The sequence below is a fragment of the Nonomuraea sp. NPDC023979 genome (assembly GCF_040639085.1).
Classification (GTDB): Bacteria; Actinomycetota; Actinomycetes; order Streptosporangiales; family Streptosporangiaceae; genus Nonomuraea; species Nonomuraea ceibae.
Window position 1 is genome coordinate 54,185 of sequence record NZ_JBEZZG010000003.1, and the last position, 54,420, is coordinate 108,604.

The 54,420-nt window shown below is 68.2% G+C and carries 61 protein-coding genes, 1 tRNA gene and 3 pseudogenes (2 of these 65 only partly in view); 37 read left to right on the plus strand and 28 right to left on the minus strand.

The window, feature by feature from the left end:
• The 4 genes from AB0G11_RS06580 to AB0G11_RS06595 all read right to left on the minus strand — a co-directional run.
• Positions 1-1,302, minus strand: the 5' portion of a protein-coding gene (locus AB0G11_RS06580; RefSeq protein WP_357584391.1) for a carboxylesterase family protein. It extends 174 nt beyond the left edge of the window; the window shows 1,302 of its 1,476 coding nt (coding positions 1-1,302); its start codon is at positions 1,300-1,302; the stop codon falls past the left edge of the window.
• Between the two features lie 46 nt (positions 1,303-1,348).
• Positions 1,349-2,305: an ATP-dependent DNA ligase gene (locus AB0G11_RS06585; RefSeq protein WP_357584393.1), complete on the minus strand. Its 957-nt coding sequence runs from the start codon at positions 2,303-2,305 to the stop codon at positions 1,349-1,351.
• Positions 2,306-2,359: 54 nt separating this feature from the next.
• Entirely contained in the window at positions 2,360-2,929 is a 570-nt protein-coding gene (locus AB0G11_RS06590) for a hypothetical protein (protein WP_219512528.1), read from the minus strand.
• A 114-nt stretch (positions 2,930-3,043) separates the two neighbouring features.
• Positions 3,044-3,379, minus strand: a complete 336-nt coding sequence (locus AB0G11_RS06595; RefSeq protein WP_357584395.1) for a hypothetical protein — start codon at positions 3,377-3,379, stop codon at positions 3,044-3,046.
• 17 nt (positions 3,380-3,396) lie between these two features.
• On the opposite strand from AB0G11_RS06595, the gene AB0G11_RS06600 reads away from it, so the two are divergent.
• Positions 3,397-3,828 carry a GNAT family N-acetyltransferase gene (locus AB0G11_RS06600; protein ID WP_357584397.1) on the plus strand — a complete coding sequence of 144 codons (432 nt, stop codon included), beginning with the start codon at positions 3,397-3,399 and terminating at the stop codon, positions 3,826-3,828.
• Positions 3,825-4,895, plus strand: a complete 1,071-nt coding sequence (locus AB0G11_RS06605) for a serine hydrolase domain-containing protein (RefSeq protein WP_357584399.1) — start codon at positions 3,825-3,827, stop codon at positions 4,893-4,895. Before AB0G11_RS06600 ends, AB0G11_RS06605 begins: the two co-directional genes overlap by 4 nt.
• A gap of 8 nt (positions 4,896-4,903) precedes the next feature.
• On the opposite strand, the gene AB0G11_RS06610 is transcribed toward AB0G11_RS06605, so the two are convergent.
• Positions 4,904-5,728, minus strand: coding sequence for a class I SAM-dependent methyltransferase (locus AB0G11_RS06610; protein ID WP_357584401.1), 825 nt, complete (start codon positions 5,726-5,728; stop codon positions 4,904-4,906).
• Between AB0G11_RS06610 and AB0G11_RS06615 the strand changes: the two genes are divergently transcribed.
• Positions 5,727-6,200 (plus strand): hypothetical protein, encoded by a 474-nt coding sequence (locus tag AB0G11_RS06615; RefSeq protein ID WP_357584403.1) that lies wholly within the window; start codon positions 5,727-5,729, stop codon positions 6,198-6,200. The genes AB0G11_RS06610 and AB0G11_RS06615 overlap by 2 nt on opposite strands.
• Before the next feature lie 2 nt (positions 6,201-6,202).
• On the opposite strand, the gene AB0G11_RS06620 is transcribed toward AB0G11_RS06615, so the two are convergent.
• Positions 6,203-6,913 (minus strand): hypothetical protein, encoded by a 711-nt coding sequence (locus AB0G11_RS06620; RefSeq protein WP_219512544.1) that lies wholly within the window; start codon positions 6,911-6,913, stop codon positions 6,203-6,205.
• A 272-nt stretch (positions 6,914-7,185) separates the two neighbouring features.
• Between AB0G11_RS06620 and AB0G11_RS06625 the strand changes: the two genes are divergently transcribed.
• Both AB0G11_RS06625 and AB0G11_RS06630 read left to right on the plus strand, forming a co-directional pair.
• Positions 7,186-7,698: a GNAT family protein gene (locus AB0G11_RS06625; RefSeq protein WP_219512546.1), complete on the plus strand. Its 513-nt coding sequence runs from the start codon at positions 7,186-7,188 to the stop codon at positions 7,696-7,698.
• 93 nt (positions 7,699-7,791) lie between these two features.
• A complete protein-coding gene (locus AB0G11_RS06630) occupies positions 7,792-8,175 on the plus strand; it encodes a Cpe/LpqF family protein (protein WP_357584405.1) in 384 nt (127 codons plus the stop codon).
• Positions 8,176-8,185: 10 nt separating this feature from the next.
• Here AB0G11_RS06630 and AB0G11_RS06635 read toward each other — a convergent pair whose 3' ends face one another.
• The 5 genes from AB0G11_RS06635 to AB0G11_RS06655 form a co-directional block, all read right to left on the minus strand.
• A complete protein-coding gene (locus AB0G11_RS06635) occupies positions 8,186-9,526 on the minus strand; it encodes a family 43 glycosylhydrolase (RefSeq protein WP_357584407.1) in 1,341 nt (446 codons plus the stop codon).
• 231 nt (positions 9,527-9,757) lie between these two features.
• A complete protein-coding gene (locus AB0G11_RS06640) occupies positions 9,758-10,771 on the minus strand; it encodes an NAD(P)-dependent alcohol dehydrogenase (protein WP_357584409.1) in 1,014 nt (337 codons plus the stop codon).
• Entirely contained in the window at positions 10,768-11,208 is a 441-nt protein-coding gene (locus tag AB0G11_RS06645; protein WP_357584411.1) for a hypothetical protein, read from the minus strand. The genes AB0G11_RS06640 and AB0G11_RS06645 overlap by 4 nt, the downstream gene beginning before the upstream one ends.
• A gap of 41 nt (positions 11,209-11,249) precedes the next feature.
• Positions 11,250-11,789 (minus strand): 2'-5' RNA ligase family protein, encoded by a 540-nt coding sequence (locus AB0G11_RS06650; RefSeq protein ID WP_357584413.1) that lies wholly within the window; start codon positions 11,787-11,789, stop codon positions 11,250-11,252.
• A 180-nt stretch (positions 11,790-11,969) separates the two neighbouring features.
• A complete protein-coding gene (locus AB0G11_RS06655) occupies positions 11,970-12,434 on the minus strand; it encodes a GNAT family N-acetyltransferase (protein WP_357584415.1) in 465 nt (154 codons plus the stop codon).
• A gap of 34 nt (positions 12,435-12,468) precedes the next feature.
• Here AB0G11_RS06655 and AB0G11_RS06660 point away from each other — a divergent pair, with 34 nt between their 5' ends.
• Both AB0G11_RS06660 and AB0G11_RS06665 read left to right on the plus strand, forming a co-directional pair.
• On the plus strand, positions 12,469-13,125 hold the full coding sequence (locus tag AB0G11_RS06660; protein WP_357584417.1) for a class I SAM-dependent methyltransferase: 657 nt from the start codon (positions 12,469-12,471) through the stop codon (positions 13,123-13,125).
• Positions 13,122-13,310: pseudogene (locus tag AB0G11_RS06665) on the plus strand (HIT family protein); the annotation flags it as partial. The gene AB0G11_RS06660 and the pseudogene AB0G11_RS06665, both read left to right, overlap by 4 nt.
• Before the next feature lie 10 nt (positions 13,311-13,320).
• On the opposite strand, the gene AB0G11_RS06670 reads toward AB0G11_RS06665, so the two are convergent.
• The gene (locus tag AB0G11_RS06670; protein ID WP_357584419.1) at positions 13,321-14,058 is read right to left on the minus strand and encodes a phosphotransferase; all 738 of its coding nucleotides are present in this window, start codon (positions 14,056-14,058) and stop codon (positions 13,321-13,323) included.
• A 69-nt stretch (positions 14,059-14,127) separates the two neighbouring features.
• On the opposite strand from AB0G11_RS06670, the gene AB0G11_RS06675 reads away from it, so the two are divergent.
• Both AB0G11_RS06675 and AB0G11_RS06680 read left to right on the plus strand, forming a co-directional pair.
• Entirely contained in the window at positions 14,128-15,006 is an 879-nt protein-coding gene (locus AB0G11_RS06675) for a hypothetical protein (RefSeq protein WP_357584421.1), read from the plus strand.
• Between the two features lie 4 nt (positions 15,007-15,010).
• Positions 15,011-15,403 carry a DUF6578 domain-containing protein gene (locus AB0G11_RS06680; protein WP_357584423.1) on the plus strand — a complete coding sequence of 131 codons (393 nt, stop codon included), beginning with the start codon at positions 15,011-15,013 and terminating at the stop codon, positions 15,401-15,403.
• A gap of 9 nt (positions 15,404-15,412) precedes the next feature.
• Here AB0G11_RS06680 and AB0G11_RS06685 read toward each other — a convergent pair whose 3' ends face one another.
• Positions 15,413-16,543, minus strand: coding sequence for a helix-turn-helix domain-containing protein (locus tag AB0G11_RS06685; RefSeq protein ID WP_357584425.1), 1,131 nt, complete (start codon positions 16,541-16,543; stop codon positions 15,413-15,415).
• Positions 16,544-16,728: 185 nt separating this feature from the next.
• Between AB0G11_RS06685 and AB0G11_RS06690 the strand changes: the two are divergent.
• From AB0G11_RS06690 to AB0G11_RS06710, 5 genes and pseudogenes are all read left to right on the plus strand, one after another.
• Positions 16,729-17,958 (plus strand): annotated as a pseudogene (locus AB0G11_RS06690) (SufS family cysteine desulfurase); the annotation flags it as partial.
• 12 nt (positions 17,959-17,970) lie between these two features.
• Entirely contained in the window at positions 17,971-18,765 is a 795-nt protein-coding gene (locus AB0G11_RS06695; RefSeq protein WP_357584946.1) for a methyltransferase domain-containing protein, read from the plus strand.
• 160 nt (positions 18,766-18,925) lie between these two features.
• The gene (locus AB0G11_RS06700; protein WP_357584427.1) at positions 18,926-19,345 is read left to right on the plus strand and encodes a hypothetical protein; all 420 of its coding nucleotides are present in this window, start codon (positions 18,926-18,928) and stop codon (positions 19,343-19,345) included.
• A gap of 86 nt (positions 19,346-19,431) precedes the next feature.
• Positions 19,432-19,971 (plus strand): hypothetical protein, encoded by a 540-nt coding sequence (locus AB0G11_RS06705; protein WP_357584429.1) that lies wholly within the window; start codon positions 19,432-19,434, stop codon positions 19,969-19,971.
• Positions 19,968-20,588: an SMI1/KNR4 family protein gene (locus tag AB0G11_RS06710; protein ID WP_219512611.1), complete on the plus strand. Its 621-nt coding sequence runs from the start codon at positions 19,968-19,970 to the stop codon at positions 20,586-20,588. The genes AB0G11_RS06705 and AB0G11_RS06710 overlap by 4 nt, the downstream gene beginning before the upstream one ends.
• A gap of 173 nt (positions 20,589-20,761) precedes the next feature.
• On the opposite strand, the gene AB0G11_RS06715 is transcribed toward AB0G11_RS06710, so the two are convergent.
• The 3 genes from AB0G11_RS06715 to AB0G11_RS06725 all read right to left on the minus strand — a co-directional run bounded on the left by AB0G11_RS06715 (position 20,762) and on the right by AB0G11_RS06725 (position 22,895).
• The gene (locus tag AB0G11_RS06715; RefSeq protein WP_219512612.1) at positions 20,762-21,160 is read right to left on the minus strand and encodes a hypothetical protein; all 399 of its coding nucleotides are present in this window, start codon (positions 21,158-21,160) and stop codon (positions 20,762-20,764) included.
• 284 nt (positions 21,161-21,444) lie between these two features.
• Positions 21,445-22,035: a hypothetical protein gene (locus tag AB0G11_RS06720; protein ID WP_219512614.1), complete on the minus strand. Its 591-nt coding sequence runs from the start codon at positions 22,033-22,035 to the stop codon at positions 21,445-21,447.
• Between the two features lie 572 nt (positions 22,036-22,607).
• Complete coding sequence (locus AB0G11_RS06725) at positions 22,608-22,895, minus strand: hypothetical protein (RefSeq protein ID WP_357584431.1); 288 nt, start codon at positions 22,893-22,895, stop codon at positions 22,608-22,610.
• Between the two features lie 155 nt (positions 22,896-23,050).
• Between AB0G11_RS06725 and AB0G11_RS06730 the strand changes: the two genes are divergently transcribed.
• Positions 23,051-23,350 (plus strand): transposase, encoded by a 300-nt coding sequence (locus AB0G11_RS06730; RefSeq protein WP_219520095.1) that lies wholly within the window; start codon positions 23,051-23,053, stop codon positions 23,348-23,350.
• Positions 23,347-24,219 (plus strand): IS3 family transposase, encoded by an 873-nt coding sequence (locus AB0G11_RS06735; RefSeq protein WP_357584433.1) that lies wholly within the window; start codon positions 23,347-23,349, stop codon positions 24,217-24,219. Before AB0G11_RS06730 ends, AB0G11_RS06735 begins: the two co-directional genes overlap by 4 nt.
• Before the next feature lie 758 nt (positions 24,220-24,977).
• On the opposite strand, the gene AB0G11_RS06740 is transcribed toward AB0G11_RS06735, so the two are convergent.
• Positions 24,978-25,343 carry a DUF5713 family protein gene (locus AB0G11_RS06740; RefSeq protein WP_357584435.1) on the minus strand — a complete coding sequence of 122 codons (366 nt, stop codon included), beginning with the start codon at positions 25,341-25,343 and terminating at the stop codon, positions 24,978-24,980.
• A 733-nt stretch (positions 25,344-26,076) separates the two neighbouring features.
• Here AB0G11_RS06740 and AB0G11_RS06745 point away from each other — a divergent pair.
• From AB0G11_RS06745 to AB0G11_RS06755, 3 genes are all read left to right on the plus strand, one after another.
• Positions 26,077-26,352 (plus strand): hypothetical protein, encoded by a 276-nt coding sequence (locus AB0G11_RS06745; protein WP_219512632.1) that lies wholly within the window; start codon positions 26,077-26,079, stop codon positions 26,350-26,352.
• 44 nt (positions 26,353-26,396) lie between these two features.
• Complete coding sequence (locus tag AB0G11_RS06750; RefSeq protein WP_357584437.1) at positions 26,397-26,705, plus strand: tyrosine-type recombinase/integrase; 309 nt, start codon at positions 26,397-26,399, stop codon at positions 26,703-26,705.
• A gap of 391 nt (positions 26,706-27,096) precedes the next feature.
• The gene (locus tag AB0G11_RS06755) at positions 27,097-27,801 is read left to right on the plus strand and encodes a hypothetical protein (protein WP_357584439.1); all 705 of its coding nucleotides are present in this window, start codon (positions 27,097-27,099) and stop codon (positions 27,799-27,801) included.
• A 320-nt stretch (positions 27,802-28,121) separates the two neighbouring features.
• Here the strand turns inward: AB0G11_RS06755 and AB0G11_RS06760 are convergent, their stop codons facing one another.
• Both AB0G11_RS06760 and AB0G11_RS06765 read right to left on the minus strand, forming a co-directional pair.
• Positions 28,122-28,892: an inositol monophosphatase family protein gene (locus tag AB0G11_RS06760; protein WP_219516805.1), complete on the minus strand. Its 771-nt coding sequence runs from the start codon at positions 28,890-28,892 to the stop codon at positions 28,122-28,124.
• A 59-nt stretch (positions 28,893-28,951) separates the two neighbouring features.
• Positions 28,952-29,359, minus strand: a pseudogene (locus tag AB0G11_RS06765) (DUF5919 domain-containing protein).
• A gap of 50 nt (positions 29,360-29,409) precedes the next feature.
• Between AB0G11_RS06765 and AB0G11_RS06770 the strand changes: the two are divergent.
• Positions 29,410-29,562 carry a hypothetical protein gene (locus AB0G11_RS06770; protein WP_219516807.1) on the plus strand — a complete coding sequence of 51 codons (153 nt, stop codon included), beginning with the start codon at positions 29,410-29,412 and terminating at the stop codon, positions 29,560-29,562.
• Between the two features lie 321 nt (positions 29,563-29,883).
• A complete protein-coding gene (locus AB0G11_RS06775) occupies positions 29,884-30,273 on the plus strand; it encodes a hypothetical protein (RefSeq protein ID WP_357584440.1) in 390 nt (129 codons plus the stop codon).
• Positions 30,274-30,494: 221 nt separating this feature from the next.
• On the opposite strand, the gene AB0G11_RS06780 is transcribed toward AB0G11_RS06775, so the two are convergent.
• The 3 genes from AB0G11_RS06780 to AB0G11_RS06790 all read right to left on the minus strand — a co-directional run bounded on the left by AB0G11_RS06780 (position 30,495) and on the right by AB0G11_RS06790 (position 32,405).
• Positions 30,495-30,863: a DUF5615 family PIN-like protein gene (locus tag AB0G11_RS06780; protein WP_188195486.1), complete on the minus strand. Its 369-nt coding sequence runs from the start codon at positions 30,861-30,863 to the stop codon at positions 30,495-30,497.
• A complete protein-coding gene (locus AB0G11_RS06785) occupies positions 30,860-31,090 on the minus strand; it encodes a DUF433 domain-containing protein (protein WP_103961631.1) in 231 nt (76 codons plus the stop codon). The genes AB0G11_RS06780 and AB0G11_RS06785 overlap by 4 nt, the downstream gene beginning before the upstream one ends.
• Before the next feature lie 730 nt (positions 31,091-31,820).
• Positions 31,821-32,405 carry a hypothetical protein gene (locus tag AB0G11_RS06790; protein WP_219516810.1) on the minus strand — a complete coding sequence of 195 codons (585 nt, stop codon included), beginning with the start codon at positions 32,403-32,405 and terminating at the stop codon, positions 31,821-31,823.
• 476 nt (positions 32,406-32,881) lie between these two features.
• Here AB0G11_RS06790 and AB0G11_RS06795 point away from each other — a divergent pair, with 476 nt between their 5' ends.
• Both AB0G11_RS06795 and AB0G11_RS06800 read left to right on the plus strand, forming a co-directional pair.
• Positions 32,882-33,070, plus strand: coding sequence for an excisionase family DNA-binding protein (locus tag AB0G11_RS06795; RefSeq protein ID WP_246646644.1), 189 nt, complete (start codon positions 32,882-32,884; stop codon positions 33,068-33,070).
• Positions 33,067-34,215 carry a tyrosine-type recombinase/integrase gene (locus AB0G11_RS06800; protein WP_357584442.1) on the plus strand — a complete coding sequence of 383 codons (1,149 nt, stop codon included), beginning with the start codon at positions 33,067-33,069 and terminating at the stop codon, positions 34,213-34,215. The genes AB0G11_RS06795 and AB0G11_RS06800 overlap by 4 nt, the downstream gene beginning before the upstream one ends.
• Before the next feature lie 1,035 nt (positions 34,216-35,250).
• Here the strand turns inward: AB0G11_RS06800 and AB0G11_RS06805 are convergent.
• Both AB0G11_RS06805 and AB0G11_RS06810 read right to left on the minus strand, forming a co-directional pair.
• Positions 35,251-36,075, minus strand: a complete 825-nt coding sequence (locus AB0G11_RS06805) for an inositol monophosphatase family protein (RefSeq protein WP_219516826.1) — start codon at positions 36,073-36,075, stop codon at positions 35,251-35,253.
• Complete coding sequence (locus tag AB0G11_RS06810; RefSeq protein WP_219516828.1) at positions 36,072-36,941, minus strand: DUF5919 domain-containing protein; 870 nt, start codon at positions 36,939-36,941, stop codon at positions 36,072-36,074. The genes AB0G11_RS06805 and AB0G11_RS06810 overlap by 4 nt, the downstream gene beginning before the upstream one ends.
• A 791-nt stretch (positions 36,942-37,732) precedes the next feature.
• On the opposite strand from AB0G11_RS06810, the gene AB0G11_RS06815 reads away from it, so the two are divergent.
• The 8 genes from AB0G11_RS06815 (at position 37,733) to AB0G11_RS06850 (ending at position 44,462) form a co-directional block, all read left to right on the plus strand.
• The gene (locus tag AB0G11_RS06815; protein ID WP_246646640.1) at positions 37,733-38,464 is read left to right on the plus strand and encodes a GntR family transcriptional regulator; all 732 of its coding nucleotides are present in this window, start codon (positions 37,733-37,735) and stop codon (positions 38,462-38,464) included.
• A 256-nt stretch (positions 38,465-38,720) separates the two neighbouring features.
• Positions 38,721-39,134, plus strand: coding sequence for a plasmid replication, integration and excision activator (locus tag AB0G11_RS06820; RefSeq protein WP_357584444.1), 414 nt, complete (start codon positions 38,721-38,723; stop codon positions 39,132-39,134).
• Between the two features lie 270 nt (positions 39,135-39,404).
• Positions 39,405-39,704: a hypothetical protein gene (locus AB0G11_RS06825; protein ID WP_219516843.1), complete on the plus strand. Its 300-nt coding sequence runs from the start codon at positions 39,405-39,407 to the stop codon at positions 39,702-39,704.
• Between the two features lie 90 nt (positions 39,705-39,794).
• Positions 39,795-41,192: an FtsK/SpoIIIE domain-containing protein gene (locus tag AB0G11_RS06830; RefSeq protein WP_357584446.1), complete on the plus strand. Its 1,398-nt coding sequence runs from the start codon at positions 39,795-39,797 to the stop codon at positions 41,190-41,192.
• Complete coding sequence (locus AB0G11_RS06835; protein WP_219516852.1) at positions 41,189-41,341, plus strand: hypothetical protein; 153 nt, start codon at positions 41,189-41,191, stop codon at positions 41,339-41,341. The genes AB0G11_RS06830 and AB0G11_RS06835 overlap by 4 nt, the downstream gene beginning before the upstream one ends.
• Before the next feature lie 29 nt (positions 41,342-41,370).
• On the plus strand, positions 41,371-42,900 hold the full coding sequence (locus tag AB0G11_RS06840; RefSeq protein WP_357584948.1) for a replication initiator: 1,530 nt from the start codon (positions 41,371-41,373) through the stop codon (positions 42,898-42,900).
• 12 nt (positions 42,901-42,912) lie between these two features.
• Entirely contained in the window at positions 42,913-43,119 is a 207-nt protein-coding gene (locus AB0G11_RS06845) for a helix-turn-helix domain-containing protein (protein ID WP_225271124.1), read from the plus strand.
• Complete coding sequence (locus AB0G11_RS06850) at positions 43,119-44,462, plus strand: site-specific integrase (protein WP_357584448.1); 1,344 nt, start codon at positions 43,119-43,121, stop codon at positions 44,460-44,462. Before AB0G11_RS06845 ends, AB0G11_RS06850 begins: the two co-directional genes overlap by 1 nt.
• A gap of 105 nt (positions 44,463-44,567) precedes the next feature.
• Here the strand turns inward: AB0G11_RS06850 and AB0G11_RS06855 are convergent.
• Positions 44,568-44,638 (minus strand) — tRNA-Gly (locus AB0G11_RS06855).
• Between the two features lie 112 nt (positions 44,639-44,750).
• Here AB0G11_RS06855 and dcd point away from each other — a divergent pair.
• From dcd to AB0G11_RS06870, 3 genes are all read left to right on the plus strand, one after another.
• Positions 44,751-45,326, plus strand: coding sequence for a dCTP deaminase (dcd, locus tag AB0G11_RS06860; RefSeq protein ID WP_219516870.1), 576 nt, complete (start codon positions 44,751-44,753; stop codon positions 45,324-45,326).
• Between the two features lie 159 nt (positions 45,327-45,485).
• On the plus strand, positions 45,486-46,103 hold the full coding sequence (locus AB0G11_RS06865; protein WP_219516885.1) for a DUF47 family protein: 618 nt from the start codon (positions 45,486-45,488) through the stop codon (positions 46,101-46,103).
• A gap of 4 nt (positions 46,104-46,107) precedes the next feature.
• Positions 46,108-47,112 carry an inorganic phosphate transporter gene (locus AB0G11_RS06870; protein WP_219516887.1) on the plus strand — a complete coding sequence of 335 codons (1,005 nt, stop codon included), beginning with the start codon at positions 46,108-46,110 and terminating at the stop codon, positions 47,110-47,112.
• On the opposite strand, the gene mshD is transcribed toward AB0G11_RS06870, so the two are convergent.
• The gene (gene mshD, locus AB0G11_RS06875) at positions 47,045-48,019 is read right to left on the minus strand and encodes a mycothiol synthase (RefSeq protein ID WP_357584450.1); all 975 of its coding nucleotides are present in this window, start codon (positions 48,017-48,019) and stop codon (positions 47,045-47,047) included. The genes AB0G11_RS06870 and mshD overlap by 68 nt on opposite strands.
• A gap of 108 nt (positions 48,020-48,127) precedes the next feature.
• Between mshD and AB0G11_RS06880 the strand changes: the two genes are divergently transcribed.
• A complete protein-coding gene (locus AB0G11_RS06880; protein ID WP_357584452.1) occupies positions 48,128-49,909 on the plus strand; it encodes a bifunctional metallophosphatase/5'-nucleotidase in 1,782 nt (593 codons plus the stop codon).
• Here AB0G11_RS06880 and AB0G11_RS06885 read toward each other — a convergent pair.
• The gene (locus AB0G11_RS06885) at positions 49,893-51,260 is read right to left on the minus strand and encodes an ATP-binding protein (RefSeq protein ID WP_357584454.1); all 1,368 of its coding nucleotides are present in this window, start codon (positions 51,258-51,260) and stop codon (positions 49,893-49,895) included. The genes AB0G11_RS06880 and AB0G11_RS06885 overlap by 17 nt on opposite strands.
• Before the next feature lie 178 nt (positions 51,261-51,438).
• On the opposite strand from AB0G11_RS06885, the gene AB0G11_RS06890 reads away from it, so the two are divergent.
• Complete coding sequence (locus AB0G11_RS06890) at positions 51,439-52,407, plus strand: NAD-dependent epimerase/dehydratase family protein (RefSeq protein WP_357584456.1); 969 nt, start codon at positions 51,439-51,441, stop codon at positions 52,405-52,407.
• Positions 52,408-52,420: 13 nt separating this feature from the next.
• On the opposite strand, the gene AB0G11_RS06895 is transcribed toward AB0G11_RS06890, so the two are convergent.
• Positions 52,421-53,806 (minus strand): MFS transporter, encoded by a 1,386-nt coding sequence (locus AB0G11_RS06895; protein ID WP_357584458.1) that lies wholly within the window; start codon positions 53,804-53,806, stop codon positions 52,421-52,423.
• Between the two features lie 51 nt (positions 53,807-53,857).
• On the opposite strand from AB0G11_RS06895, the gene AB0G11_RS06900 reads away from it, so the two are divergent.
• Positions 53,858-54,420, plus strand: the 5' portion of a protein-coding gene (locus AB0G11_RS06900; protein WP_219511823.1) for a cytosine permease. Its footprint extends 844 nt past the window's final position; 563 of the gene's 1,407 nt are visible here — the first part of the coding sequence; it begins with the start codon at positions 53,858-53,860; its stop codon lies off the right edge, out of view.

Genomic DNA, 54,420 nt, shown 5'->3' on the forward strand with positions numbered 1-54,420 from the left:
GATCATGTACTCGGCCAGCCGCCGCTGCCCCTCGTCCAGCGGCTCGTTGTAGCCCACGTCGAACAGGTACGGCAGGTCGGCGGCATGATAGGCGCCCATGTCGTACGGCTTGGGGAAGGCCGCGAACCAGGGCGCGGCGGCGTCGGCGAACTCGTAGGCGTAGGCGGCGGTCCGCCGCGACAGCGCCGCCCCGGTGTCGAGCGCGTGCCGCGCGTACTGGGCGTCGGTCAGCGCCGTGGCCAGCGCCTGGCTCGGTGAGGCGTAGGCGTCCGCCGGGTACTCGGCCAGCACCGCGTCCGCGTCGCCGCCGAAGGCCGCGCGCACCTCGTCCGCGTAGTGCCCGGCGGGGATCGGCCCGCCGTGGACGGCCATCTCCAGCCCCCACACGTGCATCCGCTGCTCGTGCCGGTTGATCCCGAACAGCACCGGAACCGGGTGGAAGTCGCCGGCCCGCACCGCCGCCGCCGGATCGACCGGCAGCGCCCCGCCTCCGGCGACCGGCCCGAACCCGGGCTGCGCGGGGTCGGCGGCGGCCCGCAGCAGCTCCTCGACCGGGACCTCGCGCAGCCGGCCCAGGTCGGCCAGGCCGAGCCGCGCGACCAGCGCCTCGCCCTCCCGCTCGGCCTGCGCGCGGGGGCGCGGGTTGTTGCCCAGGGCGAGCGAGGGCGCCCACGGCGCGGTCACCGGCGCGCTCTGCAGGATCGCCCGGTGGAACAGCCCGGCCGATCCCGGCATCACCAGGTGGGCCCCGGCGGCGACGCCTCCGGACGACTCGCCGAACAGCGTCACGTTGCCCGGGTCGCCGCCGAACGCCGCCGCGTTGCGCCGCACCCAGCGCAGCGCCTCCTGCTGGTCGAGCAGCCCGCAGTCGGCCGACTCGGGGTCGAGCGCCGGATGGGCGAGGAAACCGAGCGCGCCGAGCCGGTAGTTGACGGTCACCACGACCACCCGGCCCTGGACGGCCAGCCGCCGGGCGTCGTAGAGGTGACCGGCGCCGTCCTTGAAGCTGCCGCCGTGCAGCCACACCATCACGGGCAGCCCGGCGCCCTCGCGGGGCGCGGTCACGTTGAGGTAGAGGCAGTCCTCGCTGAGGCTTCCGGCTCCCAGGTGGTCGCCGGTCTGCGCGCACATCGGCCCCGGCCGGGTGGCGTCCAGCGGCTCGGTCCAGGCCGCCGCCGGTCGCGGCGCGCGCCAGCGCAGCTCGCCCACGGGCGGGGCGGCGTACGGGATGCCGAGGTAGGCGCGGTGGTCGGCGGTGACGAGCCCGCGCACGGGGCCGCGGTCGGTGAGCACGATGTCCATGTCCGGAACCGTACCCCGAATTTGGGCGATCGCGCAAGACGAACGCCTAAGGCGAACGCTCATCCTCCCGGCGGGCCTTGGCGCGGCGCTTGCCCTCGTGCATCGCCTGCACCCGCGCCACCGGGATCGTGTGCCCCTCCTCGATCAGGTCGGCGGGCAGCCGCTGCTCGGCGGGCATCAGCTCGGCCCACGGGTCACCGTCGCCGAGCCTGTCCACAGCGGTGTGGACGGTGAAGTCACGCGGCGACACCCGGTCCAGCTCCTCCCACGCCACCGGGAACGAGACCGGCGTGCCCGGCCGGATGCGCGGGCTGTAGGCGGCCACCACCGTCGCCCCGCCCGCCCGGGTCGAGTCCAGGAACACCTTGCCGCCCCGGTCCTCCCGGATGAACGCCGTCGTGGCCAGCGACGGGTCGATCCGCTCGGCGCGCGCCGCCAGCGCCCGGGTGGCCGCCGCCAGGTCCTCCATGCCGATCCCGGCCACCACCGGCACGAACACGTGCACCCCCTTGGCCCCGCTGGTCTTGACCGCCCCGGCCAGCCCGCAGTCGGCCAGCGCCTGCCGTACCAGCATCGCGGCGGCCACCACCGCCCCGAACCCCGCCCCCTCCGGCGGGTCGAGGTCGAGCACCAGGTGGGTGAAGTGATCACCCCGCACCAGCGCCGGGTGGTACTCGACCGCCCGCTGGTTGCCGAACCACAGCAGCGTCCGCCGGTCGTCGCACAGCGCGTAGGTGACCCGCCTGCGGGACGCCTCCGCCCACATCGACGTCGTACGGATCCAGTCGGGGGCGTACTTGGGCAGGTTCTTCTGCATGAAGGGAGCCTGGCCGGGCCGCACCCGGATCACCGACAGCGCCCGCTCGCGCAGCCCCGGCAGCATCCGGTCGCGCACCGCGTCGAGGTAGTCGACCAGGTCCCGCTTGGTCGCCTCCGCGCCGTCGAACAGGGGCTGGTCGAGGTTGGTCAGCGCCACCCCGTCGCGTGTCTCATCGCTGGTCACCCGGTCTACGATGCCCACCCGAACCGGATCGACGCAAGCATGGTCAAAACGCGGTCAAAGGCGGCGGCACTGGCCTTCCTTGTCGCCGTCGACGGAGTTGCGGCCGCCGGTCGGCCGCGGGCTGTTGTCCTCGCACTGCAGGTTGCCGTCGACCTTGTTGCGGTGGACGCGGACGCCGCCGCGGTTGTCCTTCACCTGGATGTCGCCGTCCACCCGGTTGCCCTCGACGCGCTGGCGGCGGTCGTTGTCCTCAAGCTGGATGTTGCCGTCGACCCGCGACGAGGTCACCGTGGTGGCGCCCCCGTCCTCCACCTGGATGTCGCCGCCCACCACCGAACGGGAGGTCACCGACACCGAGCGGGCGCCATCGGCCTGCACGTTGCCGTCGACCTTCACCCGCTTGGCCAGCAGCGTCGCGCCCTTGCCCACCTTCACGTCACCCTCGACCCGGGTGCCGGACAGCTTGCACGTGGCGCCCTTCGGCACATACAGGCTGTCCACGCTCACCGCGCCGATCGTGCCCCGGCAGGTCCTGTCGTCGGCGAGCGCCGGACCGGCTGCCACGAACCCGCCGAACACGGTGGTCAGCGCGGCGCCTGCCAGAACCAGCTTGACGTTCCTCATGTCGTTTCCTTCCCATCGGTGCGGACATGAAGAAGCATCTCGATCAGCGGTGAGGGCCCGGTGAGGCGAACATTAGCCCTTTCTCATCCAAATGCCCCATGTCGCCCCAGAACCTCAGACCCACAGATAGTCGTAGTCGGGCGACGCCGGACGGATGTGCAGGCCGCCGTCACGTACCTGCCACTCGTCCTGGCCGTGGACCTCGTGGAAGACGAGGAACAGGCCGCACACGCGGTCGCCGTCCTCGTCGGCGGCCGGCAGCGCGGCGACCGCGCGGACCCGCTCCTCCAAGTCGGCCAGCAGAGGCGCGGGGACGGCCCGCAGGTAGGAGGCCACGTCGAACCAGCCCTCCGGGAACGACCAGCCCGAGTCGTCCCCGATGACCCGCGCGGCCTCGTCCCGCAACCCGTTGAACTCCAGCCAGCCGCGAACGTAGACGATGGCGCCCATGAGCCCATCATGGTGTCATGACCGTCCCCGACCTTCCCGCCGACGGCGGTTTCCTGCTGCGGCCGTGGCGGCTGACCGACCTGCCCGCGGTCGCCGAGGCCGCCGCCGACCCGTACATCCCGTTGATCACCTCCGTTCCGGCGGTGTACTCCGACGCCGAGGGCGCGGCCTTCGTCCGCCGCCAGTGGGCGAGAGCCGCCGACGGCGTGGGCTACTCGTTCGCGATCGCCCGTGACGGCCGCGCCGTTGGCCAGATCGGGCTGTGGCCCGGCCCCCACGGCCGCGCGAGCGTCGGCTACTGGGTGGCCGGATCGGCCAGGGGGCAGGGGGTGGCGTGCGCGGCACTGCGTACGTGTACGCCAGGGTCGCGGGCTGAGGTTTTCCGCAGGTGGGTGTGCGGTCCGCCGCATGGTCCGGCCGGTCCGGCGTCCCTAGCGTTGAGGTCATGATCCTGACGAAGACCGTGGCGCTCGCCCTCGCCCTGACCACCGTGGCACCGACGCACGAGCAGTTGAGGACCCAGCTGGACGCGCTGGTGGACGCGAAGGCCATGACGGCCGCGCTGGCGCTGGTGCGCGAGGACGGCCGCGACCGGGCGATGGCCGTCGGCGTGCGGGACGTGCGCTCGAAGGCGCCCGCCGACCCGCGCGGCTATTTCCGCGTCGGCAGCGTGACCAAGACGTTCGTGGCGACCGTGCTGCTGCAACTCGCCGACGAGGGCAAGCTGTCCCTCGACGACCTGGTGACCAAGCACCTGCCGGGCGCGCTCCCCGAGGACAGCCAGGTCACCGTCCGCCAGGCGCTCAACCACACGAGCGGCGTCTTCGACTACGCGGGCGCCGGCATCCCCGGCTGGTCGGCGCGCGACTACCGGCCGAGGGAGACGCTGTACGACCAGACGCCGCAGGAGCTGCTGGCCGTGGGCCTGTCGAAGCCGCCGTACTTCAAGCCGGGCCAGGGCTGGCGCTACTCCAACACGAACTACGTGATCGCCGCCATGCTGATTGAGAAGCTGACCGGCAACCCGTACGCGAAGGAGATCGAGAACCGCATCCTGCGCCCGCTGGGCCTGCGGCACACGCTGCTGCCGGGCCACCGCAAGGACCTGCCGAAGCCGCACGCGCGCGGCTACGCGCCGTACCAGGGCAAGATGGTCGACGCGACCCGGATGAACCCGTCCCTGGAGTACGGCGCGGGCGAGATGATCTCGACGACGGCCGATCTGGCGACGTTCCTGGACGCGCTGCTCGGCGGCAAGCTGACCAGCGGGCAGGCGCTCAAGCAGATGCGCACGATGGAGAACGCGGGCCAGGGCATGGGCTACGGGCTGGGCCTGCAGGCGTTCCCGCTGCCGTGCGGTGGCAAGGTGTACGGGCACAGCGGCGGCACGTTCGGCTATCTGACCTACGCGCTGCGCTCGGACTCGGGCCGCACGCTGGTCCTGTCCGGCAACCCGTACACGGGCGAGACCCCCGCCGACGCGCTGCCGAAGGTGCTGGCGACGGCGTTCTGCTGAGCGAAGGCTCAGTCGAGCACCGCCTCCACCAGGAACCGGTGGTTGCGCACGGAGAAGCCGCCGTCGGACGTGATCCGCTCGTGCAGCGCGCGGAGCGGGCCCGCGTGGCGTTCGTGGTCGAAGTCGCGGATCTGCCACGGGACGGCACGCAGGTGGAAGACGACGGCGCCGATGTCGTGGAAGACGTACTCGGTCATCTCCTCTCGGGCGTCGGCGATGCGCAGGCCGGCGCGGCGCAGGCGGCGGGCCGCGACGTCGAGCGTCCACCCGTCCGCCGTGGCGGCGGGCGGCGCGCAGAGGGCGGCGTTCAGCTCCAGGTCGTTGCGGCTGCCGACCTGCTGGGTGAGCAGTCGCCCGCCGGGGGCGAGCACGCGGGCGACTTCGGCCGCGTCGAGCCCGCCGTGCCGGTTGAGCACCAGGTCGAAGGCCGCGTCCCGGGCGGGCAGGCGCTCCGCGGAGCCGCCGAGCACGGCCACGCCCAGCGGCCCGAGCCGCCGGGCGGCGACGGCCAGGTTGGGCGGCCAGCCCTCCAGGGCGACCGTGCGTGGCGGCAGCGGCGCCAGGGAGGCCAGGACCTCGCCGCCGCCGGTGTCGACGTCCAGCGGGCGGCGCGCCGAGGCGAGCAGCGCCGACGCGCGGGCCGCGTAGCTCCACGACGGCGTCCCGCCGCTCGTCCTGCCCCGCAGCCAGGAGAAGTCCCATCCGCGCACGGACGCCCGGACCGCCTGGTCCACCAGATCCTCGTAGCCGGTCACCCGATCACCGTAGTGACGCCCGGCCGCGATCACCGCCTCATTTCCGGCCGGGTCACCGTCAGGGTATCTTGACGGCATGACCTTGAAGCTGAGCGACATCCCCGGCCACGAGGGGTTCGCGGCACCCGTGCTTCCCGGCGGCGAGCTCGCCCGCTCGGGCAGCGCGTTCACCAGGACCTTCATCGGCTACCAGGCCGCCTGCTCGTGCGGCTGGGCCGACCGGCGCCGCTTCCCGCCCTCGCCGCAGGGCGCGAAGGAGGCCGAGGAGCAGTGGTACAAGCACGCCGGCCCGCTGCTCGCCGCCGCCCCGCCCAACTGGCTGGTGATCAAGTCGAACCTGCTGTGCGAGCAGGTCGCGAACCTCACCGGCGACCGCCCGCTCGCCGCCCTCACCGTGCTCACCCAGGTGGAAGCCTGGCAGCGCGCCCTCCTCGACCGGGCCGTGGCCGCCGCCAGGGCCGGAGGGGCGTCGTGGTCGCAGGTCGGCGACGCGATGGGGATCTCCAAGCAGGCCGCCCACGAGCGGTTCAGGGACGCCGAGCCGGTCTGAGCTCACCAGCTCAGCGCCTTCGGCCGGCCCGCCGGCTCCGGCTCCCGCCCGCGCAGCACCGCCACCCCCAGCGGGACCAGCGCCACGCACAGCAGCACGGTGACCAGCACGTCCGGGATCGAGGCGCCCTTCAGCACCCCCACCCAGGTGCCGCCCGCCAGCAGCAGCATCAGCGCGCGGGCGGTGCCGAAAACGCCCGAGCGCCAGGCGGCCACGGCCAGCAGGAGCGTGCCCGCGTACTGGCCGACGGAGGCCATGACCGGGATGTGCCACGGCCCGTACGCGATGTCCACGTACTCCGCCATCACCCCGTCCGTCGCCCGCCCGAGCCCGGCCGACTCGGTGAGCTGGAACGCGGTCTGGTCGGCGCCCGCGAAGTACAGCCGGGCGAACAGCCCGGCGACCAGCAGCGCGCCGCCCCAGAACGCGAGCCCGCCCCCGGCCCGCTGCGCCAGCGCGACGAACGCCGGGAAGAGCAGCATCATCCCCAGCGCGAACACCCCGTACGCGAGCGTGATCAGGGCGGGCTCGGCGGTGTAGGCGAGCAGCTGCCCGTAGGCGGCGAACGGCTGCTCGTCGGCCCACGCTTGCTGCTCGGGGCTGAGCGCGGTGACCGTGGCCACGTAGCGCAGCAGGTAGCCGGCAGCCAGCACGACCGGCCCCGCCACCAGGGCCGCGCCGCCGATCCATCGTCCGGGAAAGTATGCGTTCATGCCGGGTGAGCGTGCCATCGGCAACCCCGGCCGATCATCTGCCGATCGTCACCCCACCCCCCTGTCGAAAGTAAGGCCCTTCCCCACGCGCCCGACGGCTGGAACGTCGGCCCGGTCGGGGGCCAGAGCGTCGCGCACGCGCACTGCCACCTGGTGCCGCGTTACGCCGGGGAGCCGCTCGCCGGACGCGGCATCCGCGCGTGGATCAAGGACCCCGCCAACCGGCCTCCCGGTGGCATGATGGGTAACGTCTGAATTCGGGGAGGTTTGTCGTGGGGGTGTCGTCCGTCGTGCTGCGGCCGGTGACGGAGGCGGATCTGGAGATGTTCCGCCGTTTCGCGACGGAGCCCGGCCTGATCGGGCTCGACTGGGGCGGGTTCCGCGACGCCCAGGCCCACGCGCGGCGCTTCGCCCTCGACGGCTATCTCGCCGCCGACCACAGCCGCCTCATCGTGACCGCGGACGGCCGGACCGCGGGGTTCGTCGACTGGCGGGAGAGCGGCTACGGCCTGGCGAAATACTGGGAGATCGGCATCGCCCTGCTGCCCGACTGGCGTGGCCGCGGCGTCGGCTGGCGGGCGCAGGCGGCGCTGTGCGACTACCTGTTCACGCACACGCCGGCCGAGCGGATCGAGGCGCGCACCCATCCGGAGAACATCGCCGAGCAGAAGTCCCTGGAGAAGGCCGGCTTCCGGCTGGAGGGCGTGCTGCGTTCGATCGAGTTCCGGGCGGGCGCGTGGCGCGACGGCTGGGTGTACGGCCGCCTGCGCGGCGACACGCCCTGACCCCGGCCCGCCGTGACGCGCCACCGGCGGTTCCGGTGATGTCGGCGCCGGTCGCTAGCATTCGCTGACTGGTTTTCCACACTGGGAGTCCTGATGCGACTGGTTTCCGCTTCGCTCGCCCTGTTAGCCGTCCTCGTGGCGGGGTGCGCGTACGCCGGAGGAGAAAAGGCGATCGCCATTCCCGACAGCGCGGTCGGCACGCAACTGGAGTGGTATCTGGACGCGGTCAACCGCACTCCGATTCCCGGCGACGAGCTCAAGGAGCACCTCAGCCCGGCTTTCCTGAAAGAAATCCCGGCCGCGCGGTTCAACGAGCTCGCCAAGGGCCTGGCCGGGCTGAAGCTGGACGAGTTGAGCAGCACGAAGCCGACCGAGCTGATCGGGCTGACGTCCATCCCGGCCGGGCAGAAGTACGACACGCGGATCTCCGTCGGCGACGACGGCAAGATCGACTACCTGCTGCTCGAACCCCAGTAGTCACCGCAGGTCAGTCGCGGTCCGCGTGACCCGGTCTGCGCCGCTGGACGTAGAGGCGGTTGCCCTGCGGGCCGGTCCATTCCAGCCGCACGACGCCGGGCACCGCCGTGTCGGCCAGGCGTGACGGGTCGGCCCAGTAGCCGAAGTTCGGGTTGCGGAAGAACGTCGCCCACAACTGCCCGCTGCGGTCGGCGAAAATGTTGTTGTGCCCGGCCCCGACCCCGGCGGTCCACCGTTCCGAATAGGGGCCTTCGAAACGGTCGGAGACGGCGATGACCGCGTCATATTGATATTGCGTACGCCCCGGTCCTGGCGGGTCGTAGGCATAACGGGTGCTGCCGTCGGCATTGGTCGAGGTCCGGTTCCACGCCGCGTGCAGGAGGAAATACTTGCCGCCGTGCTTGAACACGTACGCGCCTTCGAGATAAGGCTCCGGCGTGTAGAGCCGCTGCTGAAACTGCGACAGGCCGGTCGCCGGGACGATGTCCTCCATGTCGTCCCGGAATCTGGCGTACAAGTTGTTGTGCAGCACCAGCCAGGCGTCGTCGCCCTCGGTGTAGAGGCTGCCGTCGATGTGGTGGTAGGCGCCGGGCTCGATGAACTTGGGCCCGCCGATGAACGGGTCGCCGAACGGCTTGTCGTGGTTGCCTTCCACGAGCCGGTACGGGCCCTCGATCCCGCCCTCGCTGACGAGCATGAACGAGCCGACCTTGCGCGAATGGTCGCCCATGCACGCGACGATGTACCACCTGCCGCGGAAGTAATGGATCTCCGGCGCCCACGCCTGGCCGCGCTTGCCGAACTGGTCGTCGTGCCAGTATTCCTGCCACGGCGCGACGACCATGCGCCCCGGCCGGTTCTCGCCGGCGAACTCGGGCGACCACACCTTGCCCTTCTCGGCGCCGGGCCGGATGCCGGTCGTGTCGACAAGCCGCCACGGCCCGCGCAACGAGGGCGCGATCCACACGAAGATGCCGTCGTTCCACGGCCCTGCCGCTTCCAGGCCGGGCACGCGGGTGGTGCCGGTGGCGACGTAGACCGGCCGGCCGCCGACGACGAAGCAGTTGACGTACGTGTCGCGCATCCAGACCCGGCCGCGCTCGCGGTCGCGGGGGCGCAGTTCGAGCGGGAGGATGAAGGAGTTGTCCGGGCGCGGCCACAGGTCGGGCCGGGTGTCGGCGAGGCCATAGGGCTGCGGGTCGGGCCAGTTCGCCGGGTGCCGGCGCAGCGCCGAACCGGCCTGCGTGGCCTGTGCGGCGGTCGCGGGGAGCGCCGCCGCCCCCACGAGCCCGGCGACCCCGGTCAGCAGGGACCTGCGGCCGACGGACAACCGGTTGTCGGAACTCGTCATCAGTAACGTCCTCCCACGTCGGCTCCGGCTGCGCGGCCCGTTCCCGCACAGCGGCGCGTGCCGCAGAGTCTGCCCATGCCGCTCAAATTTGGTCAATAACGCGGAAAAAATCGGCCGAGGAGGCCGGGGCCGCTGACGGGAATGCGTCATCGCAGGTCAGAGCACTTCTGGACGGGGTCGCGGCGCCGCCGGCCGCGTCCCGTAACGTTCACATAACAGAGCGGGCCGTCGTCACTCCGGAAGGCTGATGACGACCTTGCCGCGAGCCGTCCCCTCCGCCAGGTAGCGGATGGCCTGCGGCACCTCGTCCAGCGCGAACGTCCTGTCGACCACCGGCGTGATCGCGCCCGACTCCAGGTGCCCGCGCAGGACGGCGAGCTGCGCCTGCTTGTCGGGGGTCGCGGCGTTCACCTTCAGCAACTGCTTCCTGAACGGCGAGAGCGCCATCAGCCGGACGAAATGCGGCAGGCTCCCCAGCCAGCGGCTGCCGACGCCGCCGAAATGGTCGTGCCCGATGAGGACGTACATCCCGTCGGGCGTCAACGCCTTACGGCAGTCCGCGAAGGAGTGATTCCCCGGGACATCGAAGATCAGGTCGTACCGCTCGCCCGTCCGGGTGAAATCCTCCCGCGTGTAGTCGATGACGTGATCGGCCCCGAGGTCCCGCACCAGATCCAGCTTCGCCCCGTGGTCGACCCCGGTAACGGACGCCCCGCCGGCCTTGGCCAGTTGCAGGGCGAGGGCCCCCACCCCACCGGCCGCGCCGTTGACCAGCACGCGCTGCCCGGCCCGCACCCGCCCCTCGGGCAGGTTCTGCAGGACGATCAGCCCGGCCGTCGGCACCGACGCCGCCTGCTCGAACGACACATTGCCCGGCTTCGACGCCAGCGCGCTCTGCGGAACCGCGACGTACTCGGCGAACGCGCCGCCGTTGCGCCACTGGTAACCCCGTACCGTCTCCCCGAAGACCTCGTCACCCGGCCGGAACCGGCTCACGTCCTTGCCCGCCGACACCACCAGGCCCGCCATGTCGGTGCCGGGAATGCGCAGCTTCGGCCTGGCCAGCCCGTTCCCCACCAGGCGCAGCACGTAAGGACGGCCGCTCACGACATGCCACACGTCCGGATGGACGGACGCCGCGCGCACCCGCACCAGCACCTCGTCGTCGCCGGCCGCCGGCCTGTCGACCTCGCGAACCTCAAGAAGGTCCGGCGACCCGTACGTCCGCTGAACGACCGCTTTCACCTGAACCTGCCCGCGGCGGTGAGATTCACGTTGAGGTGGTATTCGAACCAAGGGCCGCGCACCGGCCGGACGTCCTCCCGCTCGGCGAACGTCCAGTGCGGCCCGCCCGGCGGCGTCCACACATATCCATAAGGCTGGTTGTCCATGTCCCGGCCCTGTGCGAAGTAGACCAGGTCGTCCTCGCGGTGAATCGTCTCGAACGAGAGCTCCCCGATATTCCGCGCCCCGAGCTCGTCGCCCTCGCCGAGCGTGCGGGCGACCTCCTCCATCGCGGCGGCCGAGCGTACGAAACGCTCATTCTCCAGAGCCGCCCGTTCCCGCTTTCCCGGAGCCAGCATCAAGACCCCGGCCAGCAACGCCACCCCGGCCACGAGCACCACCGCCAGATAGGCGACCCTGCGTAACGCGGACTCCCCCACAACCGCCGTCCCATTCATGGCCCCATCTTCACACGCACGCGGTTCCGGCGATATCGAGATCAGCCGAGAAGCGGAAACTCGGCCCGCTCGTGCCACCGGTCGCCGTCACTCACGTAAAGGCTGATCGACGTGACCTGCGCCGCGAACGGCAGCCGCGCGCTCACCTCGGCCTCCACCTCACCGAGCACCCGCTCGTCCTGGCCATGAGCGACCGTGAGATGCGGTACGACCTCCGCGAACTGCCCGCCATAAGGAGGCGCCTCCGGCCACCGTTTCACCACGGCCCCGGTCAACTCCCGGAACGGCCCGCCGGGCGCCGGTTCGAGATAAAGCACCTCCGGAAAACGACCGCACCTTTCGAAACGGACAGTGAAAGGGGCGTGCGCGCCGAGAATCAACCCGAGTTCGCGCTCCGTCGCCGCGTCGATCCGGCCGGCGTCCAGAAAAGGCACGAGCACCGTGACGTGCGCCGGAACCCCCGTTTCGGTGAAAGAATCGAAACGCCGCCGCCAGTGCGCGACGAAAGGCTCGGCCTCCTTCACCACGGCCAGCAGCGCGCTCTCTCCCGCTCGGCCTTTTCCCGTACTGTCGTCCGGCATGACACCATGATGGCAGCACACGCCAGTTTGCCCGCACGGAGGAACGATGAATATCGGGGCTGTCGAAATCCTTCTCATCGCGGTGCTCTGGGTCATCCCCGCGATGCTGGTCTTCTTCGGTCTCTATTGGACGATCCGCCTGGCGATCAGGCACGAGATGCGTCGCTCGTCGCCCCCGCATCAGAGAGAGCGGTGATCCCCACCCGTCGACGGTCGGCGGACCATGAAGACGTCCACCTCGTCCTCGATCTCCACCGCGAACCCGTGCCGCTCGTACAGCCGCCGCGCCGCGCTGCCCTGCAACACGTCCAGCCAGACCACGGCGCCCTCGCGGTCACACCGTTCCAGCAGGCTGCGCAGCACGGCTCCGCCGATGCCCCTGCCCTGCGTGGCCGGGTCCAGGTAGAAATGCTCCAGCCAGTACGCGTCACCATCGGGCCGCAGCGCCACGCATCCGGACCAGGCTCCGGCGACCTCGATCACCCAGGTGTGCGCCGGGGTGAACGCCTTCCGCAGCCGCTCCCGCACGTGTACGGCGTCGTACCGCCCTAGCCGCTCCAGGTCCGGCCTCAGCACCACGGCCCGCAACTCGGCCACCGCATCCACGTCCGCGGCCGAAGCCGGACGAAGCTCCCAATCCGCCACGACGGCGATGATATCGGCGCTATCGTCCTTGACCATGACCGAGCCCGCCTACCTGAGTTCCACCCGGCAGGCGTACGACACCGTCGCCGCCGACTACGCCGAACTCCTCCGCGACGAGCTCGACACCAAGCCGCTGGACCGAGCCATGCTGGCGGCCTTCGCCGAACTCGTACGGACTCCGGAGACCGGTGAGGTGGCCGACCTCGGCTGCGGTCCCGGGCGGATCACCGCCCACCTGCGGGACCTCGGGGTGAACGCGTTCGGCATCGACCTCTCGCCGGAGATGGTGGCGATCGCCCGCCGGACGTACCCCGGGCTGCGGTTCGAAGAAGGCACGATGACCGCGTTGAACCTGGCGGACGAGGCCGTCGGCGGCGCCGTCGCCTGGTATTCGACCGTCCACACCCCACCGGCGGTGCTGCCGACCGTCTTCGCCGAGATCCACCGCGTGCTCGCCCCCGGCGGCCACTTCCTGATCGCGTTCAAGGCCGGCGACGAACACCGCCACGCCCAGCGCGGCTACGGCCACGAACTGTCCCTCGACATCTACTGGACGCCGCCGGAGCTCATCGCCGAACTCCTGACCGGCTCCGGGCTCGTCCTCGACGCGCGGCTCATCCGCGAGCCCGACGACACCGAGAAGCCCCGCTCGGGTCCGCAAGCCTTCTTCCTCGCCCACAGAACGCCATGAGCGCCGACGAACCCTGCGTCTTCTGCGCGATCATCGCAGGCCGGACCGAGGCCGGCATCGTCCACGCCGACGCAACGGTGGTGGCCATCCTCGACCACCAACCGGCCACCCCCGGTCACGTCCTGGTGATCCCCCGCAGGCACATCCCCAGCCTGGCGGAGGCCGACGACGCGACCGGCGCCGCAATCTGGCGCCTCACATCCGGGCGCGCAGCACGTCGACCTCGCAGCCGGGCAGGGTCGGGTCGAAGCCGTGCTCGGTCAGCCAGCGGATCCCCAGCAGGCTCCGCAGCGACCACCACCCGTGGATCACGTCGAGATCGACGTCCGCCTCGTAGCCGGCGACGACGTCGTCCAGGTGCTCCTCGTGTCCCAGCGTCAGCGTGGCGAGGTCGTACAGGGCGTCCCCCCGGCCGGCCTCGGACCAGTCGATCACGCCGGTGACCTCATCCCCGTCCACGAACACATGACTGACCTGCAGATCGCCATGCGTGAACACCGGCGTCCACGGCCGGAGCGCGGCCTCGGCCACCTCGCGGTTCCGCGTGACCAGGTCGGCGGGAAGCACGCCGTTCGCCACGAGCCACTCGCATTCGACGTCGAGCTGCGACGCGACCTCGTCGAGGCTCCGGCCGGGCCACGGCGGCAGCGGCGCCTCATGCAGCTTGCGCACGGCGGCGCCGGCCGCGGCCCACGCCGCCGAAGACGCGGTCGACGGCTCGCCCAGCCGGCCGAGCGCCCGCCCCGGGAGAGCGGCGAGCGCGAGCACCGGCGGCTTGCGCCACAGGACCTCCGGGGTGGGAACCGGTGCCATGCCCATCGCCTCGACCTCGACGTCGGTGCGAGCCTGATCGGCGTCGATCTTCAGGAACACGTCACCGGCACGCAACGTCGCCCGCTCACGATGGGCGACCACAACCCGGACCTCTGTCACGCCGGCCATTATCGTCGCCAGGTACCGGTAAATCCCGCAATTTCCGCTCACGTACGGGAGGACTGAACGGTGCACCAAGGGCCCACCGCCTCGAAGGCAGCCGGCGGCACCGGCAGGGCTGACCTCGGCGTACGCGCTCGCGACAAGAAGGTCGGCGTCCGGGCGGGCGTCGCAGGCGATCCCAGTACGCCCCCCGAGATCCTGCGGGCCATGACCACGGACCCCTCGCGCAGGGTCAGACAGGCCCTCGCGGCTCGGACCGATGCGCCGGCTGACGTGCTCCGTGCACTCGCCGGCGACCCGGACCTGAAGACCCGTCGAACCGTTGTCGAGAATCCGGCCTGTCCACCTGACGTTCTGGTGGCGTTGGTGGAAGACCCTCACCAGTCGGTCCGGTGGTCACTGCCGGACCATCCTGCCGCCGACGCCGAGCTGCACCGTGCCATCTGCCGGTCCGCGGACGAGGTTCTGCGCAACCTACTCGCTGGGTGTCGAGGACTGGACGAGGAAACCAATGCGGCACTGGCCGGGGATCGCTCGGCGATCGTCAGGGCGAGCCTGGCGGCGCATACCGATGCCCCGGACATCCTGGCGACCCTAGTTGCCGACGCCGATCCCCAGGTACGCGCCAGTGCGGCGCGGAACTTCCGCCTCACGGTGGATCAACTCCGCCTGCTCGCGAACGACAGGTCCGCCGTCGTGCGCGAAGCCGCTGTGCAGCCGGAATGGCTCCCTCTCGACGAGCTGCGGCGTCTCGCCCGTGATCGATCGATCTACGTGCGATGGTGCCTGGCCATGGATCCCACCACGCCGGAATCCGTCTTACGGATACTCGCCGAAGATCCGCATCCCGATGTGGAGGCCCAGGCTCGGGCGAACTTGTCGCAGAGAGCGACGTCAGCCGGCGCGTCCCCGAGCGCAATGAGGCTGGTCGACGAGGGAGACTGACCGGATGAGATGGAACGTCTGGGTCGCCGATTGGCAGATGCAGTGCTGCGGCGAGCCGTTCAGCGTCGGCGCGACGGTCTCGTGGACCCTGGTCCCGGCCGACCGGGCGTGGCTGGCCCAGGCCCTCGGCGAGGAGACCGCCGCCACGATCGAGTGGAGCGAGGAGCACCACGACGAGCCGTCCGCCGACCAGATGCGCGTCGAAGCCCAGGTCGCCGGCATCTCGGCGGTCCACGCCCGCATGCGGCTCGCCGAAGGGAAGGACCCCTACTCCTACCCGGTCGACGGAGTCCTTTCGCCGCTGGCCTCCGCCGACGGGTGGACTCCGAACCAGGGCGAGCGGGAGTTCATCGGCTACCTCGTCACCCTCACCGCCGACGAAGATCCGCTCACCTGACCGGGCGCGTCAAGCGGTGCTCCGGGTCATCTCCCGCAGTTCGCCCCGGGTGGATTCGCAGTCCATCGCCCGCAACCGGGCCAGCACCGGTCCGGCGTCCGCGTTGAACCGCAGCTCCTCCGGGCAGCCCTCGACGATCCGCCACAGCAGCGCCATGGCCGCGCCGGAGTCGCCGTCCATCGCGTGCGCGGTCGCCACGGCCAGCAGGTGCCGCGCCTGGCGGTCCTTGTCGGGGAGGCGGTCCACGTCGACGCCCGCCGCCAGGCGGATCGCCTGCGCGTACCGGCCCGTACGGACCGAGACCGCCACCCGGTGCAGCTCCACCTCCAACGCGAACTCCGGGCCCAGCCGGTCACCGATCTTGCGGGCGTGGTTCAGCAGCTCCTCGGTACGCAGCACGTCGCTCTCCTCGGCAGCGGCGAGCGCGGCCGTCAGGTAGCAGAGCCCGGTGACTTCCAGCGACTCGGGCCGGTCTCCGATCACCGCCTGGCACAGCCAGTGCGCGTCGGCGTACCGGCCGAGCGAGACGAGCACGCCCGCCACCTCGGCCTGGGTGATCGCCGAGCCTCCCGAGGAGGCCACCGCGCGGTCGGCGGCGACCAGGGCCAGCGCGTGCTGGCCGCAGCTTCGCAGCAGCGCCGCGAACAGCCGGTACACCTGGGTGAGACCGGCCGTATCGGCTTCCCGGTCCGCGCCGGTGGCGCTCCTGGCCGACAGGTCGGCCATCGACAGCAGCGGTGGCAGGCGGCGGCGCGTCTCGGTGTAGCGGCGGGGCGAGCGCTGCCAGATCTCCCACGCCGCCATCACGTGGTGCCGCACCCGCGCCACGCTCTCGGCCGCCTCACCGGTGAACCGGCCCGGCAGCAGCAGCGCGTTCCCCACGTCGTCCGATTCGCCGGGGTCGCGGGCGGGTGGGAGTTTCGTCGGGCCGCCGACGAGCTCGGAGAGGTCCTCGACGCGGAGCACTTCGGCGATCCGCATGATGGTCGACAGCCGGTCCAGGGGCTTCACCCCGTTCTCGACCAGCCGGAGCCATTCCTCACTGCAGCCGACCAGGTCGGCCAGGGTTCGCCTGGTAAGGCCGCGCGAGCGGCGTCTGGCCATGATCCGCGCGCCGTCCACCAAGAAATCGCCGACCATATCGCCACATTAGGTGACGAATTTCCAGGCCATCGATGGCCGGAAATGACGGCAACTTTTTGCCGCCCATACCCGCCTGAAATGTCGGCTATTCTGGAGGGTCGCGAAGACGCAACTCCAGTTGGATCCAGCCGGTCGGGCTCCGCCGACACTGCCGCTACACCATTCGGCAGGAGGAGACCACGATGGCGATCGACGTCGAGTCGATTCGGAAGGAATTCCCGTTCTTCGAAACCGCCCCTGACGGTTCCCGCCCACCCGTTTACCTCGACAGCGCCGCCACCACGCAGAAACCCGCCGTCGTCCTGGACGCGTTGAACGATTACTACATCCGCGCCAACGCGAACGTGCACCGCGGCGTGTACCGGCTGGCCGTACGGGCGACCGAGCTGTACGAAGGCGCCCGAAGCAAGATCGCCGCGTTCGTACGGGCCCCGCGAGCCGAGGAGATCGTGTTCACCAAGAACGCGACCGAGGCCGTCAACCTGCTGGCCAACGCGGTCATCTGGGCGGACGGGCGGCTCCGCGTCGGCCCCGGCGACGAGATCGTCCTGACCGAGATGGAGCACCACTCCAACCTGATCCCCTGGCGGCTGCTGGCCGAACGGGTGGGCGCGAAGGTCAGATACCTGGGCATCACCGACGACGGCCGGCTGGACCTTTCCGACCTGCGCGAGAAGATCAACGATCGGACCAAGGTCGTCTCGGTCGTCCACGCCTCGAACATCCTCGGCACGGTGAACCCCATCGCCACCATCGCCGCCCGCGCGCACGAGGTCGGCGCCCTCATGGTCGTCGACGCGGCCCAGTCGGTCCCCCACCTCGGCATCGACGTCACCGCGCTGGGCGCCGACTTCGTCACGTTCTCCGGCCACAAGATGTGCGGCCCCACCGGCATCGGCGCCCTGTGGGGCAGGTACGAGCTCCTGGAGGCGCTCCCGCCCTTCCTCGGCGGCGGCGAGATGATCGAGAACGTCGCGGTGGACGCCATGCACTACGCCGCTCCCCCGCTCAAGTTCGAGGCCGGCACGCCCCCGGTCGCGCAGGCCGTCGGCCTCGGCGCCGCCTGCGACTTCCTGAGCAAGATCGGCATGGACGCGATCGCCGCCCACGACCAGGCCCTCATCGAGTACGCGCTGGACCGGCTCGGCGACGTGCCCGGTGTCCGCTTCATCGGCCCGACCGACACCGTGGACCGGCTGCCGCTGCTCTCGTTCGTGGTGGACGGCATCCCGCTGCAACGTATGCGGACGAGCCTGGACGAGGCGGGCATCGCCGTCCGGTCCGGCAACCACTGCGCGCAACTCGCGTGCAGCCGGTTCGGCGTCCCCGCCGCGATCCGGGCCTCGTTCTACCTGTACAACTCCGCCGACGAGGTCGACATCCTGGCCGAGACCATGGAAGCGGCCACGAGGTCCCGGACCACCATGACCGCGGACACGTCATTCGATGTCAGCCAGGTGCGCCCGTACAAGGACATCCTGCTCCCGTCGATCTTCCAGCCGTGGGCGGAGCACCTGGTCGAGGCGCTGTCGCCGGCCCCCGGCACCAAGGCACTGGACGTCGGCACCGGCCCCGGCACCGTCGCCCGGGCGCTGGCCAAGGCGGTCGGCCCTACCGGCGCCGTGGTCGGCACCGACCTCAACCCCGCCATGCTCGCCCTCGCCGCCGAACTCCCTCCCGTCGACGGCGCCCCTATCCAGTACGCGGAATGCGGCGCCACCCTGCTGCACGTCTCCGACCAGGCGTTCGACCTGATCACCATGCAGCAGGTCCTGCAGTTCGTGCCCGACCGCGGCGCGGCGCTGGCCGAGATGCGACGGGCCGCCCGCCCCGGCGCGCGGATCGCCATCGCCACCTGGCAGCCGCTGCACCGCAACCCGCTCTTCCGCGCCCTGCACGACGCTGTGGCCTCGGTCCTCGGCCCCGACAAGGCCGACCTCTTCCAGGAGCCGTGGTCCCTGCCCGGAGCCGAGGTGGCCACGCTGGCGAGGGAGGCGGGCTTCGCCGACGTCGAGCTGCGTGAATGGACGTTGCCGGTCACCGTTGCCGGCGGGCCCGACGCGATCTGCTGCCTGTTCGACTTCTCCGCGGTGAGCCCGTACATCGGCTCGCGCCGCGCCGACCTCACGGCCGCCGTACGCGCCAATCTGGCGCACTGCACGGACGAGGCCGGCGTCCACTCGGAGACCGCGGCGACCCTGGTGACCGCCCGAGCCTGACCACCGCCTTCGGCCGTGAGGGCCACCTCCCGCCGGGAGGTGGCCTTTCCCCTCATAGGACCTGGCCGTCCGATCCGGCGAACGGTCCGCTCCCCGCCGAGGTCACACTGGCCGATCGCACGGTGATCACGGCGTGACGTGGAGATGGGACGCTTCGTCGATGGACCTTGCGGAGTTCGCCGCGGTGAAGCAGTCGGTGATGAGCGAGTCCTTCCCGAGCGCCGGGGATGACCTGGGTGGCATGGTGATGGACTTCGATGCTTACCTGTGGCAGTCGCCGTTGATCAACGAGGTGTCGGTTCGCCGTACCGGCGACAGGAGCAGCCTGATCGCTGCTACGTGCCAGGCGGTGCCGGGGTGTTCGACGGCGGAGCTCGCCGCGGAGCTCGAACGGGTCTGGCTGGGGGATCTCAGGTACTCCCACTTCGAGGCCCACGTGATCACTGCGGATGAGCGGAAAGTCCGCCTCGACGGAGTGACGCAGATCGCCCCGGACGGCTTCTATGTAACGGCCTCCATCATCGCTGAGACCGCTCAGCCCGCTGATCGGGCGCCCGAGGGCCACGTACCGTCTGGCTAGGGGGCGTGTGAACGCGCGGCTTGCGACCTTGTCCGCATCGGGGCAAAGGGAAGCGGGTCACGGCTGATTCGACGACAATCAAGCCCATGCACGAGAGGCTTCCCTTCACCTCCGAGTCGAGCCTGGGAGAGCTTTCGGAGGTCGAGCGCCGGCTGTGCGACGTGTTCTTACGTGGCGACCTTCTCGATCTGCGGACGGGGGATCAGGAGAAGGACGATCCCGAGCGCAGCGCGGAGTGGGGCAGAGAGCGGCAGGTGCGGGCCGAGCTCATCGTCGCGTTGCTGCTCGCGGCGGTGGAGCCGGATCCTGGCCGGGTAGCGATACTGCGGCTTGCGGGGGCCCGAGTGATCGGTGACCTGTCGTTGGCCTACGCGGAAGTACGAGCTCCACTGCTTTTGCGGGAGTGCAGCTTCGACGAGCCGATATGCCTGGACGAAGCGACAGTTCGGTCGGTGAACCTCACCGGCAGCACCATTCCGCTCAGTGGTACGTGCTTGACCAACCCGCATGGGAACGCTCTCAATGCCGACGGATTGGTCGTCGAGGGAGACATGTTCTGTCGGATTGGCTTTCAGTCGGAGAGTGAGGTCCGCCTCTCCTCGGAGCTCGCACGGAGCAGATCATGACCGAAGATGAGATCTTCGAAGCGGTACGGTCAGCCCCTGGGCCCGATGTACTGGCGGTGGCCTCGCCCCAGGCGGTCGCTGAGGCTGAAGAGGCCATCGGATACCCGCTTCCTTCGCTGCTACGGCGGTTGTATCTGGAGGTGGGGAACGGAGGTTTCGGTCCTCGCGGTGGCATCATCGGTGTACGAGGCTACGACTTCTGGAAAAGCGATATCTTCGCGGATATAACTGAATCGGCCTTGGCGTTTAGAACCGAGCCGTACGGACGACGCGCAGGAATGATCCAGTTGTTGGACTGGGGGTGTGCAATCGCGTCACTGCTGGATTGCCGCGATCCCGAGGGCGCGATGTGGGGATGGGATCCCAATCTGTGTTGCCTGGATCACGCACTCTTCCCTCAGAACATCACCTTCGCTTCGTGGCTCACGGAGTCGATCGGCCGCGAATTCGCCGAACCGTTCTATGACGGCTACTTCGAGGTCTTGCCGCAAGATGGTGCAGAAATAGTGGTGAGCATCACCGGAGAAGCGGAGGAGGATCCGTGCAGGTGGTCACCGCCTGTATGGGTGAAGGGCAGGAAGCCCGGCACCTGGGCGCGCCGTCACATGTCCCGATGACTCACTGGTTGGCTTGGTACGCGAGCACGGGGCCCAGCTCTGGAGACCGTCGCTTGGGCGGCGAGCTGGGTGGAGTCCTGATCCTGAGTGACCGAGGTCGACCCCGCCGCTCTCCAATTAGCCCGCTACTGGCCCGGCAATCAGCCCACGACCTGGCGTCTCTCGCGCAAGCTTCATCCCGACCGTGGCTTTCCGGAGGACAAGGCAAGGTAGGCGACGCCGGCCGAGTCCAGGACGTTGATCCACTCAGGATGATCGAGATATGCGTTGTCTGGAGCGGTAGGGCCGAGGTCATCGAGGACGCGTAAGAGGGCCTCGACCACCATTTGGACGAGGTCGGCTTCTCGCTGATCAACGAAAAGGTGAGGGATCAATGCTCGTGCGCCGTATTGGTCGATGAAGGTGTCGTCGATGAGCCAGTGCACGGCAGCAGTGAGATCCGGCCACCCCTTCTCGGATCGCCATTGCTGGTTCTGGTAGTCGCGGTCGCCTAAGGCTCGTAGTGCATCGAGCACGTCTTCACGTCGCTCTGGCCACCGAACCCGCGTTTCCTGCGGATGTTTTTCCTCCACGGGACCCCAAGCTACTTGGGACTTGTCAATGTCCCCGTCCATGATGGCGTGCTGGTCGGCGGCGAGGGGCCCGGAGATCACACTCGACTAGTGCTGTTCAAGGCATGGAAGCTACCTTTGATGGCGTCTCAGGTGGCTCCTGGTAGGCGGATGCTCAGGCGTCCACCTCAGCCGCCTACGAGCCCGGCGTGACGCGTGGCGATCATCCCGGAGCTGGAGCGTCCCCGCCGGAGGCGTGGCTTTGACGTTTACCAGTGCTGGGGTCGAACACTGCGGTTCAGACCTCATTCCCAGTTGTCGAGGACGATGACGGGCGCCTCTTCCACATCCAGCCACTCGGCTTCGATACCCATGCCGGTGGACGCCTCGATGAACGCGAATGCCGCGCTGAGCTTGCCGCGGTAATCCTCCGGGTCGAGGCGGTCGAGCATGGCGCGGAATTCGGCCAGGATACTCGGATCGCCCTCCTCGATGATGTGCTCGGCGAAGACGAAGTTGCGCATCCGCGCTCTGATCTTTCCGTCGGCCGCGTAGAGGATCGTGTATCCCCCGTTGAAGTGCCAGGTCGTCATCCACACACGTGATTTCCTACTGAGTTCGGTGAGGACGTGGTCGGGCGTGGCGAAGCCGTGGGAGAACTCGAGGAAACCCCAGGCTCCTTCACCCTCGTAGACGAAAAGCACGGGCAGGAATTCTTCGCCGGCCTCCTCTCGGGGGTATGCCATGATGCGTTCCTCGGGGTCACGACCTCCGTTCAGCCTCCACAGGAGGTCGTCCACTGTGATCTCTTCGTCGAGGGGTTGCACCACGGTCCAGCAGAGTCCGCTTTCGAACCACTGCTGCTGATTGAAGAGATTGCGGTAATGATCGATCACGTGATGATTGTCGCGGAAGCTGCCAGGGGAGAAACACCCTTTCAGCTTCTCCAGTGAGCTGCGGTGAGGAATGCTGGGTGGATCCGGGATCGGCCCCGAGTACGTGCTGCGACCGCGCCGGGTATATGGGTGCGGTGGCACCGCAACCCCGGCCGGTGCGTTCGGTTGGTACGACGGGGCTGGCGTGCGGTGCCCGGCCCAATGTCCCGCTGCCGTTCAGGACCGACCCCCAGGCTGTACGCCCGGATGGCGGGCGGGCTGAGGTGCGGGGTACGACAGCGCGCCGCGCCGCCGCCTTGATACCTACAAGAACTATTCGCCGTGTCGTGCGGGCGCAAAGTAGTTGATGCCACAAGGACATCAGCCCAGAGGATTTCCATAGACGTGTCCACAGTCCAGACCACGAACGCGACGCAACAGAGGGCGGGTGACGGGATTCGAACCCACGCTGCCAGCATGGGAATTGCACAGATCACGCCTCGTAGGGCATTGACCTAAGGCTGAGGCCGGTCGTGAGCGACCGTCGTTGACTTCTCGTTGCCGCCCTTAATGGCACGCTAATGGCACGACGATCAGGCTCTCGAACTCAGTCGTTGCCACCATGAAGGCTTGATGACTCGGGCGGTTGTGCCGCGTGGCACCTCACCTGTCATGGCGTACTTGAAGAACGCCTCAAGGTCATGCTCGCTCCCGTTGTGGATCCGCTTAGCGACCTTGTTATGCGGATAGCCCCGAAGTTCCTCAAGGCTCTCCACGGCTGCGGCGTTCTCATCCGTGCAGTACACCCATTTCCAGTCGCTATTTCGGACGATCATCTCGCCCAGATACGCCCCCGCACTCATGATCACGCTGTGGATCACCTCAGGAGGCGGCTTCGAGGCGGCGAACTCGGTGCAGTAGTTGTCGAGGTGGTGAATGAACGCCGGGTCCCAATCGAAGGAGTTGGGCTTGATCCGGTTTGACGGACATCCGAGATCAGGGGTTCGTCCCCGGAAGGATGTCCATGATGGAGAGCATGGGGAAGAAGAAGCCGCGTCCTCGCCGCTCGTTCACGCCGGAGTTCAAGGCCGAGATCGTCGAGCTGTGCCAGCGGGGCGACCGATCGATCCGTGAGGTGGCTCAGGACTTCGATCTGACCGAGACGGCGGTGCGCCAATGGGTGCGCCAGGCTGAGGTCGACGAGGGGCAGCGGGATGGGCTGACCAGCAGTGAGCGGGAGGAGCTGGCGGCGCTGCGGCGGGAGAACCGGCGGCTGCGCGAGGACATCGATGTCCTGAAGCGGGCGACGGCTTTCTTCGTGAGGGAGACCCGGTGAGCGTGCACCCGTTCATCGAGGCGGAGAAGCAGGGCGGTCACAGCGTCAAGCGGGCGTGTGAGCTGCTGGGAGTCTCCCGTGCCGCCTTCTACGCGCGCCGCACCGCCGTCCCTGGGCCGCGTGCGATGCGCGATGCCGAGCTGGCCGGGCAGATCGCCGAGTTGCACGCGCGCTCACGAGGCAGTTACGGCGCGCCGCGGGTGCACGCGCAACTGCGGCGGGACGGGCAGCGGTGCGGCCGGCGGAGGGTGGCCCGGCTGATGCGCCTCCTGGGCCTGGCCGGCCGGTATCGGCGCCGCCGGCAGGTCACCACCATCCCCGACCCGCACGCGAGCATGCGGCCGGACCTGATCGAGCGCGACTTCACGCCGGACCCGACCGGACTCGATAGGCGCTGGTGCGGCGATATCACCTACGTGCCGACCGAGGAGGGCTGGCTGTATCTGGCCACCGTGATCGACATCGCCTCGCGCCGGGTGGTCGGCTGGGCGACGGCCGATCATTTGCGCACCGGCCTGGTCGCCGAGGCTCTGCAGCAGGCCTGCGCCCGCCGCCGCCCGAGCGGGCCGGTGACTTTCCACTCCGATCGCGGCTGTCAATATACGAGCGCCGCCTACGCGCAACTGGCCGGGCGGCTCGGCGTGCGGTTGTCGGTCGGACGGACCGGTCAGTGCTGGGACAACGCGCTGGCCGAGTCGTTCTTCGCCACACTCAAGGGCGAACTTCTCGATCAGCGGTCCTGGCCTACCCGCGCCGCGGCCCGCAGCGCGATCTTCGAGTTCATCGAGGGCTGGTACAACCTGCACCGCCTGCACAGCAGCCTGGGCTACCGTAGCCCCGCCGACTACGAGGCAGTCGCAGCGGCCTGACCACCACAACGATGGTGTCCGTCGGAGCGGAGCAAGCTCAGAGTATCCGTCCTCGCGTGTGTGCTCCACGAACAGCTCAGCCAGGCTTCGCATGTACTCGGCAGTCTCAGCGTCGCTGGGTGGCGGCGCCTGCTGCGACCTCCTGCGCACTATCGACTCCTACGTCCCGGTTCGGATCATCAGCGCAGCTTCTCATGACACGGTTTGGGAACGGAAGCATCGCCCGCGCACCGCGCGCACCCGCCCCGACTGATCATCCCGTCTGCCGTTGCCCTGGTCTGCTCGGCTTCTCGAGCGGGAGCATGGCAAAGGGATCCTTTGTGAAGGCGCCCCCACCCGGCTCGGCAGAACAGAGCGCTCGGCCTGGACGGGCTGTCCCAGACCGCGTGGAAGCTGAGGAGAACTGCTCAGTTATCGACGCTGGGCCTCTGGCCTGCCCGCCCCGGTTGCGAAGCCACTCGACTTACCAAGCTTCAACATGTCGTCGAACGCCTGAGTGCCCGACACCCTTCAGCGTCAGCAAGACCGCACCAGTCCTTGGGCCGCTGCCAAGCGTGTTCAACGGCGGAGGGCGACCTGCGCTCGTTGTGAACTTGGTGCTGCCCGGCGACCTTCACGAGCTGGAGGCTCTTATCCGCTCTAGAACAGCGTCGTCCTCTACGCGGCCTTCGCGGCCGGCACTGGTCCGACGCGCTCGACCTCCACTGTGGGGCCTCGGTGTCCACTCCTGAATGCGCCCCTGGCCGGGGGCTGCTGCGTCACCAATCGCGGGTCGCGATCAACTCTTCTACGTCCGCGTCCGAAAAGCCGTAGGCCGTCGCCACAAACCAGAAGTCCTCGGCGATCACCTCGCGAGCCACGGTCTCGATCTCGCTGTCAGCCGCCTCGAATTCCGCCTCCAGTTCGTTGAACTCCTCTGTCGCCGCATGGGTAAGTGCGTACAGTGCCGCGAGATCCGATGGCCCATCGGCCTCGATGCGCTCGCACAACCGCAGCAGGATCCCTCTGCCCTTGTCAACGACGTGGTCGGGGTAGTAGCCGTCCTGGTACATGCCCTTGAGAAAGGCGTGGCCGGCTATCTGCTGGTTGGTGGGCGGCACCTTGATCTCCTGTCTCGCCGTCATTCGGTGTGCTGATACTGCACCACACCACCGACAACGAGGGCTTCCTCATCGATCCACAGCACGATGGCGACGTGGAGTGCGCAGGCCGGATGGCCATGCGGTTGCCGGACACCTATCCAACGGGCCCATACGAAATGACCCCAGGCGACCGGTCAACGGCCCGGGGAGCTCGAGGGGCGGCAGCCCCTCGACCAGGGGCGCAGCCCCATGAAACACAGCGTGAGCAGCATGAGGCGCGAAGCGCCTGACAAGCGAAGACGAAGCAGTTGAGAGCGGGTGGCGGGAATCGAACCCGCGCCGTCAGCTTGGGAACTGCACGGATCACCGCACGCGAGGGCTCTGAGCTGGGCTGAAACCGGGTCGCGAGTGACCGTGGTTGCCCCCTCGTCACCCTGTCTAACTGTACGGCGATCAGCCTGCGACCTGGCGTCTCTCACATGACGCGCGCACCATGCCCGCCTGATCACCCCGTCTGCCGTCGACCTGCCCGCAGGGGAGGCGGGCCAGGGCCAGGGGGTCAAGGCGGAGCGCCCCACTGGACGAACGACCTTGCCGCCTGGCCCTGGTCTGCTCGGCTTGTCCCGAATCGATGACGGGCGGGATGATCAGGCTTCCACCTCAGCCACCTACGGCCCCCGCCCAGTAGCGCGGCGATCATCCCGGAGCCGGAGCGCGGTTGCGCCCCCGCCGGAGGCGTATTGTCCGGCAACGCATTCTCGGAGATGATCACCTGATGCACGGAGACGAGACGCTGGTCCGAAATCTGGCCGGGCTGGTTGTGGATCTGGCGTGGTTCCTGGAATCGGCGGATGACTCGGTTGTCGATCCTGATGACGCGCTGGAGCAGTTGGAGTGGATGAGCCACAGGTTCAGTCAGCTGCCGGCCGAGGATCGACTCAGATTGATCGCGCTGATCCGCGAGAGGGCGGAGTCGGAGTCTGAGCCTGAGTTTCGCGAGTTTCTGAAGGCGTTCCCGGAGGCATCCGGGCTGCTCGATGTAGACGACTGACCTGGTCACGCGGCGGTGCGGCGTTCGGTCGGCGCGTTCGGCGCATGCGGTGTGGGGGCGCAGGGCTCCGACGCGCGAACTTCACCCGCGCATGGGCGGCGGCGCTCAAGAAGGCCGAGCTCAGCGGCTTCCACTTCCATGACCTTCGTCACACGGGCAACACCTTCGCCGCACAGTCCGGCGCGACTCTACGGGACCTGATGACCCGCATGGGACACTCGTCCACCCGGGCGGCGCTGATCTACCAGCACACCGCGGTGGAGCAAGACAGGGCCATCACGGACGCTCTCGGCAAGCTCGCTGAGGAAGCGCTGAAGCCGGAAGAGCAAGGTCCAGACCGATCGGGCACGTAACGGGCGCAGAAGATCGGAAACGGTGCTAGAAACGATCAAAGCCAGGTCGGGAACCCATCCCTGACCTGGCTTCTCGTTCGGAGAGCGGGTGAAGGGAATCGAACCCGCGCTGTCAGCTTGGGAACTGCATCGATCACGGCCCACTGGCGCGTTGAGCTGGGCGGAAGGCCGGTCGTGAGTGACCGTGGTTAACCCCTTGTCACCCCTCTTAATGGCCCGCTAATGGCCTGACGATCGGCCGACGGCCTGGTGTTTTGCGCAGTGCGCGCACTCCAGTCGCCTGATCACCTCGTCGGCGCCAACTCGGCCCGAAGCGTTGCGGGTCAAGGTGAAGCATCCTTAGCTGGAACAACGGTCCACCGTCAGTAGAGGCACGGGCCATACTACGAAGGTGGCGATCAAGTATGGGATCAGTTCCCTGTCAGATCCGCTTGCGTTGACCGAGCAGACCGATTGGGCCTCGCTCGAACACGTCTTGGGACCGGCCGAGGATACCCCGATCGCGCTGACCGACCTCCTCGATGGTGTTCCAGAGGCGCAAGCCAGAGCTGTCGATCACCTCAACGATCCAGTGCACCATCAGAACTCTCTCTACTCGGCAACTGTCCCGGCAGCCCTGTACGTCGCCGCGATCCTCAGCGATTCGCGCACCGACACCTTGATACCAGGCGGTGAGGGCGGCCAGCGGTACCCGTTGCGCCAGGCGTTGCTGGACTGGTTGGGATCAATAGCCGACGAAGTCGGTAACGATGCTGAAGCGACGTGGCTCCGCGCTGGCTTCTCTCCTGAGGAGAGCCCGGAATTCATGGCGGTCCGAGCCATCCGTCCAGCGCCTTTCCAGGCCGTGGCCGCGTTCTTTCAAGACGCCAACCTCATCGTCCGGGAGGCCGCCATCGCCGCTGCCATCCCGCTCTTGGACGCCCCGGAACTCACCGGTCATCAAGCCGATCTTGCGCCCATCGTGCGCGGCGTCCTGGCTGCCAGTTCGAACCGGGTTTATCGGCACATCGCGCTATGTGGTCTCGGTACATGGGGCGAAGAGACGGCTTCGCTCGTAGACAGGACGGAGTACTTCAGCGATGAGCCGCCTTTTTGATCAGTAACAGCACTCTCGCGAGTCCGGCGACGGTGATCAGCCACGCTTTTCGGTGAGCCAGGGTGAGGAACGAACCCTGGCTCACCGATCGCCCCCAAGCGCGTATGGCGACCGGCCACCCCGTGGCGATCGAAAGGGCTGCATCTGCGCGGCGGCGCGGCAACCTCGCCCGGTGCGTTCGGTTGGCACGGCGGGGCGGCGTGCGATGCCCGGCCCGGTGTCCTGCCGCCGTCCGGGACCGGCCCCCAGGCCGCACGCCCGGACGGCGGGCGGGCGGAGGGCCGGGGGTGCGGCGGCGCGCCGCGCCGCCGCCTTGATATCTACGGAAGGTCGGCTATCAGCTTGGGGCTGGCGGCGATGGTGGCGTGAGAGGTCATGCTGTGTGGGCTGCCGTCCAGATCGACCACCGTCGCTCCGGCTTCTCGGGCGATGATGACCCCTGCTGCGGTGTCCCAGGGTTTGTTGCTGAGCATGATGTTGGCGTCGATCCTGCCGTCCGCCACCCAGGCGAGGTCGATCGCCGCGGAGCCGAACATTCGCACGCGCTGGACACGTGCGGCCAATTCTTGGGTGAGAGCGAGGCGGGGGCGGTTTCGTTCGTGGGCGTTCTCGCCGACTGCATAGTCGCCGAGGGCCACGATGGCGGTTTCCAGCTCACGGGCTTCGCTGACCTGGATTATGGTCCCGTTGGCTTGGGCGCCGGCTCCTTCGGCTGCCGAGTAGCGGAGGTTGAGAAATGGCAGATCGATCACCCCGAGAGTGGGCACGTTCTTGTCAACGAGGCCGAGAGACGCGCCGCAGAGTGGGATGCCGTGCAGGAAGTTGGCTGTTCCGTCCACCGGGTCCAACGCCCACATCAAACCGTCGCCAGTGTGCGCAATTCCTTTTTCTTCGCCGAGGAATCCGATCTCGGGTGTTTCCTGCGTCAGAAACTCGCGGACGGCTTGCTCAACGGCGTAGCCCACCTCGGTCGCCATGTCGCGGTCGCCCTTGCTGGTGACGACGCCGGGCGCCCGGGTTCTGATGATCTCGCTGGCGATCGAGACGGCTTGTTCGGCGATAGGGAGAAGGGTTCGGGCGTCGATGGTCATATGGGTTTGCTCCGCTCGCACATATCTCTGAACACCTGGTCGAAGACGGGGAACAGCCCCTACGCCGCAGTGTTGTCCTTGATCACAAGTGTCGGTGAGTCGACTCCGCGGGCCTGCGGCAGGTACGGCTGCACCACGCAAAGCATCCGGTCCACGATGAGGATGTTGAAGCGGATCGTCTCGTCGTTGACGTGCAGTTCGAGGCGTTGGGCTGAGGCGGTGTCTAGCCGATCGCGCAGCCTCGTCAGCATGGTGATGTTGAGCGCTGTGAGGGTGGTCAGTGTGCCATCGGTGTAGCCCTCTTCTGCCTAAAGGGCGCGGATCGCCTGGCCGTTCGGGTCGAGGAAGAGGCACCGGCTTCGAGTGCCAGTGTCGAGCAGTCGCTTGAGTTGGTGATCCGGGTAGCTCTGGCACAGGACGTTGAGTGAGAGGCCTGCGGCGTTGATCTCCTCCGCGGTGTCGAACAGGGCCGAGGCGGGGTAGGCGGAGGAGAGGTCTCAAGGACCTCATGGCACGGATGGGACACGACAACGTCCGGGCCGCGATGATCTACCAGCATGCGGTCAGGGGCGCCGACGCGGCGATCACCAACGCCATCAATCGGCAACTCGAAGCACGAGACGATGACGACGAAGAAGGGCCTGCGGGGGTCCTGGTCCCGGCAGGGTGATCATGAGCTGATGGCCCGTGAAGATCGAACCAGCCCAGACATGATCAAGGCCCGGGTCGGGATTCACATCCCCACCTGTGCCTTCACCATGAGAGCGGGTGACGGGAATCGAACCCGCGCTGTCAGCTTGGGAACTCTTTCACGATCACGGCCTCTGAGCAGGGGAACGCTGGCCTGGCCGTATGCCGGTCAAGTACCCGTGAGTCCCCGGGACTTCCCTCTGGTCACCGACCGAACGGGCACGCAACGGGCACGGGATGCCCAACCTGCTGTCTGTAGTTGTCTTGGCCTCGGAGGGAGCAGTAGTGCGAAAATTGATCTATGCGGTACTTCAGCGAGACGGGCTGGACTGCGATCTTCTCCGGGACGGAAACCGAGACCGGACGCATGCGACCGGTGGAGGCATGGGATTCTGCCACTGGGGTGGCGCTGGTAGTGGATCCCCAAAGAGGTGCGCTGCGCCCCGTCACCGACTGGCCGGACTTCTCCCACTTGGAACAGGGAGAGCGCGTTGTGAGCGTCATCCCAGGAGGTGGATGGCGTGCTCACTGGAACGAGGGATACGACGGTACGCCAGTGACTGAGGAAGTTCTTGCTTGGCTGATCCATGCCGATGGCCGAGCCACGCCCATCAGCGTTGAACCTGATGGCGACGTGACCACAGCGGAGTTGGCTGATCGTATTCTCGCGCTCGGACAGGATCTGGACTGAGTCGACTGCCACGCTCGGGCCTGGGACTGTGACCCTGAACTGACCCTTTGCTTGGAGCGGGTGACGGGAATCGAACCCGCGCTGTCAGCTTGGGAATTGCAGGGATCTTGGCTCGTAGACGCGTTGACCTGGAGCTGAGGCCGGCCGTGAGTGACCGTGGTTGACCCCTCGTCACCGCGCTTAATGGCACGCTAATGGCACGGCGGTCAAATGCTCTTTGTTCAACGGAGCGGGAGCGCTCGCACTCTGATGCCTGCGGGGGCAAAGGCCACGATCGCACCCGTAGACAGGTGAGGGTCGAGGACATCAAGGTGGTTAAGGATGATATTCACCAGCTCAGGCGGTCGAAGCTCAAGGATCTCCCGCACAAGCATGACCGAGGGCTTGGTGGTACGGGCCTGAGCCAAAAGCGCGCCGAAGTCTGTATCCGCCGAGACGATGACCCGGTCGTCCGCCATGGCAAGGGCCATGATCGTGGAGTCCGGCGCACTCGTCGCTTGGAGATCGCGCACGTGCACCGCATCGTGACCGGCCTTCGCCAGCAGTTCAGCGACGCGCGGTGACAGGTTCTCATCAATCAGGAAGTTCACGCCGGCTCTCGGAGGCGGTAGAAGTGGACGTTCGTGGAGGCCGCTGCGTATTCCAGCCCCTGCTTGATGTCCTCGCGTTCGAGGTCGGGGTAGTCCGACAAGATCTCATCGAAGGTCCATCCAGCCGCGACAAGCCGTACCACCGTCTCCACGGTGATCCGCAGCCCTCGGATGGTCGGTTTGCCTTCGAGCTTGTCGGGCTCGACAGTGATCCGATCGAAGTTCATGGTGTCTCCCCTCCATCTCGATACTGCCAGCTCGCACCTGTGCTAGCGACCGCGATACCACGGCGACATGAAGAGAGATGAGGAAGATCAAGGAAACGGCCAGTGTCAGAGGCCTGGCTCAGCTTTCTGTGGGCGGGTGACGGGAATCGAACCCGCGCTGTCAGCTTGGGAACTCTTTCAAGATCATGCCCTCCGACCAGGGAAAACGCTGACCTGGGCATCCGCCCGTCGAGTGACCGTGAGCCCTCGTGACTCCCCGCTGATCGCTCTCCGAACGGGCACGCAACGGGCACGCACTTGCCACTGCCCGTGTGAGCCGCCGATACTTGTGGTGATCCGCTGGCAAGCCCGCCCTCGTACCTGCTTGGTGAGCCGTATGGCGGCGCGGCGGGGCACTGGCGAGGCGAAGGCGTCTTGGAAGTCAGCGGATATCCAACATGCGGATTAAAAGCTCGGCCGATCATGGTTCCATGCCATCTCATCTGGACCAACACCAGCGATTGACCTGCATGAAACTTCGTCGGTGAACGGATGAGAACTGCAACCGGCCATGCGTTCTGACGGATTCCGTCGGCAGTGCCGACGGCTTTACAGGGCGTCGCGCGTGCCGGTCTCACATGGCCACCTACCTGCGGCGGGGCGATATCACCTGCCACATGCCTCGTGATCATTCCGCGCATACTCCGGATCACAAGATGGAATGCGGTGAGCGTTGTCCCACACGAGAGAGTTAGTGCACGCGCCACTCGTCGGCCGGAATGCAGTCGTACATGGTGTTGGCCCAGTCGTTCGGTCGGCCAAATACCAGCCGGGTGAGCAGAACGTCGCCGGCTCGCTGCGGGCGTGGGTATACCCCAAGCTCTTCTGAGCCGATGTCCCCGTCTGGGGTGATCCTTACTTCCCTGCCGGTCTTCTCCAGGTAGGTGCTGAGCTCGGCTGAGAGCTCTGAAGGCGGCCGGCCTACCAGTCGGATCCCATCGAACGAGACCTGGGGCCCGGACAAGGCATCGACAGTTACGCAGGTCAGACCCATAGGGCCGACGTAGTAGCCCTCGATGTCCACTCGGGGGATGCCCGGCGCTTCCTCTCGGTACATGGGAGCGTCTACGGCGCGGAATTGTGTGCGCAACTGCTCAAAGGGGCCGACCTTGCCAACCTGGTAGACGGCCTCGGAGGTGTATCCCTGTGTCTCCATCGCGACGATCGCTTCCTGCAGGCTCATACCGAAGCGCAATGGGCCGACACGCTCAAGTGGCGCGTAGTCCCACTGGTCTCGATCGGATTCGTCTACCACCGTCCACAGGCCATGCCACACTTCCCGGCACTCCTTCGAACTCCGTCGGTTGGATGAAGTTCGCCACCCTATCGGCGTTGGTAGTACGCAGCCCTATCGAGCGCTACTCCTCCGGCAGTTTGGGATGCCTTCCTGCAGGGCGATCAGCCACGTGGCCCAGTGGGCCGGGGCTAAGGAACGAAGCCCCGGACCTTCGATCGCCCCCAAGCGCAAACGGCGACCGGCCATGCAGTGGCGATCGTAGCGCTGCATCTGCGCGGCGGCGTGGCAACCCCGGTCGGTGCGTTCGATTGGTACGGCGGGGCCGGCGTGCGGTGGCCGGCCCGGTTCCCGCCGCCGTCCGGGACCGGCCCCCAGGCCGCACGCCCGGACGGCGGGCGGGCGGAGGGCCGGGGGTACGGCGGCGCGCCGCGCCGCCGCTTGAACAACAAAGTCTTTCGGCAACGGAAGGGAGGGCGGCATGACCAACGCCTCCAAGCGAGCTGCTGACCGCCTTTCTGACCGTCACCGAAGTAGCGGAACGGCTCGGCACCAGTGAGCGGTTCCCCCGGCGGCTCATCGAAGAACGCCGGATCACCTTCGTCCGCCTGGGGCGCGAGGTCCGCATCCCCGAATCCGCGCTCAATGACTTCATCGCGGCGGGACTCGTCCATCCCATCACCACCCGCACATGGAGGGCGGCATGAGCAAGCGACGATTCGGACGCGTTCGGAAACTCCCCTCGGGACGATTCCAGGCGAGATATCCAGGGCCGGACGGTGTGGACCGGACCGCGCCGCACACCTTCCCGACGAAGAAGGAAGCGGAGATCTGGCTGACCAAGAAGGAGGCGGAGCTGCTGGCCGGCGACTGGCTGAACCCAGACCTCGGCAAGGTCAGCTTCAAGGAGTACGGCGCTGCCTGGATCGACGAGCGCCCAGGGCTGCGCCCCAAGACCGTCCAGCTCTACGAGGACCTTCTCCGGATTCACCTCGTTCCGACTTTCGGCAACTGCGCCATGAGCGAGATCAAGGTCGCGAACATCCGGAGGTGGCGCAAGCAGCTTCTGGACAACGGCGTCGAACCGGTCACGGTGGCCAAGGCGTACAGGCTCCTCAAGGCCATCTTCAACACCGCCGTCGAGGACGGGCTGATCAAGTCCAATCCCTGCACGATCAAGAAAGCGGGCAAGGAGGAGTCACCCGAGCGGCCCGTCCTGACCATGAAGCAGGTCTTCACCCTGGCCGGTGCCATCGAGCCGCGATTCCGGATGCTCATCCTGCTCGCCACCTTCGCCAGCCTGCGATGGGGCGAACTGGCCGCACTCCAGCGGAGGAACCTCGACCCGAAGGCGGGGACCATTCGTGTCGTCGGGACCACCACCGAACTCAAAGACGGCTCGGTGACCATCGGCCCTCCCAAGTCGGAAGCAGGCAAGCGCATCGTCAGCATTCCGGCGACACTGCTCCCGGATCTCCGCGAGCACTTGGAGACGTACGCCGAGAAAGGCGAGCACGGCCACGTCTTCGTCGGCCCCAAGGGCGCAAGGCTCCGACGCGCGGACTTCACCCGCGCATGGGCGGCGGCGCTCAAGAAGGCCAAGCTCAGCGGCTTCCACTTCCATGACCTTCGTCACACGGGCAACACCTTCGCCGCACAGTCCGGCGCGACTCTACGGGACCTGATGACCCGCATGGGACACTCGTCCACCCGGGCGGCGTTGATCTACCAGCACACCGCGATGGAGCGAGACCGAGCCATCGCCGACGCTCTCGGCAAGCTCGCCGAGGAGGCACTGAAGCCGGAAGAGCCCGAGCCGGAAGAACAAGATCCAGACGGATCGGGCACGTAACGGGCACGGAAGATCGAAAACGGTGCTAGAAACGATCAAAGCCAGGTCGGGAACTCATCCCTGACCTGGCTTTTCGTTCGGAGAGCGGGTGACGGGAATCGAACCCGCGCTGTCAGCTTGGGAATTGCAGCGATCACGGGCGCTGGACCCCGGGTTGCCTGGTCAACGGAGTTGCCGGGGTGGTCGTGAGTGACCGTGGTTGACCCCTCATTGCCGGGGTTAATGGCACGCTAATGGCACGACCTCAGCCCATGACTTGGGGATTGTTGCGCGCCGCGCGCACCCTGCCCGCCTGATCACCCCGTCTGCCGTCGTCCCGCCCGAAGGGGAAGCGGGCCAGGGCCACGGGTACCAGATGGAGCGCCCCACTGGACGAACGATCTGGTACCCGTGGCCCTGGTCTGCTCGGCTTGTCCCGGGTCGATGGCGGGCGGGGTGATCAGGCTTCCTCCTCAGCCACTCTCGGGCCTCAGGTCTGCGCGGCGATCACCCCGGAGCCAGAGCGGCCCCCGCCGGAGGCTTACGGCTTTCGGAGGAGAGCTGATCGTGTGATCATGTCGCGTTATGGGGATGTTCAACCGCCTACGACTTCCTGATCAGCTTGAGTGCCCCGCTTGTGGGGTGCGGGATCGCTGGTGGCTCCAGTTCCGGTTCGGGGCTCTCACTTTGACGGATTACGAGATCGGCGACCCCGTGGACTGGGCGAGCCGGGGACGAAAGGAAGGGCAGCCAGGGCTCGGGCGCGTTTCGATTCAGGGGACTCTTGAGGAGTGTCCGCGGTGTCGGGCGGACCTTGGACCGGAACGGGAGATCTGGACTATCGAGGTGCGTGGCGATGTCTTCGCGGATGTGGCGGAGGATACGAGCGGCCAGGGCTACTGGCTGGAGTTTTGGCGAGTTGTTGAGGGCTGAGAGCGGCCCGCGCACGTCCGCGCGCGAGAACGGCCCCCAGGCCGCACGCGCAGCGTGCGGGCGTGCGCGGGCCGCGTGGCGGCGCGCAGCGGCGCGCAGCGCCGCCCTTGATACCTACAAGAGCTATTCGGCAATATTCCGGTCGAGCGCCACGGCCTTGCGGGCCTCAGCGATGAGTTCCACGAGGTCGGCCACGAGTTTGGGACTTGCTGCGATGGTCGCGTAAGCGGTCACGCTGTGTGGGCTACCGTCGAGATCAACCACTGTCGCTCCTGCCTCTCGGGCAATGACGACTCCTGCTGCGGTGTCCCACGGGTTATTGCTGAGCATGATGTTGGCGTCGATCCTGCCGTCCGCCACCCAGGCGAGATCGATCGCGGCTGAGCCGAACATCCGGATGCGCTGGACGCGAGCGGCGAGTTCTTGAGTCAGGGCAAGCCGTGGCCGGTTCCGCTCATCGGCGTTGTCCCCTACGGCATAGTCACCGAGGGCCACGATCGCGGTCTGCAACTCGCGGGCGTCGCTCACCTTGATGGCAGATCCGTTGGCGCTAGCGCCAACATTCTCGGCTGCCGAGTAGCGAAGGTTGAGAAACGGCAGGTCGATCAATCCCAGTGCCGGCGTGTCCTTGTCGATCAGCCCGAGAGAGACACCGCAGAGCGGGATGCCGTGCAGGAAGTTGGCGGTTCCATCCACGGGGTCCAGCGCCCACATCAGGCCGTCGCCCATGTGGCTGACGCCTTCCTCCTCGCCGAGGAATCCGATCTCGGGTGTCTCGCGGGACAGGAACTCCCGTACGGCCTGTTCTACGGCGTAGTCCACCTCCGTCGCCATGTCCCGATCGCCCTTGGCCGTGACGACACCGGGAGCTTTGGTACGGATGATCTCGCTGGCGATCGACACGGCTCGTTCGGCGATGGGGAGGAGAGTCCGGGCGTCGATGGTCATACAGATTTGCTCCGCTCCCACATATCCCTGAAAACCTGGTCGAAGATTGGGAACAGCCCTTCTTCAGCGGTGTTGTCCGTGATCACAAACGTAGGTGAATCGACTCCGCGTGCCTGCGGTAGGTACGGCTGGACCACACACAGCGCCCGGTCCACGATGATCAAATTGAATCGGATCGTCTCATCGTAGACGTGGAGTTCAAGGCGCTGGGCCGACGTGGTGTCCAGTCGATCGCGCAACCTGGTGAGCATGCTGATGTTGAGCGCTGTGAGGGTCGTCAGCGTGCTGTCGGTGTAGCCCTCTTCCGCCTCGCGGGCGCGGATCGCCTGGCCCTTCGGGTCGAGGAAGAGGCAGCGGATGCGCGTGCCGGAGTCGAGCAGACGCTTGAGCTGGTGATCGGGGTAGCTCTGGCACAGGATGTTGAGCGAGAGGCCTGCCGCGTTGATCTCCTTCGCGTCGTCGAACAGCGACGAAGCCGGGTAAGCAGAGGAGAAGGCCGAGCGGCTACTGAAGACGGCAGTCACATCAGCCATCTGTGGCAGGGCACAGGCGGCTGCGGGGCCGGCGCTTCTCGCTGGCTCCGGATCTGATCTCTGCGCGGGGATCTCGACGGCGGTCGCGGCGAACAGGTCATGCGCCGACCTGCCCGGGAACATCGCCTCCAAGACACGGCAGTGGCCCGAGTACGGCAAGCCCTTGAGCTCTCCGTTAAGCCAGCGGTGGAGCTGCGCCCGGCTCGGCCAGCCGCCCTGCAACGACGGGTCCACTTTCTTGGCCGCCTTGTCGTACTCCTTACAAAACGTGCTGTACGTCTGCCAATGGCGTTGCGTCAGGAGGGTCTTCAACAGGATCGGCTGGTCAGTCATGATCCGTGCCTCGGGCCGGGGTGCCATATGAGGCCAGATTAGCGACAGAGACGGGCTCGGACGAGACAAAGAGGAGACGAGAAGAAACGAGTCGATCACAGACGGTATCCGGGAGCGATCGAGACGCGACATGTCCTCGGGCAATCCTCGTTGCATGACTGCGCCATGTAGCTCCTGCTCAGGACGGGGCTGGAAGTACGTCAGCCTTCGCCAGAGCGTTGTGGCGGCTGAGTATCCGGCCGACGCCGCCATCGACGAGCGCCACCAGGACGACTGCTGGCGGTGCAACGGGACCGGACAGGCGGGTGCGCTGCTGTGAACATCTACGTTGGCTGCCTCGCTCCTCATGTCGCCCCACCTCGGACGGACTGTATGCGCTTGGTATGGCGGGAGGCCGCACTGGAGCAGGACTCCCTTCGGGTGGTCGCGTACACCTGCGATTGCGAGGACGTGGTCTACGAGCTGTGTCGTGAGGCCGGTCTCTTCTACATCCTCCGGACCGAGCGCCGTGACCGCGTCGTGCAGCGGGTTCACGAGACCTATCGCTGGCGCTACAAGGAAGCGTGTCAAGTCTGGGTCGCCCTTCTCGACGGCGGGGCTCAATAGCCGGGCACGACGGGAGGCGAGTTCAGGGGTGCTGAACCGTCGTGTCTTGGAGCTGGTGGAGGGGCTTGCCGTAGCGCAGTCGGACAGTCCCTCCACCAGTCCGTACGCTTCCTATGGCAGAGGGGGCGACAGGCTGTCCAACTCCAACTAGGCTTTACGACAAGTCGAGTTGTTGGATGGTCGTCATGTCCTCTGAAGAGTTCGCGCCACCGAAGTACGCCCAGATCGTGCAGACGATCAGGCAGAAGATCGCGGACGGGACCTATCCGCCTGGCTCTCTGCTGCCCTCTGAGACGCAGCTTGTTCGAGACTTCAAGGTGAGCCGTCCAACGGTCGTACGCGCCCTCCAAGTTCTCCAGCTCCGTGGCGTCATCGAGCGGGAGCATGGCAAGGGCTCCTTCGTGAAGGCGGCTCCACCGGGCGCGTCCAGCCAGAACCCCCGTCCGGGACGGGCCGTCCTGGATCGCGTGGAAGCCGACGAGAACAGCACGGTCATCGACGCTGGACCCGTGGCGGCCTCCGCGGCAGTCGCCAAACTGCTGGACGTGCCGGAGGGATCCACGGTCGTACGGCGCCGTGTTCTCTTCCGCGATGACGAGCGTCCGACAGACCTGTTCACCGTGTGGTGTCCGGTGCATCAGGCTGAGGGAACGCAGCTCGGCGAGGCGGAGCCTCTTCACGCCGGCATCAGAGAACATCTCCGAGAGAGCAAGGGTCTCAAGCTGCAACACGTCGTCGAACGGCTGAGCGCTCGGCACCCCTCGACGGACGAAGCCAAGCTCATGGAGATACGCAAGAGCGCGCCGGTTCTCGGAGTGCTGGCCAGCGTGTTCAACGGCGGCGGACGGCCCGTGCTTGTCGTGGATCTAGTGCTGCCGGGCGATCTTCACGAGTTGGAAGACTCCTACTCGCTCTGATTCAGAACCTGCCCCACAGCTCCCCCATTTCGCAACACTCGGCCTAAGCCGGGACATTCTCCGCATTACTGCTTTCCTTGCTATGTCATGAATTGATCCGGTTCGCCACGTGGCTTATGTGCGCATTTCTCCTAGCACTATAAAGATCTTGAAGAAATCCCGCTAACTCGTGTTGTCAAGTCCCTGAGCTGCGGGTACCTTCATGACAACTCGACAAGACGAGTTAGCGACAAGACGACCCGCTAGGAGAAGCCTCATGGCATTGCAAGGTCCCATCCCCGTCACGTTCGACATGGTCTTCCCGCACGGCTGCTACGTCGTGGGTGAGGTCGAGCCCGTCAAGGACTTCGACGCCTCGACCAACGGGCGCTTCGTCCAGACCCGCGACAAGCAGAGCGGAGAGCTCGTCTGGCAGGTCAGCGTCATGGACGCCGACCCCACGCTCAAGGCGGCTCAGAAGACCGTGTCCGTCAAGATCCTCAGCCCGGTGCAGCCGGTTCCTCCGGCTCCGATGGCCGGGCTGCCGTTCACGCCGGTCGAGTTCGACCACATGACCGCAACGCCCTACGTCAACCAGGCCGGACGGCTGGCGTACTCGATCAAGGTTCGCGAGATGCGTGCTCCTCGTCCGGCCGGGAAGGCGCAGGCCGCTGCGAAGGACGCGGCGTGATGAGGCGGCAGAAGGCTCGTCCGGGCAGCACGATCGCGCTCAAGGTCGGCCAGGGCGCTGACGTGCGGAACCATCCGTATCCGCAGCGCTCACCGGTCCTGGGGCTCGTCTTCGGCGGTACGCAGGTGCTCGTCACCACGTCGGCCACCGATCACGTCACCCTCGACGACGTCGAGTTCGCTCGGACTCTGGCGCGAGAGGCCGCCATGTTCGCCGGAGCGGTGGAGCGCATGTTCCACGGCCTGCGAACGGGCTGGGGGTGGCGGGTCGATGACGCTCAGCCCGTACACCTACGTCACCGTCTCCATGCGTCCCGACAAGCCGTCGCGGTTCAGCATCGCCTTCTGCTCGGCGGAGCTGCGGGCGCGTGCCTGGCTCGGGGAGAACGGCAAGCCCTGCTTCGACCTCGACACCTCGGACGCCTCGGTGACCGTCTCGACCTCGGGGCCGGTGACCGACGACGACCTGACCGTTGCTCGCACGATCTTCAACGCCGCCGCCCGGTACCTGGCCGACTGCGAGCGACTTCACGGCGGTGAGTCACACGAGGCCAACGACGAGGCGGCCTGATGCTCAGCGGGGCCGCAGGAAGCGGCAACTTCCGGCGGCCCCTCGGTCTTCCGCACACACGCGACATGCATGGAAGGACTTCACCCGAGGATGCCCGGCGACGAGCCGCACCGCATCGTCTCGACCACGCCAGACACGGCGGTGGTCTTCAAACCGGCCGTGGTGCAGACCCCGGCCGTCATCACTCTGGTCATCTTCATCGCCCGGTTCGTGGCCGGCCTCTTCCGGCTGACCTGGCGGCACCCCATCGCTCTGGCGGTGATCGCGGTTCCCGCCGGTCTCTGCCTGGTGTACGGCTGGCGTGCTGCGCTGCTGCTCGTCGTTCCGGCTCTCGTCGCCTTGGGCGCCTGGGCGGTCCTCGACCGGCCGACATTCGTGCGATGGATCGGCTGGCGACTGCTCGCCTTCGCGCGCTGGTTCTGGATCTACCGGCGACACTGGCAGCCGGTCATGACCGTCGCCGGGCTGGCCCGGCACATACGCGGACGGGAGTACGTTCCTCGGCTGGTCAAGGTGACCTCGAACTCCTGGGCCGACAGGCTCACGGTCCGCATGCTCGACGGCCAGGCGGCCAAGGACTGGTCCGACAGGATCGAGAACCTGTCCCACGGCTTCGGGTCGGAGAGTTGCCGGGTGGCGGTGGCCAAGGCCGGTCAGCTCGTGCTGACCTTTCCACGTCACGATCCGCTTGCCACGCCGATGGCTGCGCTTCCCATCCCGGACACACCGACGGTCGGACCGGTCGAGATCGGCAGGCAGGAGGACGGCTCGCCGTGGCTCCTCCGACTGCATGGGACTCATGTCCTCGTCGCTGGGGCCACAGGCGCAGGCAAGGGCTCCATCATCTGGTCGGCGATTCGTGGGCTCATACCCGCGATCCACGCGGGCCTGGTCGAGATCTGGGCGCTCGACCCGAAGCTGATGGAGCTGTCGTACGGCAAGGCTCTCTTCGGCGGACGGTACGCGGCCGATCCTGCCGACTGCGCTGACCTGCTCGACGAGGCGGTGAGCGTCATGCAGAAGCGTGCGGCTCGCTTCGCCGGGGTCCAGCGGTCCCACACACCTACTCTCGACGACCCCTTCGTCCTGGTCGTGGTCGACGAGGTGGCGTTCCTGACCGCCTACCAGTCCGACAGGCAGCTCAGGCAGCGCATCTCCGCTGCTCTGGCCACGCTGACCACTCAGGGACGCGCAGTCGGCGTGGGCGTCCTGGCGGCTCTCCAGGACCCTCGCAAGGAGGTCATGAACATCCGCAACCTCTTCCCGGACAAGATCGCCCTCCGGCTCGACGAGTCGGAGCAGGTGGACATGGTGCTCGGTGACGGCGCACGAGATCACGGTGCCCTGGCCGACCGCATCTCTCCTCGTCCGGAACGTGGCGCTGGCGTCGGATACGTGCGGCTGGAGGCCAGTCCCGATCCGATCCGCGTCCGCGCCGCGTACGTCTCCGACGACGACATCCGCGCGATGGTCGGTGAGGTCCGATGACACTGGCTCACTTCCTCGACGGCCTTCGCTGCGCTTCGTGCGCCGCGCTGAATGCCCTGTGGCTCGACCCGATGCGTGGCCTGGTCGAGTGCGCCGAGTGCGGACAGACCGCGCTCACGTTCCCCGAGATCGCAGAGGAGGTCCGTTGACCGACCGCAAGACCCCGCGCGCTGTCCGCATGGCCCAGCCGCTCGCCCGCGACGTGGCCGAGGAGATTGCCAAGCTTCACGGCGTCTGCATCCGGCCCGTCGCGCTCAGGCGGCTGGACATGACGACCGGCAAGTCCGAGGTCGTCGATGTCCCGTGCGGCTCACCGCTGGAGAGCAAGTGTCCTCCGTGCGCCAAGCGCAAACGGCAGCTCCGGATGGCGCAGTGCCGGGAGGGATGGCACCTCGATGAGGAGCCGATCATCACGCCCGACGAGGCGACCGATGGGCAGCGCTGCCTCGTCGAGTTCCGGGCCGACATGCAGGCCAAGCGCGACGCGGAGGAAAAGGCCAGCGGCGACACCTCCGACTTGGACGCCGTGCTCACCGGGCTCGACATCGAGATCAACGAGGCCGGGATGCGCGGAAACGTGCTGGGTCGTACGGGAGCCAAGCGGGTCCGCTCGACCAAGCGCCGCCAGGACGCACCCGACCTGCCCAAGCGGAAGATGGCCAGCACGACTCTGGGCCGGACCTTCGAGGCGACGGACGGCAGGACCTACCGGCCTTCGCTGTTCGTCACGCTCACCCTGCCGAGCTACGGCAAGGTCATGAACGGCGCTCCCATCGATCCGGGCACGTACGACTACGTTCGGGCAGCCCGTGACGCGCTGCACTTCTCCAAGCTGGTGGACCGGTTCGTGCAGAACCTGCGCCGCGTGGCGGGCTATGACGTGCAGTACTTCGCCACGGTGGAACCTCAGAAGCGGCTCGCTCCGCACCTGCACATGGCTGTCCGGGGCACCCTGCCGCGCGCCGAGATGAAGCAGATCGCGGCGGCCACCTACCACCAGGTCTGGTGGCCTCAGGCAGATGAGGCCCGCTTCGAGGATGACCGCCTGCCCATCTGGAACGACGGCTACGTGGACCCCGACACGGGCGAGGTCCTGCCCACCTGGGACGAAGCTCTCGACCAGCTCGGCGACGAGCCCATGCACGTGATCCGCTTCGGCGATCAGGTGGACGTGAAAGGTGTGCTCGCCGGGTCGCCGGACGCCGACCAGTGCATCCGGTACCTGTCCAAGTACCTGACGAAGAGCCTCGGCGAGACCTTGGACGGTCAGGCTCAGCGGGAGCACGCGGCCCGTTTCATCGATGCCCTGCGCTATGAGCCGTGCTCGCCCACCTGCCCGAACTGGCTCCGGTACGGCGTGCAGCCCAAGAACGCCAAGCCCGGGATGGTTCCCGGTTGCTGCCGATCCAAGGCACACAAGCCTGAACACCTCGGCTACGCCGGTCGCCGGGTCCTGGTCTCCCGCAAGTGGAGCAACAAGACCCTCGCCGAACACAAGCAGGACCGCCGTACGTGGGTCCTGGAAGCGCTCGGCCAGGCCGACGAGCCCACCGACCCGCACCGCTACGTCTGGCAACCGGTCAGGCCGGGCGATCCCGAGGTCGCTCCGATCGGCGTCCGGCTCCTCAGGTCCATCGCCGAACGGCAGCGATGGCGCGCCCACCTGAGACGCCTCGAAGAACTTTCGGCAACTCCGCAGGCAGCCTGAGAGGAGGAGATCTTGGACCAACTGTTCACCGTCCCGGAAGCGGCCGAACTGCTCAGCACCTCGGTTCGCTTCGTCCGCCGACTGATCGCCGAACGCCGGATCGAGTTCGTCAAGGTCGGGCGGCACGTCCGCATCCGAGAGTCCGCACTGATCGCCTTCGTCGTCGCCGGGACCGTCGCACCCATGACGACCTTCGACGCAACCGGGAGGGCCGCCTGATGGCGAACAAGGAGAACCACCGTCGTTTCGGCAACATTCGCAAGCTGCCCTCGGGGCGGTTCCAGATCCGCTACCCCGGACCTGACGGGCGCATCAGAACTGGTGAGGAGACCTACGAGCGCAAAGGCGACGCCGACCGGGCGCTGACTCTGATCGAAGGAAAGATCCTCGCCGGGACGTGGACCGACCCCGAGCGGGCCAAGGTCAAGCTCGCAGAGTATTCGGCAACCTGGATCGACCAGCGTGCGGGGCTTCGACCGAGAACGATCGACCTCTATCGCTGGCTGCTCAAGAAGCACATCACGCCGTATCTAGGCAACGTCTCGCTCGGCAAGCTCTCCACGGCGATGATTCGGCAGTGGCGGGCGGACCTGCTCGGCAAGGGCGTCTCGGTCAGCATGGCGGCCAAGGCGTACCGCCTCCTCCGTGCCGTGCTCATGACGGCGGCCGAGGACGACCGGATCATCTCTCGTAACCCGTGTCGAATCCGCGGGGCCGGCGACGAGCACGCCGAGGAACGACCGGTCCTCTCCGTGGGGCAGGTCTTCGAACTGGCGGACAAGGTCGGGCGCCGCCCAGTGGGCAGCATCCGAGGGCTCAAGAGAGGTGAGGGGCACCGCATCCGGTTCCAACGATATGGCGAGATGCGGACCTACCCGGAGGTCTTTCCGACGAGAGCAGAAGCCGAGCGGGCGCTGTGGCGGATGATCGACACCGGGCAGGCCGACTGCACGCACGATCGGCGCTACCGGGGCTTCGTGCTCCTGGCCACGTTCGCGAGCCTGCGATGGGGCGAGATCACCGCACTGACCCGAGCGGACCTCGACCTCGACGCGGGTACGGCCCGCGTACGCCTGGCCTACGTGGAACGCTCCACCGGGGAACTGGTACTTGGTCCGCCCAAGTCCAAGGCCGGTAGGCGCATCGTCGGTATCCCGCAGGCGATCATCCCCGCCCTGAAGGAGCATCTGCGGCTCTACGTCAAGCCCGAGGCCGGAGCGCTGGTCTTCGCTGGGATCAAGGGCGGCCCCATGCGTCGGAGCGGCTTCAACAAGCTCTCTGGCTGGATGGAGGCCGTCCGAGCGATCGGCGTTCCGGAACTGCACTTCCATGATCTCCGTCACACGGGAAACATGATCGCAGCGGACTCGGGCGCGGGTCTCAAGGACCTCATGGCACGCATGGGACACGACAACGTCCGCGCCGCGATAATCTACCAGCACGCCGTCCGGGGCGCGGACAAGCTGATCACCGAAGCCATCGACAAGCACCTCATCGGGCACGAACGGGCACGCGACGAGGACGACGACAACCCGCCTGGCCTGCTGGTTCCCACCGGGTGATCACAAGCCCTAATGGCACGCTAATGGCACGCAGAGATCAACAGCCCTAGGACAAACCAAAGCCCAGGTACCGAACCCTCGGTCTACCTGGGCTTTCACGATGAGAGCGGGTGACGGGAATCGAACCCGCGCTGTCAGCTTGGGAAGCTGATGTTCTGCCATTGAACTACACCCGCGTACGGCCCGAAGCCGCGGCCACCACTGTACCGGAAACCGCACCCACTTCACCAAGCCAACCGAGCCCCAGTTTCGAGCCTCACTTTGGATCACCAGGTAAGTTTGCTGACCGTGCTGCTATCTGACCGCGACATCCTGGCCGAGATCGACTCCGGGCGGCTCGCGCTGGACCCGTTCGATCGTGACATGATCCAACCGTCCAGCATCGACGTCCGGCTTGACCGCTTTTTCCGGGTGTTCGAGAACCACAGGTATCCGCACATCGATCCCAGTGTCGAGCAGCCTGACTTGACGCGGGTGGTCGAGCCGTCGGGGGACGAGCCGTTCATCCTGCATCCGGGCGAGTTCGTGCTCGCCTCCACCTACGAAGTGATCACGCTGCCCGACGACCTGGCGTCCAGGCTGGAGGGCAAGAGTTCGCTGGGCCGCCTGGGTCTGCTCACGCATTCTACGGCCGGCTTCATCGATCCGGGGTTCAGCGGGCACGTCACGCTGGAGCTGTCCAACGTGGCCACGTTGCCGATCAAGCTGTGGCCGGGGATGAAGATCGGGCAGCTCTGCGTGTTCAGGCTCAGCTCTCCGTCGGAGTTCCCGTACGGGTCGGAGAAGTACGGGTCCCGTTATCAGGGGCAGCGTGGGCCGACTCCGTCGCGGTCGTTCCGCAACTTTCATCGCACCCGGATCTAGCCCCGCCTGTGTGACAAAAAGGCACTCAAAGTACTCTGGGCCGCGGTGTCGTACAGCATACGGAGGGTAGCGACTAGGAGAAGGGGACATGAAGTTCGCATTTTGCCTGGTAAGCCGTACCCTCTTCCACGGACCATCCCCGCACATCTGGAGAACGACGTGCGCCTGCGTCTCACGCCACGTGAGGACAGCTACTATGACCTGTTCGCCGACTCGGCGAACAACCTGGTCACAGCATCACGCCTGCTCGTAGAGATCATCAGCGACGGCTCGGACCGGGAGGCCCTGGCCGAGAAGATGCGCGCCTGCGAGCACGCCGGGGACGAACGCACCCACGCGATCATGAACCGGCTCAACGAGAGTTTCATCACTCCCTTCGACCGCGAGGACATCTACCGGCTGGCCTCCAACCTCGACGACGTGATGGACGCCATGGAGGCGGCGTCGGACCTCATCGTCCTCTACCAGATCGATCATCTCCCCAAAGATGTCGTCCGGCAGGTGGAGGTCCTGGAGCGGGCCGCCGAGCTGACCGCCGAGGCCATGCCGAGGCTGCGCTCGATGAAGAACCTCAACGAGTACTGGATCGAGGTCAACCGCCTGGAGAACCAGGGCGACCAGGTCTACCGCCGGCTGCTGGCCAAGCTTTTCAGCGGCGAGTACGACGCGCTGACGGTGATGAAGATGAAGGAGGTCATCGACGCCCTGGAAGAGGCGGCCGATGCCTTCGAGCACGTGGCCAACACGATCGAGTCGATCGCGGTCAAGGAAAGCTAACTCAGTGGACCTCACGCTCGCCCTCGTCATCGGCGTGGTCGTCGTCGCCCTGGTGTTCGACTACACCAACGGCTTCCACGACGCGGCCAACGCCATCGCGACCTCAGTCTCCACCCGGGCCCTCACGCCCAGGGCGGCGCTGTTCATGGCGGCGGCGATGAACTTCATCGGTGCTCACCTCGGCACCCAGGTCGCGCAGACCGTCGGCAAAGGAATCATCGACGCGCCTGACGGCACACATGGACTGGTGATCGTGGCGGCCGGCCTGATCGGCGCGATCGTCTGGAACCTCATCACCTGGTACTTCGGCCTGCCCTCTTCCTCCAGCCACGCGCTGATCGGCGGTCTCATCGGCTCGGCCCTGGCTTCGGCCAGCGTCGTGCACTGGGAGGGCGTCGTGGCCAAAGTCGTCATCCCCATGATCATCTCACCGCTCGTCGGCTTCTCGCTGGCGGCCGGGATCATGATCGCAATCTACTGGATCTTCAGGAACGCGCAACCGGGCAAGGCCAACCGGGGCTTCCGCTACGCGCAGACGGTCTCGGCCGCGGCGATGGCGCTCGGCCACGGCCTCCAGGACGCGCAGAAGACGATGGGCGTCATCTTCCTGGCGCTGGTCGTCGGCGGTTACGCCGCTCCTGCCGACCCCATCCCGCAGTGGGTCATCCTGGCCGCCGCGGGCGCGATCTCGCTCGGCACGTACGCGGGTGGCTGGCGGATCATGCGGACGCTGGGCCGCCGCATCATCGCCCTCGACCCGCCGCAGGGCTTCGCCGCGGAAGCCGCCGCGTCGACGGTGCTGTACGGCGCGGCGATCGGGTTCGGGGCGCCGATCTCCACCACGCACACGATCACCTCGGCGATCATGGGCGTGGGTTCGACCAAGCGGCTGTCGGCGGTGCGGTGGGGTGTGGCGGGCAACATCGTGACCGCCTGGGTCCTCACGATTCCGGCAGCGGCTCTGGTGGCTGCTCTGTCGTACTACGCGCTGCACTTCCTGGTGGAGTAGCGGCGTACATCACGTCGACGTCCCAGCGGCTGAAGCCAAGGGACTCGTACAGCCTGATCGCGGCCGTGTTGGCCTCGTCCACGTAGAGCATGGCCTGGGCGAGGCCGCGCGAGCGCAGGTGGGCCAGGCCGGCCAGGGTGAGCGCCTTGCCCAGGCCGGTGCCCTGCTGGGAGGGGTCGACGCCGACGACGTAGACCTCGCCCAGCGGCTCGTGGCCGTGCTCCTGGTGCTCGTCGGAGCCGTGGATCTTGGTCCAGTGGAATCCGGCGAGCCGGTCGCCGCGGAAGGCCAGGAAGAACCCTTCGGGGTCGAACCACGGCTCCCGCTCGCGCAGCAGCAGGTCGTCCATCGTCCACGCGCCCTGTTCGGGGTGGTGGGCGAAGGCCGCGGAGTTCACCTTCAGCCAGGCTTCCTCGTCCTGTCCCGGGACGAACGTCCGTACGCTGATGCCCTCCGGCACCTCGTACGGGGCCAGCGGCGCGAACAGGGAGCGGCGCATCTGCCAGAGCGAGCGCGCCCGTTCGAGGCCGGAGGAGGCCGCCAGCGCCTCCGCGCCCGGGTGGTCGCCGTGCGCCCACAGCCGCAGCCTGCCGCCCGTCAGGTCGAGCACGGCGCGCAGCAGCCGCGCGCCGTGGCCGCGGCGGCGCTGGGCGGGGTGGATGACGAGCTCGCCGCTGGGCCCCTCGACCTCGTCGGTGGGGTCGACGTGGGCGTAGCCGGCCAGGGCGGCGCCGTCGTAGAGCAGGAGGGAGCGGGCCCTCGGATCGCCGCCGTAGCGCAGGTGGAGCATCACGTGCTCGTTCAGCGGGCGGACGCCGTCGGTCTCGGTCGCCGCCTCGACGACGGACAGCACCCCGGCGATTTCCTGGTCATCAAGCCGTTCCCGGACTTTCACACTCTCGCTCACAGATCGAACTCTAGGCGTACGACTGGCAAATGACGCCATGTCCGGGCGCGATGAATCGTTACCTTTGCGCCATTGGCTGCATGGCTTGCGGACGTATGTTCTTGGGCCATGACGTCCCGTTCCCTCCTCCGGCTCACGATGGCCGGAGCCGTCGCCGCAGGCGGCGTCCTGCTCGCCGGCCTCCCGGCGGACGCGAGCAAGGCACCGAGGACCGTTCCGGTCCGGTTGCTCGCTCTCAACGACTTCCACGGCCACCTCGAACCGCCGACCGGGTCCTCCGGGCGGATGGTCGACGAGCACGGCGCCACGGTCGAGGCCGGCGGCGCGGCGTACGTGGCGACGCACATGAAGGCCCTGGCCGACGGCAACACGATCGCGGTCGCCCAGGGTGACCTGATCGGGGCCACGCCGCTGCTCTCGGCCGCCTACCACGACGAGCCGTCGGTGGAGTTCCTGGGCAAGCTCGGGCTGGACGTGGCGGCGGTGGGCAACCACGAGTTCGACGAGGGCTACGCCGAGCTGCGGCGCATCATGAAGGGCGGCTGCCACCCGGTGGACGGCTGCTCCCCCGCCGGGCCGTGGAAGGGCGCGACGTTCGACTACGTGGGCGCCAACGTGCTGTTCAAGAACCGGGACGAGCGGACCGACGCGCTCGCCGCCCTCGGCGACAGCAGCAGGTTCGGCGAGCTGCTGAAGGACTGGGGCGTGCCCGCGCTGCCGCCGGTCAGCGTGAAGTGGATGAACGGCGTGCCGATCGGCTTCATCGGCCTGGTCACGAAGACGACGCCGAACATCGTCACCGCCGAGGGCATCAAGGATCTCAAGTTCGTCGACGAGGTCAAGGCCGCGAACGTGGCTTCCAGGCTGCTCCGGCTGGTGGGCGTGAAGGCCCAGGTCGTGCTTGTGCACGAGGGCGACCAGGTGACGGCGGGCCGGTCGCCCGACGCCTGCGCCGCGATCCCGGGCGCCGGCAACCGCATCGCCACGCAGGTGGACCCCGAGATCGACCTGGTGCTCAGCGGCCACTCGCACCAGGCGTACAAGTGCGTGGTCAAGGACCCGGCGGGGCGTGACCGGCTCTACTCGCAGGGCGGCTCGTTCGGGCGCGTGATCACGCAGGTGGACCTGAAGGTGGACGTGCGGACGCGGGACGTCGACCGCTCCTCGGTCGTGGCGGACAACCACGTGGTGACCCGGACGGTCGCCCCGGATGCCGAAATTTCGGCGTTCGTGCAGACGTGGAAGGACCGGGTCGCCCCGGTCGCCAACCGGCCCGTCGGCACGATCACCGCCGACATCACCAACGCCGCCGCCCCGTCCGGCGAGTCCGCGCTCGGCAACCTCATCGCCGACGCCCAGCTCGCCGCCACCCGGGAGGGCGGCAACGCGCAGATCGCGCTGATGAACCCGGGCGGCGTGCGCGCCTCCCTGTCGTACGCGAGCTCCCCGGCGGGCGAGGGCGACGGGACGGTCACGTACGGCGAGGCGTTCACCGTGCAGCCGTTCAACAATCTCATGCAGGTCGTCACGCTGACCGGCGCCCAACTCAAGACCGTGCTGGAGCAGCAGTTCACCGGCGGGCCGAACAACCAGGCGTTCACCAAGATCCTGCAGCCCTCGGCGAACCTGACCTACACCTACAGCACCGGCGCCGCCTGGGGCGCCAGGGTGTCCGACATCAAGATCGACGGGGTGCCGGTGACCGACACGCAGGCGATCCGGGTGGCGGCCAACAACTTCCTGGTCGGCGGCGGTGACGCGTTCCAGGCGTTCACCGAGGGCACCGACCTGTGGAGCGGGCCGCTCGACATCGACGCGTTCGTCGCCTACCTGGGGCAGAACAACCCGATCGCGCCCCCCGCAACCAACCGGATCACGGTGACGGGTTAGGACGCAGCGGAAGGCGGACCACGAACCGGGTGCCCGGCTCGTGGTCCGCGACCGTGATGGCGCCGCCGTGCCGGGTGACGATCTCGCGGGTGAGCGCCAGCCCCAGGCCGCTGCCGCCCCGGTCCCTGGTGCGGCCCGCCTCCAGCCGGGTGAACCGCTCGAAGACGCGCTCGCGGTCCTCGGGCGCGATGCTGTCGCCGTCGTTGGTGACGGTGACGACGACGTGCTCGCCGTCCAGCGAGACGTCCAGGTCGACGCGGGTGTCAGCGTGCCGTACGGCGTTGTCCAGCAGGTTCGTCAGCACGCGGTCGAGCTGCGTCTGGGAGCCGAGGACGGGCGCGGGCGCGCACGGCCGCATGCGGACGGGCACGCGGCCGGTGCGGCGGCGCTCCGCCTGGTCCCGCGCCAGGTCGCAGAGGTCGACGGTGGAGCGGGGCGCCACGGCCCCGGCGTCCAGGCGGGCCAGCATGAGCAGCTCGTCGATGATGGCCGCGAGCCGGTCCGTCGCCGCCATCGCGCGCATGCCCGTGTCGTACCAGTCGGTCTCCTCCGGGTACGCGGTCGCGTAGTCGAGCTGCGTGCGCAGGGCGGCGATCGGGCTGCGCAGCTCGTGCGAGGCGTCGGCGACGAAGCGGCGCTGGGTCTCGGCCGAACGTTCGAGCCGGTCGAGCGTGCTGTTGGTGGTGACGGCCAGCCTGGTGATCTCGTCACCCGTGTCGGGCACGGGGACGCGGCGGCTGAGATCCCGGCCGGTGATGGCGGCGAGCCGGGCCCGGATGTGCTCCACCGGACGCAGCGCGAGCCCGACCGTGAACCAGGTGATGAGCCCGATGATGAGCAGCACCAGCGGGGTGCCGACGAAGACGATGCCGTAGATCCACTTCAGCGCCCGGTTCACGTCGCCGAGCGACGCCGCCCCGTACACCGTGACCGGGCCTGACGGGCTGCGCACGGTCATCGCCATGACGCGGTAGTCGCCGCCGGGATCGACGTGCGGCGGCAGGCCGGTGATGTTGCGGTCGATGGCGTAGACGTGCTCCGGCTCGGGCGGGTCGAACCCGGTCACCAGGCGCCGCTGCCCCAGCCTGCCCGCCGACAGCACCCGGCCGTCGGCCCCGACCACCTGCACGAACTGGATCCGGGCCGGGACCTCGATCTTCGGTTTGAGCGTGCCCAGGCGCGCGTCGCTGGCGGTGCGGCGCACGGCCAGCTCGACCCTGGCGTCCACCTGGTCACGCAGATTGTCGGGCACGGTGACCACGGCGACCGCGGACGACGTGCCGAAGATCAGCGCCCCGACCAGCACCGCGATCGTCGTCAGACGCCCGCGGATCGAGCGAGGTATGAGCACGTCCGACCCCTACCCTGAACCGGACATTCATGACGTTCGACAGCGTTCCCGCCACAAATCCAGTGAGCGGGAAGCAGGAGGACGGCGGACGGGTGGGGCATGGGTTTCGCTCCTCGCGATTCCGCTGCGGGCGTGGGCCCCTGGGCGGGGCGGGGGCGGGCGGGCACAGTGGGGTCCCATGGACGTATTGCTGCTGGGCGGGACCGAGTTCGTGGGCCGGGCGTTCGTCGAGGAGGCCCAGGCGCTCGGCTGGCGGGTGACGATGTTCAACCGGGGCACGCACGAGCCGCCCCCAGGGGTGACGGCGCTGCGCGGCGACCGCACGCGGGAGGTCGGGCTGGAGGCGCTGGCGCGCGGCGAGTGGGACGTGGTGGTCGACACGTGGTCGTGGGCCCCGTCGGCGGTGCGCGAGTCCGCGGCGCTGCTGGCCGGCCGGGCGGGCCATTACGTGTACGTGTCGAGCCGTTCGGTCTACGCGCCGCCGGTGCCCTACGGGGCCGACGAGAGCGCGCCGCTGGTGGAGGCCGGCGACGAGGGCTACGCCGCGATGAAGGCGGGCGGCGAGGAGGGCGCGACGGCGGCGTTCGGCGACCGGGCGCTGCTGGCGCGGGCGGGCCTGATCCTGGGCCCGTACGAGAACATCGGCAGGCTGCCGTGGTGGCTGACGAGGATCGCCAGGGGCGGCCCGGTGCTCGCGCCGGGCCCGCGTGACCTGGGCGTCCAGTACGTCGACGCGCGTGACCTGGCGCGCTGGTGCCTCGATGCGGCGGGGCGCGGGATCGGCGGCGCGTTCGACGTGGTGAGCCCGCCCGGGTTCACCACGATGGCGGAGCTGCTGGAGACGGCCGTGCGGGTGACCGGGTCGGACGCGGAGCTGCGCTGGGTGGACGCGGAGACGATCCTGGCGGCCGGGGTGCGGCCGTGGACCGATCTGCCGATCTGGCTGGTGGGCGAGGATCACGCGTTCATGCACGGGGGTGACGTGTCCAAGGCCGTGGCGGCGGGGCTGAGGGTGCGGCCGGTGGCGGAGACGGTGGCCGACACGTGGGAGTGGCTGCGGAGCATCGGCGGCCGGGCCCCGATGCGCCCGGATCGTCCCTCGGTGGGGCTGGATCCGGCCGTGGAGGCCAGGCTGCTCAACAGGTGAGGGGCGGGGAGGGTCAGCGTTCGGCCCGGCCCTTGGCGAGGTCGTAGAGGGCGGCGGCCAGGGCGACGCCGACGAAGGCCAGCACGACGAGGAGCCCGTGCCTGAAGGCGGCGGGCCAGCCGTCGCGCAGCGACCCGAAGAAGACCGACCCGGCGGCGGCGATGCCGATCGACGAGCCGAGCCGCTGCCCGGTCTGCAGCACCCCGGCGGCGCTGCCGCCGGCGGCCGGGGGCACCTCGGAGAGGCTGATCGCCTGGTTGGGCGCGATGACGAGCCCGCTGCCGATGCCGGCGACGAGCAGCGGCAGCGCGGTGGCGAGCCCGACGCCGGGTCCGGGCACGAGCACGGTGGCCCAGACGGTCGACGCGAGCCCGGCGATGACGACGAGCAGGCCGACGGCGACCACCCGCCGCCCGGCCCGCCCGACGAGCCGGCCGCCGAGCAGCGACGCCGAGGCCGAGCCGAGCGCGAACGGGGTGATCGACAGCCCGGCCTGGAGCGGGCTGTAGTGGAGCCCGCTCTGCAGGTAGAGGGTGAAGATGAAGAAGATCCCGGTGAACCCGGCGAAGTAGAACAGCGCGATCGTGGTGCCGAGGCTGTAGGAGCGGCGGGCGAACAGCGCGAGCCGCACCAGCGGTTCCTTGCCGTAGGCCCGCTCCCAGGCGACGAAGCCGGCGAGCACGGCCAGGGCGGCCGGGACGAGGAGCCAGGTGGCGGGGCTCTGCCACTGGTGCTGCTGGATGACGGGCAGCAGCAGCCCGGCGACGCCCGCGCCGAGCAGCAGCACGCCGACGGGGTCCATGCTCTCGCGCCGTCCCTGCCCGCGCGGCATGGCGGGCAGCAGTTTGCGGGCCAGCGGCAGCAGCGCGAGCCCGATCGGCACGTTCACCAGGAACACCCACCGCCAGCCGTGGTCGGCGCCGAACACGGTGACGAGCGCGCCGCCGATGAGCGGCCCCGCGGCGGTGGACACGCCGATGGTGGCGCCGAGCGCGCCGAACGCCCGCCCGCGTTCGGCGCCCTGGAACATCTGCTGGATCAGCCCCGACACCTGCGGGTTGATCACCCCGGCGGCCAGGCCCTGGAGCAGCCGGGCGACGACCAGCACCGGCATGCTGGGCGCGAGCCCGCACGCGGCGCTGGCCAGGGTGAACAGCAGCACGCCCAGGACGAACAGGTCGCGCCGGCCGCGCGCGTCGCCGAGCCGCCCGGCGGGCACCAGCAGCAGCCCGAACGTCAGCGCGTAGCCGGACAGGATCCACTGCAGGCCGTCGGCGGAGGCGTGCAGGCTCTCCCTGATCGAGGGCAGGGCGACGTTGACGATGCTCACGTCCAGGCCGGACATGAACGCCGCCACGAGGCAGACGGCCAGCGCGGGCCTGCGCGGGTCAGGCGTCACGGCGGTCACATCCCCCTTTTCCGCCTCATGTACCCCGGGTACCGTCCGATCATGGACACGTTGGCGGTGGAACGGAACGGCATCAACGCGATCCCCGAAGGGGAGCGCCGCGGCCGGCCGTCGGATCTGTTCTGGCCGTGGGCGGGCTCGAACCTGTCGCTGTTCGGGGTCGCGTTCGGCGTGTACGTGGTCGGGCTCGGGCTGGGCGTCGTCCCCGCGATCATCACCGGGGCGGTCGGCTACGCGCTCTCGTTCGGCCTGGTCGGGCTGGTGGCCGTCGCCGGGTCCCGGTCCGGGGTGCCGACGATGACGCTGGGCCGGGCGCCGTTCGGCTACCAGGGCAACAAGCTGCCCGCCGCGCTGTCGTACGTCTCGAACGTGGGCTGGGAGACCGTGCTGGTCACGCTCGCGGCGCAGGGCGGGGCGGCGATCCTGGGCCGGGTCGCGCCGGGCGTGCCGGCCACGACGGCGACGGCGGTGTGCTTCGCGGTGGCGGCGCTGGTGACGATCGCGGTCGGGGTGTACGGGCACGCGATGATCATGGTGGTGCAGCGGTACCTGACCTACGCGTTCGTCGTGCTAACCGTGATCTACATGGTGCTGATGGCGCCGCG

Coding starts and splice junctions, on each gene's coding strand:
- AB0G11_RS06825 (WP_219516843.1), top strand. CDS start 39,405: ATGACGCTCAGCCCGTACACCTACGTCACCGTCTCCATGCGTCCCGAC.
- AB0G11_RS06835 (WP_219516852.1), top strand. CDS start 41,189: ATGACACTGGCTCACTTCCTCGACGGCCTTCGCTGCGCTTCGTGCGCC.
- AB0G11_RS06700 (WP_357584427.1), top strand. CDS start 18,926: ATGGACCTTGCGGAGTTCGCCGCGGTGAAGCAGTCGGTGATGAGCGAG.
- AB0G11_RS06645 (WP_357584411.1), bottom strand. CDS start 11,208: ATGAATGGGACGGCGGTTGTGGGGGAGTCCGCGTTACGCAGGGTCGCC.
- AB0G11_RS06880 (WP_357584452.1), top strand. CDS start 48,128: ATGACGTCCCGTTCCCTCCTCCGGCTCACGATGGCCGGAGCCGTCGCC.
- AB0G11_RS06740 (WP_357584435.1), bottom strand. CDS start 25,343: ATGACGGCGAGACAGGAGATCAAGGTGCCGCCCACCAACCAGCAGATA.
- AB0G11_RS06695 (WP_357584946.1), top strand. CDS start 17,971: ATGACCGCGGACACGTCATTCGATGTCAGCCAGGTGCGCCCGTACAAG.
- AB0G11_RS06590 (WP_219512528.1), bottom strand. CDS start 2,929: ATGAGGAACGTCAAGCTGGTTCTGGCAGGCGCCGCGCTGACCACCGTG.
- AB0G11_RS06800 (WP_357584442.1), top strand. CDS start 33,067: ATGAGCAAGCGACGATTCGGACGCGTTCGGAAACTCCCCTCGGGACGA.
- AB0G11_RS06615 (WP_357584403.1), top strand. CDS start 5,727: ATGACCTTGAAGCTGAGCGACATCCCCGGCCACGAGGGGTTCGCGGCA.
- AB0G11_RS06830 (WP_357584446.1), top strand. CDS start 39,795: ATGCCCGGCGACGAGCCGCACCGCATCGTCTCGACCACGCCAGACACG.
- AB0G11_RS06710 (WP_219512611.1), top strand. CDS start 19,968: ATGACCGAAGATGAGATCTTCGAAGCGGTACGGTCAGCCCCTGGGCCC.
- AB0G11_RS06605 (WP_357584399.1), top strand. CDS start 3,825: ATGATCCTGACGAAGACCGTGGCGCTCGCCCTCGCCCTGACCACCGTG.
- AB0G11_RS06660 (WP_357584417.1), top strand. CDS start 12,469: ATGACCGAGCCCGCCTACCTGAGTTCCACCCGGCAGGCGTACGACACC.
- AB0G11_RS06820 (WP_357584444.1), top strand. CDS start 38,721: ATGGCATTGCAAGGTCCCATCCCCGTCACGTTCGACATGGTCTTCCCG.
- AB0G11_RS06850 (WP_357584448.1), top strand. CDS start 43,119: ATGGCGAACAAGGAGAACCACCGTCGTTTCGGCAACATTCGCAAGCTG.
- AB0G11_RS06785 (WP_103961631.1), bottom strand. CDS start 31,090: ATGAACTTCGATCGGATCACTGTCGAGCCCGACAAGCTCGAAGGCAAA.
- AB0G11_RS06595 (WP_357584395.1), bottom strand. CDS start 3,379: ATGGGCGCCATCGTCTACGTTCGCGGCTGGCTGGAGTTCAACGGGTTG.
- AB0G11_RS06770 (WP_219516807.1), top strand. CDS start 29,410: ATGGGACACGACAACGTCCGGGCCGCGATGATCTACCAGCATGCGGTC.
- AB0G11_RS06840 (WP_357584948.1), top strand. CDS start 41,371: ATGGCCCAGCCGCTCGCCCGCGACGTGGCCGAGGAGATTGCCAAGCTT.
- AB0G11_RS06775 (WP_357584440.1), top strand. CDS start 29,884: ATGCGGTACTTCAGCGAGACGGGCTGGACTGCGATCTTCTCCGGGACG.
- AB0G11_RS06760 (WP_219516805.1), bottom strand. CDS start 28,892: ATGACCATCGACGCCCGAACCCTTCTCCCTATCGCCGAACAAGCCGTC.
- AB0G11_RS06600 (WP_357584397.1), top strand. CDS start 3,397: ATGACCGTCCCCGACCTTCCCGCCGACGGCGGTTTCCTGCTGCGGCCG.
- AB0G11_RS06685 (WP_357584425.1), bottom strand. CDS start 16,543: ATGGTCGGCGATTTCTTGGTGGACGGCGCGCGGATCATGGCCAGACGC.
- AB0G11_RS06620 (WP_219512544.1), bottom strand. CDS start 6,913: ATGAACGCATACTTTCCCGGACGATGGATCGGCGGCGCGGCCCTGGTG.
- AB0G11_RS06635 (WP_357584407.1), bottom strand. CDS start 9,526: ATGACGAGTTCCGACAACCGGTTGTCCGTCGGCCGCAGGTCCCTGCTG.
- AB0G11_RS06890 (WP_357584456.1), top strand. CDS start 51,439: ATGGACGTATTGCTGCTGGGCGGGACCGAGTTCGTGGGCCGGGCGTTC.
- AB0G11_RS06610 (WP_357584401.1), bottom strand. CDS start 5,728: ATGCCGTCAAGATACCCTGACGGTGACCCGGCCGGAAATGAGGCGGTG.
- AB0G11_RS06810 (WP_219516828.1), bottom strand. CDS start 36,941: ATGACTGACCAGCCGATCCTGTTGAAGACCCTCCTGACGCAACGCCAT.
- AB0G11_RS06745 (WP_219512632.1), top strand. CDS start 26,077: ATGCACGGAGACGAGACGCTGGTCCGAAATCTGGCCGGGCTGGTTGTG.
- AB0G11_RS06630 (WP_357584405.1), top strand. CDS start 7,792: ATGCGACTGGTTTCCGCTTCGCTCGCCCTGTTAGCCGTCCTCGTGGCG.
- AB0G11_RS06705 (WP_357584429.1), top strand. CDS start 19,432: ATGCACGAGAGGCTTCCCTTCACCTCCGAGTCGAGCCTGGGAGAGCTT.
- AB0G11_RS06750 (WP_357584437.1), top strand. CDS start 26,397: ATGCGGTGTGGGGGCGCAGGGCTCCGACGCGCGAACTTCACCCGCGCA.
- AB0G11_RS06680 (WP_357584423.1), top strand. CDS start 15,011: ATGAGATGGAACGTCTGGGTCGCCGATTGGCAGATGCAGTGCTGCGGC.
- AB0G11_RS06805 (WP_219516826.1), bottom strand. CDS start 36,075: ATGACCATCGACGCCCGGACTCTCCTCCCCATCGCCGAACGAGCCGTG.
- AB0G11_RS06815 (WP_246646640.1), top strand. CDS start 37,733: ATGTCCTCTGAAGAGTTCGCGCCACCGAAGTACGCCCAGATCGTGCAG.
- AB0G11_RS06650 (WP_357584413.1), bottom strand. CDS start 11,789: ATGCCGGACGACAGTACGGGAAAAGGCCGAGCGGGAGAGAGCGCGCTG.
- AB0G11_RS06730 (WP_219520095.1), top strand. CDS start 23,051: ATGGGGAAGAAGAAGCCGCGTCCTCGCCGCTCGTTCACGCCGGAGTTC.